Below are 57671 nucleotides of genomic sequence, written 5' to 3' on the forward strand. Positions count from 1 at the left end.
CGGAAAGCCCGCCCACCCCGGCGACACGGGCAGGCTAAACACACCCCAAGCCCAAAAATAGCTACCGCTCAGCACTTTTCGTGGCTCAGCGCCCCCGAACCCCACCGGCGCGAAAAATCGAGGCTAGAACCGCCTCAGTGGAGCGCCGGACTGAGGGCGGATCGTGGCGACATCCCTTCGGCCTGTGGCCGGGGTCAAAGCCACGATCTGCCAGGTGTACTCGGCAGCGCCCGTAGCTGTTGCCGCCCGACGGCCTTCGGGGCCGAACTCGCATCCCGGGGTATAGGACGCGGCGGTGCCGGGCACGAAGAATTCCTCGGCGACCTAGCACACGCTGCCGATGTCGAAGGCGCCCAACAGCAGCGGCTTACCGGGGAGCGGCGAGACGACGGCCATCACAGCGTCATCACAGCGAGGGCGGCAGACCGAACTTCGGGAACAGCGAGCCGTCGAGGAAGGCCACCACATGCGACACCCGGCCGTCGACGACGTCAAGCACATGTAACTGAAACGGCATGTGCAACTGACCCGCACGCATGTACATGGCCGCGGCGGGCTGGCCGTTGGCCACCAACGGGAGCATGCGCATATCACCGGGCGATTCAGCGGGACATTGCTGGTGAATGAGCGTGATGATGTCTTGCGCGCCGCGGTACCAGCCGAGGTAGGGTGGCATCTCCCAGATCGCCTCGGCGGTGAACAGCTCCACCAGCCGGTCGATGTCGTAGGTCTCGAACGCGGCGATGTAGCGGGCCAGCAAGTCCTGGGCCTGCGGCGAATCCGGCGCGCTCAACCGGTCTTCGGCGCTGGGGCGCACGGTCTCCAGTTGAGACCGGGCCCGCTGCAGCAGGCTGTTGACGGCGACGGTGGTGGTGCCGATCGCCTCGGCCACTTCGGCAGATTTCCATTGCAGCACATCGCGCAACAACAACACCGCACGTTGGCGGGGCGACAGATGTTGCAGCGCGGCCACAAAGGCCAAGCGGACCGATTCGCGCGAGCCGACGATGACCGAAGGATCCGCCGGGTCGTCCGTCAGCTCCGGCAGCGGTTCGAGCCAGGGCACCTCACCGCGCTCGGCCAACTGCGCCGTCGGATCGGAACTGGATGTCCCCAGGCCCGTCGGCAACGGCCGGCGTTGCCGGCCGTCCAGGGCGCTCAGACAGGTGTTGGTGGCGATCCGATGCAGCCACGTCCGTAGTGACGACTTGCCCTCGAACCGGTCGTAGGCCTTCCACGCCCGCAGCAACGTCTCCTGCACCAGATCCTCGGCATCGTGCAGCGAACCGGTCATCCGGTAACAGTGCGCCAGCAGTTCGCGCCGATAGGGCTCGGCGCGGGCGGTGAAATCACCACCGAGGTCATTGTCCTGTGCCAGCAGCCCCACCCCGACGAGCCTACGCAGCGCCTCCGACACCCGCCCCGGGAGCCGTCATGCCGCGCATAGGCAATACGTGAACAGGCCGTAAGCTGCCCGTAATGAACGCGACGCGCACTGAACGGAACTTCGCCGGTGTCGGAGGGGTGGACATCGTCTATGACGTCTGGACGCCCGACGCCGAACAAGCCGAAGCCAAAGCCGCGCCCACCGCGGTCGTCGTGCTGGCCCATGGTCTGGGCGAGCATGCCCGCCGTTATGACCATGTGGCGCAACGGTTCGGCGCGGCCGGGCTGGTTACCTATGCGCTGGACCACCGGGGCCACGGCCGCTCGGGCGGCAAACGGGTGCTGGTCCGCGACATCTGCGAATACACCGCCGACTTCGACACCCTGGTCGGCATCGCCACCCGGGAAAACCCCGGCCTCAAGTGCATCGTGCTCGGGCACAGCATGGGCGGCGGGATCGTGTTCGCCTACGGCGTGGAACGTCCGGACAATTACGACCTGATGGTGCTGTCGGCGCCGGCGGTGGCGGCGCAGGATCTGGTGTCGCCGGTGGTGGCGCTGGCCGCCAAGGTTCTCGGCGTCGTGCTGCCGGGTCTGCCGGTCCAGGAGCTCGACTTCACCGCCATATCCCGTGATCCGCAGGTGGTGGCGGACTACCAGAACGATCCGCGGGTGTACCACGGTCGGGTGCCGGCCGGGATCGGCCGGGCGCTGCTGCAGGTCGGCGAGACCATGCCGCGGCGGGCACCGGCGCTGACGGCGCCGCTGCTGGTGGTGCACGGCACCGCTGACCGGCTGATCCCCATCGAGGGCAGCCGGCGCCTGGTCGAATGCGTGGGATCCACCGATGTCGAGTTGAAGGAGTACCCCGGCCTCTACCACGAGGTCTTCAACGAGCCGGAGCGCGAGCAGGTGCTCGACGACGTGGTTGGCTGGATCGCCAACCGCCTCTGAACCGAATTGTCATACCGCTGCAGTAGTTTGGCCGCCATGACCGACGACAAGATGCTGGCCCGCATCGCCGCCCTGCTGCGACAGGCCGAAGGCACCGACAACCCGCATGAAGCCGACGCGTTCCTGTCCGCCGCGCAGCGGCTGGCCACCGCGGCGTCCATCGACCTGGCGGTGGCGCGGTCCCATTCGGCCAACCGTTCGGCCGCGCAATCGCCGACCCAGCGCACCATCACCATCGGGACGGCGGGTGCCCGCGGGCTGCGTACTTACGTGCAACTCTTCGTGCTCATCGCCGCGGCCAACGACGTGCGCTGCGACGTCGCGTCGAATTCGACCTTCCTCTACGCCTACGGGTTCCCCGAGGACATCGACGCGACCCACGCGCTGTACGCCAGCCTGGTGGTCCAGATGGTCCGGGCTTCCGATGCCTACCTGGCCTCCGGTGCCCACCGGCCTACGCCGACCATCACGGCCCGGCTCAACTTCCAGCTCGCGTTCGGGGCCCGAGTTGGCCAGCGGTTGGCCGAGGCCCGCGAACAGGCCACACGCGAAGTCACCGCGGACCGAGGCCGCGCGCCGGGCACCGCTATCGCGTTGCGGGACAAAGATATCGAGTTACGCGACTACTACCGTGGCGCGTCCCGGGCGCGCGGCACCTGGCAGGCCCACCGGGCCACGGCCGGATATTCGTCGGCGGCGCGGCGCGCCGGTGACCGGGCCGGGCGCCAGGCGCGGCTCGGCCAGAGCCCCGAGCTGCCCGGTGCGCGCACCGCCGTGGACCGGTGAACCGGGCGGACTCGTCGGACCGCGACTCCCAACGGGCCAGGGTCTATGCGGCCGAGGAGTTCGTCCGCACCCTGTTCGACCGCGCCGCCGAACACGGATCGCCCAGCGTGGACTTCTTCGGGACACGGCTGACGTTGCCGCCCGAAGGACGCTTCGCCTCGGTGACCTCGGTGCAGCGCTACGTCGACGACGTGCTGGAGCTGCCGGCGGTTCGCGAAAGCTGGCCGGCGGCACCGCCGTTGCGGGTGCGCGCACGCCGCGCCGCCACGGCGGCGCACTACGAAAATCGCGACGGCGCCGGCACCATCGCCGTGCCGGACCGCGACACCGCCGGCTGGGCGATGCGCGAGCTGGTCGTGCTCCATGAAGTCGCCCATCACCTGTGCCGGGTCCCGCCGCCACACGGGCCGCAATTCGTGGCGACGATGTGCACGTTGACCGAACTGGTGATGGGACCCGAACTGGGCTACGTATTTCGGGTGGTCTACGCCAAGGAGGGTGTGCGGTGGACGGACTAGACCCCGACATCCGGGCCCGCCACGTCGAGTCCCAAATGACCGACGACGAACGCTTCGCCCTGCTGGTCGGGGTCATGGGCGCCGGGGACTGGTGGCCGCTGCGCGACGAGCGCATTCCGCCGGAGGTGCCCATGAGTGCTGGGTATGTGCCCGGCATTGCGCGGCTCGGGGTTCCGGCGCTGCGGATGAGCGATGCCGGCCTGGGCGTCACCAATCACGGTTACCGTCGGGGTGATACGGCGACGGCGCTGCCGGCCGGGCTGGCGCTGGCCGCCGGGTTCGATCCGGCGCTGGCCCGGGCCGCCGGCGAGGTGATCGGACGGGAGGCCCGCAACCGCGGGTTCAACGTCCAATTGGCCGGCGCCATCAACCTGGTTCGCGACCCGCGCAACGGCCGCAACTTCGAATACCTTTCCGAGGACCCGCTGTTGAGCGCCACCCTGGCCGCAGAACAGATCATCGGCATCCAGCAGCAGGGTGTCATCTCCACGACCAAGCACTATTCGCTGAACTGCAATGAAACCAACCGGCACTGGCTCGATGCCGTCATCAATCCCGACGCGCACCGCGAATCTGACTTGCTGGCCTTCGAGATCGCGATCGAGCGCGCCCAACCCGGCGCGGTGATGGCGGCATATAACAAGATCAACGGTGACTACGCCGCCGCCAACACTGTCCTGATCAATGACGTGCTAAAGGGTGCCTGGGGATTCCGCGGCTGGGTGATGTCGGATTGGGGCGGCACACCGGGCTGGGAGTGTGCGCTGGCCGGCCTGGACCAGGAGTGCGGCGCGCAGATCGACGCGGTGCTGTGGGGGGCGGAGGCATTCGGCGACCGGCTGCGGGCCGCCTACATCGACGGCCTACTACCCAAGGAGCGGCTGTCGGACATGGTCCGGCGAATCCTGCGTTCGGTGTTCGCTGTCGGAATCGATCGGTGGGAACCCGTGGCTGCACCGGATATGGAGGCGCACAACGCGATTGCCCTGCAGATCGCCCGACACGGCATTGTGCTGCTGCAGAACCGGGGGCTGCTGCCGCTCACGCCGGGGCCAAGTGCGCGCATCGCCGTCATCGGCGGCTGCGCGCAGGTCGGCGTGCCGGCCGGCTACGGCTCCAGTGCCGTTGTGCCGCCGGGCGGTTATGCGAGCGTGATCCCAATCGGCGGGTCCGGACTGCAAGCTGGCTTGCGTAATCTTTACCTGATGCCGTCGAGCCCGCTCGAGGAGCTGACGCGGCAGTTCCCGGACGCGCAGATCGAGTTCGATCCCGGCATCAGCCCGGCAGAGGCGACGGCGGCGGCGCGCCGCGCCGATATCGCGATCGTGTTCGCGATCCGAGCCGAGGGGGAGGGCTTCGACAACGCCGACCTGTCGCTGCCGTGGGGCCAGGACGCGGTGATCACCGCGGTGGCGGCCGCAAACCCGGACACCGTCGTGGTGCTCGAGACCGGCAACCCGGTGGCCATGCCCTGGCGGGACCGCGTCAACGCCATCGTTCAGGCATGGTATCCGGGCCAGGCGGGCGGTCTGGCCATCGCCGAAGTCCTTGCCGGACAGATGAATCCGTCGGGACGGCTGCCGATCACCTTCCCGGCCGATCTTGGTCAAACTCCACGCCCGGAGTTGCCCGCTGAGCCGCCGGGGACACCGACCACCATCGGCTACCACGAAGGCGCCGATGTCGGTTATCGCTGGTTTGCCCGGACCGGGCAGGTCCCAATGTTCGCCTTCGGTCACGGCTTGTCTTACACCAGCTTCGAGTATTGCGACCTGGCGGTGACCGGTGGTGACACCGTGAGCGTGAGCTTCAGCGTTGTCAACACCGGTGACCGCGGCGGGTCGGACGTCCCCCAGCTGTACCTGACCGCCATACCCGGTGCACAACGGTTGCGCCTACTGGGTTTCCAGCGAGTCGAGCTGGAGCCGGGTCAGGCGGTCCGGGTGCGCATTCAAGCGGATCCGCGGCTGCTGGCCGGTTATGACGGCGGTGCCGGCCGGTGGCGCCTCACGCCCGGTCGCTATGCGGTTGCGGTTGGCGCATCGGCGGTGTCGCTGACGTTGACGGCGGAGGTGGAGCTGGCCGGTCGTGCGTTCGGCCGATGAGCACGATGACCCGAACGCACGACCGGCTGTCCGCTTACTGGACCGGGACCAACTCGTCGCCGCAGGTGCAGCGGTAAGGCTCGCCCGCGCCGGAGCAGTGGCAGGGAACCTCGATGCGGACGCGACAGCCACAACCCTCGTGGCCGCAGGTCAACTCTGTTCCAGCCTCATGGGTCGCCATGAAATCACCTTCGTTCAGATCGGGGGACTTCCGTCCCAAGCGGATGACCACAACCACTATATACCCCATACGGGTATCTGGTAAACACCCGAGACGGGCGGGTCGGGAACCTGTACCGCACCGGACTAGCGTTTTCGATATGTCCCAACCGTCCCCGCATGACATCGACAGCTTTCTGGACAGCACACTGATCGGCGACGACCCGGCATTGTCCGCGGCGGTGGCGGCCAGCAACGCCGCCGGCCTGCCACGCATCGCCGTCTCGGCGCAGCAAGGCAAGTTTTTGTGTCTGCTGGCCGGTGCCATGCAGGCGCGCCGCATCCTCGAACTCGGCACGCTGGGGGGATTCAGCACCATCTGGCTGGCCCGCGGCGCGGGCCCGCAGGGGCGGGTGGTGACGCTCGAATACGAACCCAGGCACGCCGCCGTTGCCCGGGCAAACCTGCAGCGCGCGGGTGTGGCCGATCGGGTGGAGGTTGTGGTCGGGGCGGCGCTGGAGACCCTGCCGACGCTGACCGGCGATCCGTTCGATCTGGTGTTCATCGACGCCGACAAACAGAACAACGCAGCCTACCTGGAATGGGCCGTCCGGTTGGCCCGGCCCGGCGCACTGATCATCGTGGACAACGTCATTCGCGACGGGCAGGTGCTGTCGGCGGAATCCGATGACGCCAGGGTGGCAGCGACGCGCGCAACCCTGCAGCTGATGGGACGGCACCCGCACCTGGACACCGCGGCGATCCAGACGGTCGGCGCGAAGGGCTGGGACGGATTCGCCATAGCCGCCGTTCGATAGCGCTATCCGGGCTATCGGGGGCTCAAGCCTTTGACCGCCTGCGCGGCCGAAGTGACCTCGCCGATGCGCAGCGCGGTCTCACCGGCATACAGGGCGGCCCGCTCCACCCACGAATCGGGCATCTCGGCGACCGGAGCCAGCGGAGTGAACAGCGGACGGCCCGGCGACTGCAGTCGCAGCAGGGCGCCGGCGTCGAAGTACCCCAAGGCGGAGAGCGGGCCGCTGATGGTGTTGAAGATCGCCGGCACTGGCTTGGCCATGCCGTCGTCGCGGCACCAGCGCCGGGTGGCGGCGTTGGGCAGTACGCGGTGGCGCAGCGGCCAGCTGAAGCCGAACAAGTTGGTTTCGATTGTCTTGCCGGCGTCGACGATTCGCTGTTGATATGCGCGGTTTGCGTTTGCCTCATGAGTCATCAGGAACCGCGTTCCGGCGACCACCCCGCTGGCGCCGGCCGCCAGGGCCGCGCTGGTGTCGGCGCGGTCCGCGATGCCCCCGGCAACGAACACTGGCCGCGGCCCGGCCGCCGCCAGAGCCTGGGGCAGGAACTTTAGTGTGGGCACGGTCCCGACGAGGTGCCCGCCGGCTTCGCGGCCCTGGGCGATCAGCCCGTCGGCGCCCCCGGTGACCGCACGCCGAGCCTGCTCCTGGGTGCCGACCATCACGAAGACGAGGATGCCCGCGGCGCGCAGGTGGTCGATGAGTCCCCGCTTCTCGCCGAACGCCAGCACGACGACGTCCACCCGCGCCCGAACGCACACCTCGACATGATGGCGGTGCAGGAAGGGCAGCAACAGATTTACGGCCACGGCGCGACCCGGAGCCGCGGCTCGCATCTGATCGATGGCGCTGCGCAACTGGCGGGGGGTGACCAGCCCGAGTGTGCCCAGGCCGCCCGCATTGGCGACCGCGGCCGCCAGCGCAGCGCCGGCGATCCCGCCGCCCATACCCGCCTGGACGACCGGAACGTCGAGCCGCAGCCGGTCGAGGATGTCAGCCATTGGACAATCCAACGCCTCCGTGCCCGATGTGGCTACCCGCAGACCGCGCCGCCGGCGGCGGAGCCGACCAGCTTCACGTATTTGGCCAGGACGCCGGTCCGGTAACGCGGCGGTGGCGGACTGAAATCCGTTTGTCGGGAGGCGAATTCGTCCGGATCGGTGAGCACGTCGAGCGTGCGGGTACAGACGTCGAGCCGGATCCGGTCGCCGTCGCGCAGGAAGGCGATCGGCCCGGCGTCGACGGCTTCGGGGGCGATGTGGCCTACGCACAGGCCGGTGGTGCCGCCGGAGAACCGGCCGTCGGTCAGCAACAGCACGTCCTTGCCCAGTCCCGCACCTTTGATCGCCCCGGTGATGGCGAGCATCTCCCGCATACCGGGCCCGCCCTTGGGTCCCTCGTACCGGATCACCACGGCGTCGCCCTTGGTGATGGTGCCGTTCTCGAGGGCGTCCAATGCGGCCCGCTCGCCGTCGAAAACCCTTGCCACGCCTTCGAATACCTCGGAGTCGAAGCCGGCCGTCTTGACCACCGCACCCTCCGGTGCCAGCGATCCGCGCAGAATGGTGATCCCTCCGGTCGGGTGGATGGGGTTGTCCAGCGCGCGCAGTACTTTGCCGTCCGGGTCCGGCGGGGCAATGGCGGCCAGGTTCTCCGCCACGGTCTTTCCGGTCACCGTCAGGCAATCGCCATGCAGCAGACCGGCATCCAGCAGCGCTTTCATGACCACCGGCACCCCGCCGATGTGGTCGACGTGAGACATCACATGCCGGCCGAACGGCTTGACGTCGGCCAGGTGCGGCACCTTCGACCCGATCCGGTTGAAGTCGTCCAGCGCCAGCTCGACGTCGGCCTCGTGGGCGATGGCCAGCAGGTGCAGCACCGCGTTCGTTGAGCCGCCGAACGCCATCACCACCGCGATCGCGTTCTCGAAGGCCTGTCGGGTCAGGATGTCGCGGGCGGTGATGCCGCGGCGCAGCAGCTCGACGACGGCCTGGCCGCTGCGGCGGGCGAACCCGTCGCGGCGCCGGTCAGTGGCCGGCGGTGCGGCGCTGCCCGGCAACGACATGCCCAGCGCCTCGGCGGCGCTGGCCATGGTGTTGGCGGTGTACATGCCCCCGCATGCGCCCTCGCCCGGACAGATCGCCCGCTCGATGGCGTCGACGTCCTCCCGGCTCATCAGCCCGCGTGCGCACGCCCCGACCGCCTCGAAGGCGTCGATGACGGTGACCTCCCGCTCGCTGCCGTCGGAGAGCTTGGCCAGCCCCGGCAGGATCGAGCCCGCGTAGAGGAAGACCGCCGCCAGGTCCAGGCGCGCGGCGGCCATCAGCATCCCGGGCAGCGACTTGTCGCAGCCGGCCAGCAGCACCGAGCCGTCCAGCCGCTCGGCCTGCATCACGGTCTCCACGCTGTCGGCGATCACCTCACGCGACACCAGCGAGAAGTGCATGCCTTCGTGTCCCATCGAAATGCCGTCGGACACCGAGATCGTGCCGAACTCCAGCGGATAGCCGCCCGCCGCGAACACCCCCTCCTTGACCGCCTTGGCCAACCGGTCCAGTGAAAGGTTGCACGGTGTGATTTCGTTCCATGACGACGCGACGCCGATCTGCGCTTTGGCGAAGTCCTCGTCGCCCATGCCTACCGCGCGCAGCATGCCGCGGGCAGCGGTCTTCTCCAGGCCGTCGGTGACGTCGCGACTACGGGGTTTGATGTCGGCTTCGGGCATCGTCCAAGTATGCTCGTGCCGCCCTACCTCATACCCCGCTAGGGTATAGGGTAGAATAACGGTTTTACGGTAGCCCGATCGGAGATTTCCACAGGATTGGGGCGTTCCGATCGTTGGGAGAATGATGACAACCGACTACGGGTATTCGCAGCAGAAAGACAACTATGCCAAGAGGCTGCGGCGCATCGAGGGCCAGGTGCGCGGTATCGCGCGGATGATCGAAGAGGACAAGTACTGTATCGATATCCTCACCCAGATCAGCGCCATCAACAGTGCCCTGCGATCGGTGGCGCTCAACCTGCTCGACGAGCACCTCAACCATTGCGTCACCCGCGCCGTTGCCGAGGGCGGCACCGAAGCGGACAGCAAGCTGGCCGAAGCTTCGGCGGCCATCGCACGGCTCGTTCGTTCCTGAGCACGTGGTAGTCGTGCGGGCGTGTTGACCCGCAATTGGTGTAAAGGCGCCGCGACGGTGCGTACGGTGAGTGCAGCGTGATCGTCGCGACGCACTACCGCGGTGCGCGGGCGATGCGCGAATGCCCACAGATGTCACCGCCATGACTGCCGAGACCCGAACCGTTGCCCCTGCCGCCGGACCGTGGACGCCGCGGATCGCCGCGCAGCTGGCCGTGCTGGCCGCTGCGGCCTTCATTTATGTGACCGCCGAGATCCTGCCGGTGGGCGCACTGTCGGCGATTGCCCGCAACCTGAACATCAGCATCGTCCTGGTCGGGACCCTGTTGTCCTGGTATGCGCTGGTTGCGGCTCTGACGACGGTTCCTTTGGTGCGCTGGACGGCGCACTGGCCGCGCCGCCGGACCCTGGTGGTTGCCCTGGTCTGTCTGACCGTTTCGCAGCTGATCTCGGCACTGGCGCCCAACTTCGCGGTGTTGGCGGCCGGAAGGGTGCTCTGTGCGGTCACCCACGGCCTGCTGTGGTCGGTGATTGCTCCGATCGCCACCCGACTGGTGCCGGCCAGCCACGCCGGACGCGCTACCACTTCGATCTACATCGGAACGAGCCTGGCGCTGGTGGTGGGCAGTCCGCTGACGGCCGTCCTGAGCCTGATGTGGGGCTGGCGGCTGGCAGCGGTGTGCATGACCGTTGCGGCGGCCACCGTGACCGTGGCGGCCCGGCTGTTGTTGCCCGAGCTCGTGCTCAGCGCGGCCCAGTTACAGCACGTGGGTCCGCGATCGCGCCATCACCGCAATCGGGCGCTGATCATCGTCAGTTTGATCACCATGATTGGCGTCACCGGCCATTTCGTCTCGTACACCTACATCGTGGTGGTCATCCGGCAGGTCGTCGGTGTGCACGGGCCGAGCCAGGCGTGGCTGCTGGCCGCCTACGGGGTCGCCGGAGTGATCTCGGTGGCTCTGGTGGCGCGCCCGCTGGACCGCCGGCCGAAGGGAGCGGTGATTTTCTGTGTCGCCGGCCTGACCGTAGCGTTCGTCGTGCTGACGGGGCTGGCTTTCGGCGGCGACCGCGCGCCGGTGACGACGTTGGTCGTCGGGACCGCGGCGATCGTGCTGTGGGGAGCAGCGGCCACCGCCGTGTCGCCGATGCTGCAATCCGCGGCGATGCGCAGCGGGGCGGACGACCCCGACGGGGCATCCGGGCTGTATGTGACGGCGTTTCAGCTGGGGATCATGGCCGGCTCACTGGCGGGTGGATTGCTGTACGAGCGGAGTGTGGCGTTGATGCTCACCGCATCAGCGATCTTGATGGGTGTCGCGCTGGTGGCGGTATCGGCGGCCCGACGCGTGTTCGAGGCCGCGGATGATGCGGCTTCCAAGACCGGCAGGCCAAGTTCACACCCTAGCTAACGCCGCAGGTCAACGGCGTGAATTGGATGGCTGACGCGGGTTCGGACGGCTTTGGAGCCGGAAAGTAGCCGCTGTGCTATGCCACACTGGGGTCCAGGATGTGACGGGAGGGATGAGATATGTCGCGCTGGACCACAGCCCGTATCAGCGGCAGCAGGGTCAGAAGGGTCAGCCTGTTCGCCGCGGTGAACGTGGCCGGGGCGGTTTCGGTGTTGGTGCTCGGCGCCGGTCCGGCCCTCGCGGACCCGGATCAGGTGCCCGGCGACCCCGGTGTGGTTGCACCTGGCGAACCTGCCGACCCGGCGGCTCCCGCGCCCGATCCCCTGGCACTGCCCCCGGCGGCCGACCCGCTAGCGCCGCCGCCGGACCCGCTGGCGGTACCGGTGGCTGCCGGGCCCGTCGCCGGGCAGGATCCGACACCGTTCGTCGGCGATCCGCCGTTTCGTCCGCCGACGTTCAATCCGGTCAACGGCGCGATGGTCGGGGTGGCCAAGCCGATCATCATCACCTTCCAGGTGCCCATCGCCGACCGTCCGATGGCCGAAAGTGCCATCCACATTTCGTCGATCCCACCGGTGCCCGGCAAGTTCTACTGGATGAGTCCGACCCAAGTGCGATGGCGCCCGCTTCAGTTCTGGCCGGCCAACACGGCGGTCAACATCGATGCGGCCGGCACCAAGTCGAGCTTTCGCACCGGTGACGCGTTGGTGGCCACCGCCGACGACGCCACCCACCAGATGACGATCACCCGCAACGGCGTGGTGCAGCAGACGTTCCCGATGTCGATGGGGATGTCGGCCGGTAACCACCAAACCCCGAACGGCACGTATTACGTGTTGGAGAAGTTCCCGACGGTGGTGATGGACTCCTCGACGTACGGGGTCCCGGTCAACTCCCCCCAGGGCTACAAGGTGACCGTTTCCGATGCCGTCCGCATCGACAACAGCGGCAACTTCGTGCACAGCGCGCCGTGGTCGGTGGGTGATCAGGGCAAGCGCGATGTCAGCCACGGCTGCATCAACCTCAGTCCGGCCAACGCCAAATGGTTCTACGACAACTTCGGCAGCGGGGACCCGGTGGTTGTGAAGAACTCCGTGGGGACCTACAACAAGAACGACGGCGCTCAGGACTGGCAGATCTAACCGTGTGTATTGCGTCCTGAGCGGGCGCGATCATGCCGTGCAGGTGGGCGCCGGTCACGTCGCACCGGATCAGTGGCGCAAGTCCATAGTCACTAACTTGATTATCATCAGTTATGACGATCCTGGCTGATGCTAGTCTTGCCCCATGGCCGGGCCCCCGTCAGGCATTACCGCTCTGGATGAGCGCATCGCATTTCTACTCTCACAGCTGGGGTCATACAGTGACGGGGAATTTCACCGCCGGCTGGCTCCCAGCGGCGTGGAACCCAGGGCCTACGCGGTTCTGATGGCGCTGGCGGCCGACGACGGCCAATCTCAACGGCAGTTGTCGGCGAGGCTGGGCATCCACCGCAACGTCATGGTGACCGTCATCGATGAGCTGGAGCGCAAGCGCCTGGTCAAGCGCCTGCGACACCCTGAGGACCGGCGAGCATTCGCAGTGACCCTGACCGACAAGGCCCGCCGGCTGCTCCCGGCCCTCGATGAATCCGGGCAAGCACTCGACGAGGAGATGTCTGCACCGCTGTCCCTGGCTGAACGCGACACCCTGCGAAAGCTGTTGCGGCGGATGGCTGCCGGAGCTGGACTCATCCCCGGCGTTCATCCTCGAATGTCTGAGCGCGGTTAACCGGCAGGCCGCTCACTTGCGCACCGCCATCCATACTGGCCTGGTCATCGGGTGGGTACCGACCGTCGGTGGTGCGCGCCAGTTGCGGCACAACAGTATTCGTTACAGCGGTCAGGGCCCCGGAACAACGATCGGGACCGTCAGTGCCCGAATGGCCCGCGTGAGCAGGGGTGTGCGGAATGCTGGTTACTCATGCGGCCCTCGCCAGTCAGCACGTCGGGGAATTGCCTTCCGGTGCTGCGCTTCTTGACTTCGCGGTCCTTCGATGTCGTTGCTGCCGGCGGAGGGGCCGTCTGACTACGGCAGGTGCGCGCTGAGTAGCCAGCCGGGAAGCGACTTGCGTCCCTTCGGTTCATCGCGCAGGTCACCGAGCGGCAGCGCGGAGAAGCTGTCCGGCAGATTGCCGTGCAGGCGAGCCGGTTTGATCTCGTCGATTGCCCAGTACCTGCCGACCAGCTCGCGCAGTTCTTCTTCGGTGACGGCGTTGGCCGGGCCGTCGGGCATACCCGCGCGGTCAAACACTAGAACGAAGTACGACGCTGCCGGTGCGGCTGCGCGAACGACCGATTGCAGATAACCCTCGCGCGCCTCGACCGGAAGCGAGTGAAACAGCGTGCTGTCGACAATGGTGCCGAAGCGGCCTTCGGACCCGGGTGGGTAGGCGGTGAAGTCGCTGATGTCGGCGACGGCGAACGTGGCATTGCTCAGCCCGCGTTTGGCGGCCTCGGCTCTGGCCAATTCGATGGCCGTCGGCGACAAGTCGAGCCCGACTGTGGTGTAGCCGAGTTGGGCAAGTTGCAGCGAGATCGCTGCTTCGCCGCAGCCGGCGTCGAGAATCTCGCCGTGGAACTTGCCCTGTTCGATCAGTGCGGCGAGTTCGGGTTGCGTTTCGCCGATGCTCCACGGCGGTTTGGGGCCAGACCCCAGGTTGGGCACCTCACCGCGGTATGCGGATTCGAACGTGAAATCTCCTGGTGTGGTCATGATTATCCTCCTCGCGATGTGGTGAACAGCCCCTGATGGTGGGCGACCCAGGCGACAAATGATTGAGCCGGGCGGCCCAAGATCGTGTGTCGACCTCTCGTGTTGCCGCAGCTGGGCCGGTCCACGGTGGCCCAGACGAGCGAGGTCAGCACCCGCTACGCAGGCCCCAAGGCCCGCGCTGTCGCGGGCGCGGGTCAGCCCTCGCACGGTGACGCCGGCGTCGGCAAGCACGGTGACAAGTGGACGCCCGATATTGCCGGCGGCGCCGGTGACCAGAATCGTTGTCATGATGTCGTCCTGCGCATCGGGAAACGGGGTGCCGTCGTCACCGCGGCCAACAGCAGGAATGCCAGCGCCGCGGTGGTGGTGCGCGCGGCATGGGCGAGCTGCCAGCGGTCGCGCACGCCCGACCAGTCGCTCGGTGGCGCCAGCACCGACCAACCTTGTTGCGCGTTGTTGATCGGGACGCTGATTGCCGCGCTGATCGCAGTCGCCGTCAGTAATAGCAGCAGCGCCACCAGCACCCACCGGCCGCCGCGGCCCCTTCGTCGAATCATGAACAGTGCCAACGTTGTTGCGGCTGCGATTGCCGGCACCAGCAGCACCGCGGCAAGGCCGCCGAGCCGGTCGAGCTCGATCAGCCGGACCTGGGCGTATACCGACGCCCCGGCAGCGCGCATACTGCTCTCCAAAGACAGCCACCGTGACCAGGAAACCGGCGAAAAGTCCGCTGAAGGACACCGCGACACCAGCCGACACTGACTCAAGCAGTCTCAACGATTTTCGATTCGGGGTGCCAACGGGGTCAGTGCCGTTGTGCAAGAAGCGGATATCGGATGATGCCGCCATCGCGTTGCCTCCTTGGTTTCACGCACTTCCGGCGCCGGCCTGACGTGGTGTTACGTCAGCGGAACGAGCCGTATTGCTCGACGAGGCTTCCCGGCGGATCATCTGCCACACCCTCGGAGTGTTCTCGGTGGTCGAGACAATGACGGTTTGGCCCACTGTGGACGAATCAGCGGTCAGCGCCACCAGATAGTCCGCCAGATCGATACGGGCGGTGAACGCGCCGACGGGTTCGATATCGCCGTATAGGTAGTGGGTTGGCGCGGCAAGGTCGAACAGACCCGAGGGGCGGACGATGGTCCAGTCGAGCCGGCTGCCACGCACGAGGGTTTCCATGCGCCGGATGTCGTCGTACACCGTCTTGCCGATCGTCTTGGTGATGATCGGCTCGATCAGCCGAATTGACATGGGTGCCGCCCGGCGCCGGGTGGGGTGCGCCGCGGTCGAGCTGACCACGACCAGGCGTGGCACCCCGGCGCCGCGCATCGCATCCGTGATCGCGCGGGTGCCGACCGAGTACGTGTCAACCGGCTCACGGGTGAACGACACCCCCAGCACCGAGACGACGGCGTCTGCGCCTTGCACAATCAGGCTGACCGCGGCCGCGTCCCGCGCATCGGCGGCGGCCACGGTCAATCCAGGTCCGGCGATTGGAAATTCGCGAGGGCGGCGGGTCACGGCGGTGACGCGGCGACCCGCCGCAAGTGCCAGGGCGGTCACGAGACGACCCGTCTGGCCGTTCGCCCCGAAGATCACCAGGTTCATCAGGCCTCACTTTTAATCATATTTAGTGATCATCATAATATATGATGATCTGGAGCAGTGCCAGTGTGGTTTTTTTTCGACGTGCATCATGGCGGCGACCCAATGGCCGCCCCGATCCCACAAGGTAGCTACCGCTTGGGCCGTGGGCGCCGGCGCTGAGTTACGCAACGGGATTGTCACTGGTCGTGATAATCGTCGCGCAGGAGTTATTGCGTGCGACGTCACACCGGGGGCGCAACACGCCATGGGCGGCTGTCCAGCCAACGGAAGGGATAGTCGATGATCCTGGTCACCGGTGCTACCGGCACCATCGGCGGCCCACTCGTCACGCGGCTGGCCGCCGACAACGTGCCGGCGCGTGCGATCGCCCGTCGGCCCGGTCAGGGTGGGCTGCCTCCCAACGTCGAATTCATAGCGGCTGATCTGTCGCGCCTCGACGCGATAAGGCCGGCACTGCGCGACGTCACCGCATTGTTCATCCATTCCAGAGCGGTCGGGGCCGCCGCGCCGGCGCTGCTACGACTTGCCGCTGCGCACGGAGTTGAACGAGTTGTTGTGCTGTCGGCGATCAACGTGGACGATGACCCGGCGCGCCAGCCAACGCGAGCCAACGGCGACCGCAACAAGGAAGTCGAAGGCGCGTTTGTCAACAGCGGCCTGCCGTGGGTAAGCGTTCGGGCGGGTTCGTTCGCTTTCAATATCAGCACCGTGTGGGCCGCTCAGATCCGCCCGGTGCGACGGTCGTGCGTGGCCTCTATGCCGACTTCGCCGAAGCACTGATTCACGAGCAGGATGTGGCCGCCGTTATCGCCGCGGCGTTGCGCGACGAACAACTGAACGGCCGGCGAATCCTGGTGACCGGCCCGCGGTCGCTCACCCACGGCGAAATGGTCACAGCCATCGGCGGGGTGGTCGGAAAACCGCTTCGCTACCAAGAACTTTCGATGCAGGAGGCGACCGAGCGGATGGTTTCCCAAGGAGTGCCCAGGGCATTTGTGACGGCGCTGATGGCACGCTACTCGCGTGAGGCCGGGCGGCGGGCGCTCGTGACCGGTGGAGGTCGAGCAGATTCTCGGTTGCCCTACGACGACGTACGCCGAATGGGTTCGTGACCACGTGGACCTCTTCAAAAGCTGACGCTGCAGGCAAAAATCCGGGGAAATCTCCGGTTGCCAATCCGGCCGGACCGCGTCTGCTCAAGGGTTCCATCTCGCCCCGATTATGTATATCATCATACATATGACGAGCCCCCGCGAACGGATGGTGGTTTCCGCCGCTCTGCTGATTCGCGAGCGTGGTGCGCATGCCACGGCGATCTCCGACGTGCTGCAGCACAGCGGCGCGCCGCGCGGGTCGGCCTATCACTATTTCCCGGGCGGGCGCACTCAGTTACTGTGCGAGGCCGTCGACTACGCCGGCGAGCACGTCGCGGCCATCATCGCGCAGGCACGCGGCGGCCTCGAACTGCTGGACACGCTGATCGGCAAGTACCGCGAGCAGCTGCTTGTCAGCGACTTCCGCGCGGGATGTCCCATCGCGGCGGTCTCGGTTGAAGCCGGTGAAGGCCCCGACAGCGAGCGGATGGCCCCGGTGATCGAGCATGCGGCGGCGGTGTTCGGCCGCTGGTCAGCACTGATCGCGCAGCGTTTTGTGGGCGACGGCATACCGGCCGGCCGGGCCAACGAGCTAGCGGTGTTTGCCACATCGGCTTTGGAAGGCGCTCTGCTACTGGCCAGGGCGCGAGGTGACATGACGCCGCTGGACGTGGTGCACCGCCAGTTGCACGACCTGTTATCGGCCGAGTTGCCGGAAGGGAGCCCACCATGACCACCACCGATTGGCAGCCCACCGCCTGCATCCTGTGTGAATGCAACTGCGGCATCGTGGTGCAGGTAGCAGACCGCACACTGGCCCGCATCCGTGGCGACAAGGCCCATCCGGCGTCGCGCGGTTACACCTGCAACAAGGCGCTGCAGCTGGACCATTACCAGAACAACAGTGGCCGGCTGACCTCGCCGCTGCGCCGCCGCTCCGATGGCACCTATGAGGCAATCGATTGGGATACCGCCATTGTCGAAATCGCCGACGGGTTCAAGCGCATCCGGGACGTCTACGGCGGCGACAAGATCTTCTATTACGGAGGCGGCGGTCAGGGCAATCATCTCGGCGGTGCATACAGTGGCGCATTCCTGAAGGCGCTGGGGGCGCGCTACCGGTCCAATGCCCTGGCGCAGGAAAAGACCGGAGAAGCATGGATCGATTGGCAGCTGTACGGCGGCCACACGCGCGGCGAATTCGAGCACGCCGAGGTATCGGTGTTCGTCGGTAAGAATCCGTGGATGTCGCAGAGCTTCCCCCGGGCCCGGGTGGTGCTCAACGACATCGCTAAAGACCCGGCCCGATCGATGGTCGTGATCGATCCGGTGGTCACCGACACGGCCAAGATGGCCGACTTTCATCTGCGAGTGCGGCCCGGCGCCGACGCCTGGTGTATGGCTGCGCTGGCGGCCATTCTGGTCCAGGAAAACCTTTACGACGAAGCATTTCTCGCCGAACGCGTAACCGGCGCCGACCCGGTGCTCGCCGTGCTGCGCGACGTTCCCGTCGCCGACTACGCGCAATGCTGCGGCGTGGACGAGGAGTTGCTGCGGGCGGCTGCGCGGCGGCTCGGCACCGCGGACAGCGTCGCGGTGTTCGAGGACCTCGGGGTTCAGCAGGCCCCCAACAGCACCCTGTGCTCCTACTTGAACAAGATGTTGTGGATCCTCACCGGTAACTTTGCGAAAAAGGGCGGACAGCATCTGCATTCGTCATTTGCGCCACTATTTAGCCCGGTCTTCGGCCGCACGCCGGTCACCGGCGCTGCTATTATCGCCGGACTGGTGCCGGGCAATGTCGTGCCCGAAGAGATCCTGACCGACCATCCGGACCGATTCCGTGCCATGATCGTCGAAAGCGCCAATCCTGCTCATTCCCTTGCCGACTCGGCCGCTTGCCGGAAGGCGTTCGCAGCGCTGGAATTATTGGTGGTCGTCGACGTCGCGATGACCGAAACCGCCCGGCTGGCCCACTATGTGCTGCCGGCGGCGTCGCAGTTCGAGAAGGCCGAAGCTACCTTTTTCAACTTTGAGTTCCCGCACAACTCCGTGCATTTGCGTCACCCGTTGCTGGAACCGCTGCCGGGAACGTTGCCCGAACCAGAAATCTGGGCGCGACTGGTCCGCGCGCTGGATATGGTCGCCGAGGCGGATCTGCGGCCGCTGCGTGCGGCGGCGCAGCAAGGTCGTCAGGCCTACACCGAAGCGTTCCTGACTGCGGTGGCGACCAATCCGGTTGTGGCCAAACTACTTCCGTATGTGCTCTACGAAACGCTCGGGCCGACGCTACCGGACGGACTGGCCGGAGCGGCCGCGCTGTGGGGGCTTGCCCAGAAGACGGCAATGGCCTATCCCGACGCCGTGCGGCGCGCCGGGCACGCTGACGGCAACGCGTTGTTCGACGCAATCCTGGCCAGCCGCTCCGGGGTCACCTTCACCGTGCACGACTACCAGGACGACTTCGCGTTGATCAGTCACGCCGATCACAAGATCGCGCTGGAAATCCCCGAAATGCTAGACGAGATCAGGTCGTTGAGAAGCGCCCCGGCGGTTTTGACGACGCCGGAGTTGCCGATCGTGTTGTCGGTGGGCGAGCGCCGCGCCTACACCGCCAACGACATCTTCCGCGACCCGTCCTGGCGTAAACGCGACGCCGACGGGGCGCTTCGAGTCAGCGTCGAAGACGCCCAAGTCCTGGGACTGACCGACGGCGGGCGAGCCCGCGTCACCACCGCGGCCGGCAGCGCGGAAGCGACCGTGGAGATCACCGAGACGATGCTGCCCGGACATGCCGCCCTGCCCAACGGCTTTGGGCTGGACTACACCGACGATGACGGCCGGGTGCACACCCCGGGTGTGGCTCCGAACGCGCTGACCTCGACGCGGTGGCGTGACCCTTATGCCGGAACACCGTGGCACAAGCACGTACCGGCGCGCATCGATCCTTGCCGAGCAGACGCAAAAGCGCCCGCTTAGCGGAGTGTCGGGGGGCTTTCGCGTCTGTTCGCGGGATCTAGTTCCAGATGCGGACGCGGTGCTGCGGTGCCAGGTACAGCGCATCGTGTTCGGTGACGCCGAAGGCATCATAAAAAGCGTCGATGTTGCGCACCACACCGTTGCACCGGAACTCCGGCGGGGAGTGCGGGTCGACCGCCAGCCGCCGAATCACTTCGGCTGCACGCGATTTGGTGCGCCACACCTGAGCCCAGCCGAAGAACACCCGCTGCACGCCGGTGAGGCCGTCGATGACGGGAGCGGGCTTGCCCTGCAGCGACAGCTGGTAGGCCAGTAGCGCGATGGACAGCCCCCCCAGATCGCCGATGTTCTCCCCGACGGTGAACGCGCCGTTCACGTGGTGCCCACCGTCCAGCCCGCGCGGCGCGTAGCGCTCGTATTGTTCGATCAACGTCGTGGTGCGGGTGCCGAATTCGGTGCGGTCGTCGTCGGTCCACCAGTCGACCAGGTTGCCGTCACCGTCGTACTTGGCGCCCTGATCGTCGAAGCCATGGCCGATCTCGTGTCCGATTACGGCGCCGATCCCTCCGTAGTTGGCGGCGTCGTCCGCCTCGGCGTCGAAGAACGGCGGCTGCAAAATCGCTGCCGGAAAGACGATTTCGTTCATTCCCGGGTTGTAGTAGGCGTTGACGGTCTGTGGTGTCATGAACCATTCGTCGCGGTCGACCGGGCCGCCCAGCTTGGCCAGCTCGCGGTCGTGGTTGACCGCATAGCCGCGCCGGAAGTTGCCGTAGAGGTCGTGACGGTCGATCACCAGCGCGGAGTAGTCCTTCCAGGTGGCCGGATAGCCGACCTTGGCGGTGAACTTGCTCAGCTTGGCCAGCGCCCGCTGCCGGGTCTGCGGCGTCATCCAGGCCAACTCGCTGATGCTGACCCGGTAGGCCTCTTGCAGGTTGGCCACCAGCGCGTCGATTCGGGCCTTGGCTCCTGGTGGGAAATGCCTTTGCACATAAAGCTTTCCGACCGCATCGCCCATCAGCGTCTCCACCAGGGCCACGCCCCGCTTCCAGCGGTCGCGGATCCGCTCGGCGCCGGTGAGCCTGCGGCCGTAGAACTCGAAGTCCTGGTCGACCAGATCGCGCGTCAGCCAGGGGGCCCGGGATCGGATCAACCGCCAGCGCGCCCAACACTTCCAGTCGTCGAGATTTTCGCTGTCCCACAGCGCCGCGAACGTGTGCAGGTAATCAGGCTGGCGAACTACCAATTCCGCTACGGCTTGCGGTGTAGTGCCCAGCGCGGTGATCCAGCCCGCCCAGTCGAACCCGGCGCCCTCGACCGCCAGGTCGGCAAAGGTGCGCAGGTTGTAGTTGAGCTCGGCGTCGCGGCGCTTGACGACGTCCCAGTGCGCGGCGGCCAGCTTGCTTTCCAATGCCACGATGCGGGCCGCGATATCGGCGTAGTCGGCCTGGTCTGCACCGTCGTCGCCGAACACCAGGCTGAACATCCGCGCGATGTGGCCGGGGTAGGCGGCCAGCACCTCAGCGTGCTGTTCGTCGCGGTAGTAGGACTCGTCGGGCAGGCCGATGCCGGACTGGGAGAAGTGCACCAGGTAACGGGTCGAGTCTTTGGAATCGGTGTCGACATAGAAGCCGATGCCACCGCCCATGCCGGTGCGTTGCAGCGCGCCGATGACGGCGGCCAGGGCGACCCGATCCGGCGCGCTGTCAATAGCGGTCAGCTCGTCGTGCAGCGGTTGCACGCCGCGGCGTTCCACCGCGTCCTCCTCGAGGAAGCTGGCGTACAGGTCGCCGATGCGCTGTTCGTCGGTTCCGGGCAGGGCGCCGGTCTTGCTGGCTTCGATGATCAGGTCGCGGACCTGCTCTTCGGCCCGGTCGAACAAGTGGCGAAACGCCCCATCGGTCGCCCGGTCGGCGGGTATCTCGTATTCCTTGAGCCAGTGGCCGTTGACGTGGCCGAACAGGTCGTCCTGGGGGCGGGCGGCGGCGTCGACGTGGCTCAGGTCGATTCCCGAGCGAATGGCCTCTACTGTCACCCCGCCATCCTTCCATCTGCTTTCAGGTGCGACCATCTGGCCATGGCAGACGACGACGCCGCGGTCGATTCGGCCGACGACTCCGGGGACGCTACGCCGGAGCCCGACGAGCCGGAGTCGTCGCGCGCCGCCATGTTCTCCAACTACGGCATCGCCTCCACCGTTCTCGGGCTGCTGTCGGTGGCCGCAGTCGTGCTCGGCGCCCTCATCTGGTCATCGCACCGTCAGGAGGTCGCCGAGCGGGTGTACCTGAGTCGGGTCATGCGCGCGGCCGCCGAATGGACCGATGTGCTGATCAACATGAACGCCGGCAACATCGACTCCAGTCTGCAGCGGCTGCACGACGGGACGGTCGGACAGCTCAACACCGATTTCGACGCCGCCGTGCAGCCCTACCGGCAGGTCGTGGAGAAGTTGCAGACGCGCAGCAACGGCCGCATCGAGGCGGTGGCAATCGAAGCGGTGCACCACGACCTGGACACCCAGCCCGGCAGCGCCCGGCCGGTGGTGACCACCAAATTGCCGCCCTTCGCCACCCGCACGGACTCGGTGCTGCTGGTAGCGACGTCGGTCGCCGAGAATGCCGGCGCCAAACCGCAGACAGTGCACTGGAGCCTGCGGATCGAGGTCTCCGAGGTGGACGGAAAACTGATGATCTCCGGCCTGGAATCAATCCGGTGAGACTCCCGACGAGAAACGCGTGGCGGCTGGCCGTATTCGACGTCGCGGCGCCGCTGGTGGCCGCCACGGCACTGCTGGTGATCGGATTCGTGCTCGGCTGGCCGTGGTGGTGGATTTCGGCGTGCTCGGTGTTGGTGCTGCTGATCGCCGAGGGTGTGGCGGTCAATTTCTGGCTGTTTCGCCGTGATGCCGTCACCGTAGGCACCGACGACGACGCGCCGGGGCTGCGCCTGGCCGTGGTGTTGTTGTGCACGGCCGCCCTGGTGGCAGCCGTCGTGACCGGATACACCCACTGGACCACCCCGGACCGTGAGTTCGATCGTGACTCCCGAACGGTGGTCCAGGTTGCTACCGGCATGGCCGAGGCGGTGGCGTCGTTCTCGCCGACGGCCCCGAATGCCTCGGTGGATCGGGCCGCGGCCATGATGGTCCCGGACCGGGCGCAAGCATTCAAGGAGCAGTATTCCAAGTCCAGTGCCGACCTGGCGCAGCGCAAGGTCACCGCGACGGCCACCACGCTGTCGGCGGGGGTGGAGGCGCTCGGGCCCGCGGCGGCCAGCGTGGCGGTGATTCTGCGGGTTACCCAGAACTCGCCCGGTCAGACCACCAGTCAGGCGGCGCCGGCGCTGCGGGTAACGCTGACCAAGCGCGGCAATGACTGGCTGGTGCTCGACGTGACGCCGATCAATTCTCGTTAAGCGTTAGGACACCCGTCAGTCAGTTGCTGTCGGCCGCGCGGGTATTGCGCACCCGGACGAACCGGTCGGACAGCCGTCGCATCCGGATCATCAGCGAGGCGGACGGACTGACACTGCCGTCGAGGTAGGAAGCCAAGTTCTCGACCTCTACACCGATGCGGGACGCGAATTCCTGCCGTCCCAGACCTGAGCGATCCATCAGCAGCTTCACGTGACGGGCCACCTCGGCGCGCTCGTTGGCCTCCAATTGGATACGAGCGCGCTCCAGCACCTCCGACAGCGCCTTGGAAATGCCGTACGGCCGAGTTCCTTCCAGCACTTCTTCCACCTGGCGGGCCGTCCGTCCGTAGGGGTCGCGCTTGAGCGCCGCGGCAATGCGTTTCCAGGTGGCGATGTCGCCGCCCTCAAGAGCCGAGCGGATCGCGGCGGTGGACCAAAACTCCACTGGCTGGTCGTTGCCGGGTTCGCCGGTTTCTCGCCCAGGCCGTCGCGGTGGCGGAGCGGGCATAGGTTTCCGCTGGTCGGCGGCCAACGTCACCTCGCCTCCTCCAACATCGCTACCGCCACTGCCAGGCAGCGCTGCCTGACCTCCTCCCAGTTTGCCTCGGCATCGGGCTCGGGCCAGTCGTCGTCGACATCCGACGGGTGTGGATCAGCAAGCCGGCGAACCAGCTGGGTGGCCATCCATTGCCGCCTCGAATACGAATCCAGTGGCTGACAACAGTAATACCTGTCCATTCCCGCCAGCACGACGGCCGCGGTTTCGGGCTCCATTGCTTCGACCATGTCAGCAAATTCGGCATAATCGCGGCTGCTGTTACGGCTCATGATCAGGTAGCCCTTGAGCCGCAACGTTTCCGCCCCAGTGGGGATCAGCAGCCGGTCGCCGGTGGGCAATTGGACGTTGGTGGTTTCGATCGGGCCGCGCCGCTCCAGCCGGGGCCGGTCCGTTCCGCCCCTGGTGGCCGCGTGCTCGGCGGCATTGGTTTGCAGGGCGTCGAGTGCGACCGAGAGTCGCCCGCGCCAGACGGTAACCGGGTGCACCGGGCGCTCGGCCCACGACATCGCCCTGGCAATGCCGCTGCGGTAGGCCTGGCCGACCTTGCTGGCCGCGGATTGGCCGCTGCCGACGGTCTTCGTGTTGGTCCCCGAGGCAGCACCCGCGGCAGCACCGGAGGCAGCCCCGGAGGCAGCCCCGGAGCTAGCCGGCACGGCGAATTCGGCGATGTTCTTTCCGTCTCTGACCAGTTCTGGAATGTGTTCGGGTCCCTTGCCGCCGCGCCCGCAACCGGTGAAGGCAAGCGGGTCGGCCACACAAATCGCGTCGGGAGCAAGGTGTTTGAACCTGGCCGCGGACTTGAGCAGCATGCGCAGGTCGGCGCTGGGGGCAATCGCGGCGGCGATGTCGTCGGGAATCACCACGACGTCGCCCAAGTCGACCTCGGGGAGCGGGCGGTCGAAGTCCACCGACGGCAGGATGCGGGCCAACCACCGCGGTAGCCACCAGTTCCACTGCGAGAACATCGCCATCAGGGCCGGGACCAGGACCAGCCTGACGATCGTGGCGTCCACGGCGATCGCGACGGCGCAGGCCACGCCGATCTCGGCCACCAGCGGCATGCCGGCGAAAGCGAATCCGCAGAACACCGCGATCATGATCAGCGCGGCGCTGGTGATGGTGCGCGCGCTGGTGCTCACCCCGTAGGCGACCGCGTCGCGGGTCTGGCCGGTGTGCAGGAATCGTTCTCGGATCCGGGTCAGCAGGAAGATTTCGTAGTCCATCGACAACCCGAACGTCATCGCCAGGACCAGCGGGGGAACCGTGCTGTCGATCGAACTCAACTGCGGAAAGCCCAGCTTGTCCGCCCAGCCCCATTGGAAGACCATGACCAGGCTGCCGTAGGCGGCCGCCACCGACAGCAACGTCATCAGCACGCCCTTGAGCGCCAGCAAAACCGAGTGGATGGAGATCAGCAGCATCACGAACGCGATCAGGGCCACAAAGGCCAGCACCAGCGGTTCGGTCGCCGACACCCGGTCGTCGAAGTCCTTGATCAGCGCGGTCGGTCCGCCGACGTCGATGTGTGCCCCACCGGCGGTCTTGGGAAGGTGGGTTCGCATCCAGTCGACGGTGTACCGGGCGCGCATGTCCTCCGGGTCGACCGACAGCACCGCGCTGAGCAGCGCACTGCCGTTATCGACGGCAAACTTCGGCGGCGCCACCGAGGCGACGTCGGGAGCCCGCGTCATCTGCTCACGGATCGCCGCGATGGTTTGGCTGTGTGCCGGCGTGGACGCGCCGCCGTCGGGGAATGTGACGAGCACCTGTGCGGGGCCCAGCGCACCCGGCCCGAGCGCCTGCGCGGCCGCCGACACCCCGGCACGGATCTCATGCGAGGAGTCGAACTGCCGCAGCAGGCTGTTGCCCAGCACCATCTGGGTCGCCGGCGCCGCCATGAGCAGCAGCACCATCGATGCCGACAACGCCGTCATCCAGGGTCGGCGCATCACCCATCCAACCCAGCGGGTCCAGAACCGGGACTGCGTGCTTTCCGGTCGCCGGGACCAGTGCAGCAGCGCCGATCGCTTGGCGGCCGCGCGGGCGAAGGTGGCCAGCAGCGCCGGGGTCAGCGTGGCCGACGTCAGCATCGCGACCGCGACGGCCAGGATCGCCCCGGTGGCCATCGACCGCAGCGCTGGGGTGTTGATCAGGTAGATGCCGGTGAGCGAGGCGATCACGGTCATCCCGGACAGCACCACCGCGAGCCCGGAGGTGGCCATGGCGGCGTCCACCGCCTCCTGCGGCCGGCGCCCGGTACGCAGTTCCTCGCGGAAGCGCATCAGGATGAACAGCGAATAGTCGACCGCGAGCGCGATCCCGAACATCGACACCGTCGACGTCACGAACACCGACATGGTGGTGTGCATCGACAGCAGATAGACCACGCCCATGGTGACGACGACCGTGCAGACGCCCAGCGCCAACGGGATGGCCGCGGCGGCAAGCGAGCCGAACACGGCGAGCAGGACGATCAGGATAATCGGCAGGTTCCAGCGTTCGGCATCGGCGATGTCGCGTTTGGTGTTGGCCGCTGCGGCGGCGCTGAGCGCACCTTGGCCGATCACGTAAAGGCGCACGCGACCGTCGGCGGTTTGTCCGGGCTTGTCACCTTTGATCCCGATTTTTTGGCGCAACTTCTTGGCGACATCGCTGGTCCCGGCATTGCGAGCGTCCAGCCGCAGGGACACCACGTACGGTCGGTCGGGCTGCGGTGGCCGTTGGGTGGGGTTGGGCACCTCCGACACACCCGGAAATTCGCCGGCGATTCGCCGCAGCCGAGCGACCGCGTCGTTGATGTCCTGGAAACTGGCGTCCGGGCGGGGCGTGGCCACCAGCGCCAGCGACGGCGCTTCCTGGTCGGGGTATTGAGCGTCTAGGACATCGTGGACCAGCAACGACTGCGACCCGGCTACCTCGAAGCCGCCGCCGGTGAGATTCCCCGACTGCGTCATGGCCAGATAGATCGCCGGCGCCAATGCGAGGAACCAGCCTGTGAGCACCAACCACCGGAATCTGCGCAGGTTGCGGCTCAGGCGCATCATGAACTGCTGGATGTCGTTCTCCCCGTATGTGTCGCGCGGTGGTGCTCGCGAGCCTACCGCAGAGCACCACCAATCATGTCCGCTTATTGGTTGCTGAGCTGCAACGATGCGGTCTACAGGCCGCCGTGAGCCCGACCTCGGTTGATGTGGGTCGGCGATACCCCGCCAAGGTCGCCGGATGCGCGCAGCCGGGAGAGGCCGGCAACGCTGCGGGCGGCTAGCCACTCTCGATCGCGTCGCGCTGCCGGGCGTCGTGCTCGTCATGCTGGCCGAGACGTTGGCAACCGATGCGATCGATGCCCCCGCGGCTACCGGGAACGCGGCTGGCCGTCACCTCAGCGGCGCTTGTGACGTTAAGTCACCGGATCGCTTTCATGGCCATGATCAGGCGGGAGTAAGGGGCCCTGTAGGGCGGTTTCGGACGGGTCGTCGGCAAAGCGGCGCTGGATCGGGAGCATGCGTCCCAGCTCGGGGTCGGTCGGCGGGTCGTCGGCATCCGTGTCGGCGACCTTCTCGGTGCGGAACATGAAAAAGAACACCACCCAGCCGATAGCGGCGATGAACAGCCAGCTGATCAGCCGGTAAATCAACATCGCCGAGATGGCATTGGGCAGGGCCATGCCGCTGGATACCAGGCCCGGCACCAGCACCGCCTCCACGACCAGCAGGCCGCCCGGCATCAACGGGATGGTGCCGACCGCGCGGGCTGCCGCATAGGCGACCGTCAGCCCCGCGACCGAGGCATGGTCTCCGGCGGCGTAGGCGGCGAAGCCCAGGCAGGCCACGTCGGCGATCCAGTTGAACAGCGACCAGCTGAACGCCACTGCCAGGTCGCGCCGGCTCAGGCTGACCGACTCGAGTTGCGTCAGCGTTTCCCGCCATTTCGCTACGCCGGTGTCGGCCGGCTTACCGCGAAGCGAGTTGACCCACGACAGAACCCGGTTACCGATCCCTTCGATCAGTTCCGGCCGCGACGCCACCGCCTGGGCCAGCAGCAGCAACGCCACGAAACCGCCGAGGGTGAACAGCAGCGAAAAGGGGTTGTTCTTGGCGCCCAGGAAGAACGCGCCGCCCAGCCCGAGCAGGGCCAGCCCGACGGCCTGCAGCACACCCGACATCACCAGCTGCCACGACGCCACCACCGTCGAGGCACCCCAGATGCGTTGCTGGCGCAGCAGGAAGGTGGCCGACAGCACCGGACCGCCCGGCAGCGTGGTACTCAGTGAGTTCGCCGCGTAGAAGGCGGCTTCGGACCGTAATTGCTTGACGTGTACCCCGGCCGATCTCAACAGCGTGCGCTGGATCTGCGCGAAACTGTGCATCGAGGCCGCCGCTGCCCCCATGGCAGCCACCAACCACCACCAGTTGGCCTGATAGATGCTCATCCACGCTTTGGCCAGCTGGTCCCACACCAGCGCGATCTCGACGGCCAACACGATTGCGACGATGCCCAAGACCATCCAGCGCAGCCACCAGTACTTGCCGCGCGGCGCCTCTTCGCGCCGGTCGACGAGCTTGCGGACGGGGGCGTCGTGCGACACCGGATAAGGGTAACCGCGCCGGTGGCACGGCGATCTCCGCACGTCATCGACTGTGTCAGGGTCGTTCCGGGGTCGTGACCGGATCGTGGCGGGCAGCGACTATCACCGTCTCGGCCGCGCCCGGCCAGGCTTTGCGGTAGCCGGGCACCGCGGCCCGGCTAGGCTTGCCGGATGTCGGCAAGTCTCGACGACGCTTCGGTAACTCCACTAGTTCGCAGGACCGCGGCATGGTCTTGGCGCTTGCTGGTCATTTTCGCGGCCGCGCTCGCGGTGATCTGGGTCATCGGCAAGCTCGAGATCATCGTCGTTCCGGTGTTGCTGGCGTTGATCTTGAGCGCGTTGCTGGTGCCCCTGGTGGACTGGCTGGACCTGCGGGGGGTGCCGCGTGGGGCCGCGGTGTCGCTGGTGCTGCTGGGTGGTTTTGCGATCCTTGGCGGCATCCTGGCCTTCGTCATCAGCCAGTTCATCGTGGGTCTGCCCGATCTGGTCAAACAGGTCGAGCGCAGCATCGACTCCAGCCGCAGGTGGCTGATCGAAGGGCCGGCGCACCTGCGCCGCGAGCAGATCGACAATGCGGGTAATGCCGCGATCGAGGCGCTGCGCAACAATCAGGCCAAGTTGACCAGCGGCGCCATCTCCACCGCCGCCACCATCACCGAGTTGCTCACCGCCGCGGTGCTGGTGCTGTTCACGCTGATCTTCTTTCTGTACGGCGGCCGCAACATCTGGCAGTACGTCGCCAAGATCGTGCCGGCCCACGCCCGTGAGCGGGTCCTCGAGGCCGGGCGCGCCGGATACTCATCGCTGATCGGGTATGTACGGGCAACCTTCCTGGTCGCCCTGACCGACGCGATCGGTGTCGGCACCGGGCTGGCCATCATGGGTGTGCCGCTCGCGCTGCCACTGGCCTCCCTGGTGTTCCTCGGCGCTTTCATTCCGTTGCTGGGTGCGTTGATTTCGGGTTTGCTGGCCGTGGTGGTGGCGTTGCTGGCCAAGGGGCTGGTGTACGCGCTGATCACGCTCGGCTTGCTCATCGCCGTCAACCAACTCGAAGCTCATTTGCTGCAGCCGCTTGTGATGGGTCGTGCGGTCTCGATTCACCCGCTGGCGGTGGTGCTGGCCATCTCGACCGGCGGCGTCCTCGCCGGCATCGTGGGAGCCTTGCTGGCCGTCCCGACGGTCGCCTTCCTCAACAACGCGATGCAGGTGCTGCTGGCCAAGGACCCGGCCGCCGCCGCCGAAGAGCCGCCTGAAGAGCCGTCGGCGATCCTGCAGGCCCAACCGGACGACCCCGACGTGACCGACGAAGGCGGGCCGCGCGGAGAAATCTAAAGCCGTCCCTCGCGGCGCAGCAGGTCCTGGGCGGACAGGCCGCCGGCGCCGCGCCGGCGCCGCGTGCTGTCCGCGCCGTTGTCGCCCTGGCCGCCGCGCGCGTTGAGCTGCTCGGTGGCCGCGTCGGAGTCGCTGTCTTCGGGCCGTTGGACCGGCAGCTTGGCCGTGGCATCAGCCGAGTCGGTATCGCCGCAACGGTTCCCGGGAATCGGCATCGCGCGGGTCTGACCCGCGGACGGGGCCGGCGGTGGGGTGGGCGAGGGTTGCCGGGTCTTTGGCTGGGCCGGCGCCGGGCTGCTTGATCCGCGATCCGATGTTCCCGGTTTGCCGGGTGCGGACAGCCGAGTAGTCGGCGGTTCGCTTTGCTGGTTGGCCTTGATCGGCATCTGCTTGGTGCCCGCACTGGAGGGCGCACTGGGAGCGGGCCCGATCTCCGCCCGGGCAGATCCGCGCTGCGACGATTCCGGCGCCGACGGGTGAGTCGGATCGTGCGGGGGGCGTGGGCCGGCAGCAACCAGGCCCGCGGTGACCGGAGGCCGGGCGACCCGGCCGTCGGTGACCGGCCGCTTGCGTTCGTCGGGCAGCTGGATCTCGCCGAGGCCGATGCGGGTCTGCACTCGCCGCATCCAGCGCGGAGCCCACCAGCAGTCGTCGCCGAGCAGCTTCATCACCGAGGGCACCAGGAACATCCGCACCACGGTCGCGTCCAGCAGCAGCGCCGCCATCAGGCCGAAGGCCAGGTATTTCATCATCACCAGGTCGGAGAACACGAACGATCCGGCGACCACCGCAAGGACCAGGGCCGCGGCGGTGATGAGGCGGCCGGTGGTGGCCGTGCCGATCCGGATGGCCTCCTGGGTGGACATGCCGCTTTCGCGGGCCTCCACCATGCGGGAGACCAGGAATACCTCATAGTCGGTGGCCAAGCCATACCCGACGGCGACAACTAGCGCAATGACCGGTGCGGTCAGCGGGGTCGCCGTGAAGTTCAGCAACCCCGAGCCGTGTCCGTCGACGAATATCCACGTCAAGATGCCCATGGTGGAGCCGAGCGTCAGCGCGCTCATCACCGCGGCCTTGATCGGCAGCACCACCGACCCGAAGGCCAAAAACATCAGCAGCGTGGTGGCGGTGAGCAGGATGACGAGCATCGCCGGCATGTTGTCGAACAGGCTGTGAATCGAATCCTGCTCCAGGGCCGGAGTGCCTCCGACATATACCTCAAGCCCCTTCGGTGGGGTGATCGCGCGCAGCTCTTGCAGCTTCTTGGCCGCATCGCCAGGGTTCATCAGCCCGTTCTGCAGGACGCGTACCGACGGATCCTTGGACGCGCCGGGCGCGACGCTGCGTTCCTGCCACATGTTCGCCGGGTCGTTGTCCGGCTCGATGAAGCCGCTGATCGACATCGCCTTGCTGCGGATGTCGGCGACCTGCTGGTCGGTGACCGGCTGGTGGTTGGTCGACTGGATCACCAGGGTCAACGGATTGGTTCGGTAGCCGGGGAAGAGCTGGTCGAAGTGCTCCTGTGACTGGCGCACCGAATTGTTGGGCGGCAGATATTTCTCGCTCATGCCGCCGAGCGACAGGTTGAACAACGGGATGACCAGCAAGATCATGCCGAGGACGATCGGGATGGCGAACACCAGCGGCCGGCGCATCACCCAGTTGACCAGCTTGCCCCAGAAGCCGGCTTCGACCTCCTCGCGGGTCTTGGTCTTCTGCAGCCGGTCGGCGAGCCAGTTCAGGTAGGCCCGCGACACCTTCCAATTGCGCAGGAAGGGCACCCGGAACAGGGTCCGCACACCCAGCGCGTCGACGTGGCGGCCGAGCACGGCCAGGCAGGCCGGCAGCAGGGTGATCGACAGCAGCGCCGCCAGACCGACCGCCGCGATCAGCGCGTAGGTCAGCGACTTCACGAAGCCCTGCGGCAGCATCAACAGGCTGATCCCGGAGGCGATGATCAGCACAGCCGAGAACGCGACCGTTCGGCCGGCTGTCATGACGGTGCGTCGTACCGCCGTCTCGGTGTCGTATCCCTCGGCGATCTCCTCCCGGAACCGGCTCACCACGAAGAGCCCGTAGTCCACCGCGATACCCAGGCCGATCAGCGACACGACCGGCTGGGCAAAGAAGTGCACCGGCCCGAATACCGCGATCAGGCGCAGGATTCCCAACGCCCCCGCGATGCTCAGACCGCCCACCATCACCGGAAGACAGGCCGCGATCACGCCGCCGAATACCAGGAACAGCACCACGGCCACCAGCGGCAGGGCCAGCACTTCCATCCGTCGCTGGTCGGTGGCGATGGTGCCGGTCAGTGCCTCGGCCACCGGCTCGAGGCCGGCCAGCTGAACGGTGCCGCCGTCGAGTTTCTGCAGCGACGGCGCGATGTCCTTGTAGTTGTTCAGGATGGTGTCGTCATCGTCGCCTTTGAGCGGGATGGACACGAAGGTGTACTTCTTATCCTCGGTGGCCATCCCCTTGACGACGGCGCTGGTCGTGTCGGGAGCGCGCAGATAGCCGGCCCAGCCCATCACCTGGTCGGGATGGTCCTGCACGAATCGGTTGAGCTCGTCGGTGATCTTCTTCGACCACGCCGGGTCGTTGACCGTCTTGCCATCCGGGGCTTTGAAGATCGCGACGATGTGACCGGTCCGATCCCGGCCGTAGACCTGGTCGCCCAGTATTGACGCCTTGACCGACTGACTGCCGTCGTCGTAAAAACCGCTCTGCGTGACGTGCTTGCCCAGGCTCAGCCCGAAGATTCCGCCGCCGAGGCATAGCGCTACCGTGACGCCGATTACGATGAACCGGTAGCGGTACACAATTCGACCCCACCAGGCGAACACGTAATCTCCTTACTGGATCGTTAGCGACCCCGCGCATTCTCTTTTCAGTCGTTCGGTTGCTCACATACGCGAGGTCAACAGCGAGGCCAGCGGCCGGAACGGCTGCAGCCAAGCCCCCTGCTCAGGTAGCGAATCGAGGCCGATTCGGGGGAGCGGCTCCCGGAAAACACCGGCAATGTCCTCCAGGTCGACGAACTCCAAGGTATCCGACGCTAGCGCCCAACTGGCGTGTTCACGAAATCCAAGGACCTGAACTGGGATTCCGCCGCGGGCGATCTCCTCCAGCGGCTGCCGGAACGCCTGACCGTCGGCCGAGGCCACCATCAGCGCCGCCAGTCCTTCCCGGTAGCGCTTGTCGATGTGCTCGAGCATGTCGCGGTCGACGTCGCTGTCCTCATCGATCTTCGGTTTGGCGAAGACCGCGAACCCGACGTTGCGCAGCGCGTCCACCCAGGGACGCACCACCTCGGCGCTGCCGGGGGCGATGTTGGTGAAGACGGTGGCCTCCGGTTCGGCGCGCAGGGCCTCACCGCCGGGTGCTCTGGCGGCGATCTCCGCGGTGCGAGCCAGCAGCCAACGGCCCAGCGCGTCGAACCGGGGCCGTTCCAGCGCGGTCGGGCGGCGCCCCAGAATGGAGCCCAATCCCATGTCCAGGTTGGGAGCATCCCACACCAGCAGGACCCGTCCCGGCGTCGGAGCCAGTCCCGTCAGGCCGCCCTTGGACAAGCCACCGGCCAGCACCGACGGTGGCGGTGGCACCGCGGCTGCCGCGACGGTTTCCGACGTTTGCGTGCTCACGTCTTCAGTAAGGCTCATTTAGTCATCTGATTTCGGTTTTCTCCAGACCAGCTCGCTGACCGCGCTGCCGGCGTCTTGGGCTTTGGTTTCGTATTTGGTAGTGGGGCGAACCACCGAGATCGGCAGGGAGTCGGTTCGGGGGTCGGCGCGGATCAGCCGCGGCTCGGCGTCGCCGGCGGCGGCGATGTGCTCGGCGTAGCCGGGATGGTCGGTCGCGGCGTGCAGCACACCTGCGGGGATTAGCCGGTCGGCGATCAGGGCGATCGTGGCGGGCTGCAGCAGCCGGCGCTTATGGTGTCGCACCTTGGGCCAGGGATCGGGGAAGAACACCCGAACCCCGGACAGCGAATTCGAGGTGACCAGGTCTTTCAACACGTCGATCCCGTTGCCGCGGATCAGCCGGATATTGGTCACGTTCGCACTGTCGATCGCGCACAGCAGCTGCGCCAGCCCCCGGCGGTAGATTTCCACCGCGATCACGTCGAGATGGGGCTCGGCGTGTGCCATCGCCAGCGTGGACGTCCCGCTGCCACAGCCGATTTCCAGCACCAGCGGTGCATCACGGCCGAACCACGCCCTGGTGTCCAAGGGCACCCGGTGCGGCGACGCGCCGAGCGCGTCGACGCCCAGCGCCGGCCATCGCCGCTCCCAGGTCTGTTGCTGTGCGCTCGACAGCGCCGCACGTCGTGAGCGAAAGCTGGTGGCGGGCAGATAGCCCCATGCGCTGCCCCGGTCTTGCGCACCGGACCCGGTGCTGGGCGAAGCCGGCGAGTCGGGACGTAACCCAACCTCGGGTTGCGCATGCATTTGTCCATGGTCGCTCATGAAACGCAGGTGTAGCCGCTCCTGGCCCAGATTGATATCCAACAGTTGCCTTTGGCTGGTAGCGGACAGCGCCGCCCGGCAAGCCGCGCACCTGACCCCGCCACCGAGTGCTCATGATTTTGCACCGCCGAGAGGTACGGTGTGAATCTGCCAATGTTCTGATTCGCGCCCAGCGGTGGCGGCAAACCTTTTACTAAGGCTTTCCAATGCCTGTCCGCCCGGCGAGCGTGCGCTGAGGGCCGGGCGGCTGACCTTCGCGAGAGGGATCGAAATGGTGGGCGCTGCAGAAACCGAGCGCGGGCCGGCGCTGCCCGCCGAGGGCGCGATTTTTGGTGCCGACGGCGAGGTGGGCCGCGATCTCGCGCGGGTGGATTGGTCGGCCACGCCGCTCGGGCCGCCCGCCGGGTGGCCCCAGAGCCTGCGGACCGCCGTCAGCATCTTGCTGTCGTCACGCTTTTCCATGTGGATGGCGTGGGGACCGGAGCTGACGTTCTTCTGCAACGCCGCCTACCGTCGCGACACGCTGGGCCAGAAGTATCCCTGGGCGCTGGGCCGGCCCGCCCGCGAGGTGTGGGCCGAGATCTGGGATGACATCGGCCCACGGATCCAGCGGGTGCTGTCCACCGGACAGGCGACCTGGGATGCGGCGCTGCTGTTGTTCCTCGAGCGGTCGGGCTATCGCGAGGAGACATACCACACGTTTTCCTACAGCCCGCTGCGCGATGACGACGGGCACGTCGTCGGCATGTTGTGCGTGGTCAGCGAGGATACCGACCGGGTGATCAATGAGCGCCGGATGGCCACCCTGCGTGATCTCGGATCCGACCCCAGCGTGGTGCGCACCGAGGACGAGATGCTGGCGTTTGCCGTCGCCCAGCTTGATCATGACGCGCGCGACCTGCCGTTCACGCTGACCTATTTGTTCGACGCAGCTGTGTCCGACGAGGGCGTGCTCGACGGCGGCGGAGCCGCGCGGCTGGCCGCGGTGAGCGGGATTCCCGCCGGGCATCCCGCGGTTCCGGCGATGCTGGTCGCCGACGGGTCCGCGGTGTGGCCGGTGGAGCAGGCGGCGCGCGGGCAGTCGGTGCTCGTCGAGCTCGACGGCGGCCCGTTCGAACAGCTGCCGGCGGGGGACTGGCCCGAACCGCCCGTGCAGGCGCTGGTGGTGCCGCTGCTGCAACAAGGCGCTCCGCCCTTCGGATTCCTTGTGGCCGCACTGAACCGCTACCGCCGGTTCGACGCGGCGTACCGCGGGTTTGTCGAGTTGGTCGCCGGCCGCCTCGCGGCCGGAATCGCCAGCGCCCGCAGCTATCGGGCCCAGCAGCAGCGGGCCGAGCAGCTCGCCGAGCTGGACCGGGCCAAGACCACCTTCTTCTCCAACATCAGTCACGAGTTCCGCACTCCACTCACGCTGATCACCGGGCCGGTCGCGGAGCTGCGGCGTCGCGCAGCCGGGCTCGACGAGCAGGCGCGGCAGGAGCTGGAGGTCGTGCACCGCAACGGCTTGCGGCTGGCCAAGCTGGTCAACACCCTCCTGGACTTTTCCCGCATCGAGGCCGGTCGGATGCGGGCGTACTACGAGCCGGTCGACCTCTCCGCCGTCACCGCCGAGCTGGCCAGCGTGTTCCGGTCCGCCGTGGAGCGGGCCGGGCTCGATTTCGTCGTCGCCTGCGTGCCGCTGGACGAACCGGTCTACGTCGACCGCGACATGTGGGAGAAGGTGGTGCTCAATCTGCTGTCCAACGCGTTGAAGTTCACCTTCGAGGGGTCGATCGCCGTGCGCGTCGGCCGCGGTGACGGCGCCGCAGTCGTCACGGTCGGCGACACCGGAGCCGGGGTGCCGGCGGCCGAGATGCCCCGGTTGTTCGAGCGGTTCCACCGCGTCGAAACCGTGCAGGCCCGTTCCAACGAGGGCAGCGGAATCGGCTTGGCCCTGGTCAAGGAGCTGGTCGGTCTGCATGGCGGCAGCATCACCGTCGACAGCAGCCAGGGTGTGGGTACCACCTTCACCATCCGGCTGCCGTACGGGACGGCGCACCTGCCGCCCGGAGCGCTGGCCTCCCGGGAGCCCACGCGGGCAACTTCGGCGGCCGATGCCTACCTGCAGGAAGCACTGCGCTGGCTGCCCGCCGACATCGACGCGATGGCGGACGGCGCGGCGGCAGCACTGGCGACCGAGGACGGTGTGAACACTGCGGATTCGGCGGATCCGGCCAATCGGGCCCGGGTGCTGATCGCCGACGACAACGCCGACATGCGCGAATACCTCACCCGGCTACTGCGCAGTGCAGACTATCGCGTCGATGCCGTTAGCGACGGCCGGCAGGCGCTGAGCGCAATCCGCGCCGAGGTGCCAGACCTGGTGATCAGCGACGTGATGATGCCCCGGCTGGACGGTCTTGCGCTGGTCGCACAGCTGCGCGCGGATCCCCGCACCGCCGCGGTCCCGGTGCTGCTGCTGTCCGCGCGCGCCGGGCAAGAGGCTTCCGTGGAAGGGCTCGACGCCGGCGCCGACGATTACCTGGTCAAGCCGTTCGCCGCCGCTGAACTGCTGGCCCGGGTGCGCGCCAACGTCGACATGACGCGACTGCGCAATCACCATGCTCGGTGGCGCACCGCCCTGGTGGACTCGCTGCAAGAAGCCTTCTTCGTGTGCGACGAGCACGGCACCGTCATCGAGATCAACAGCGCGTTCACCGACATCCTCGGCTACGGTCCCGAGGGTCTTCCCTATGTGCAGACCCACCCGTGGTGGCCCGACCCCGGCACCGACCCCGAGGCCTACCGGCAGTTCGCGGACGCGTTCGCCCACTTTCTTACTCACACCCACGGCACCTACACCGTTCCCGCGCGCCACAAGGACGGACACCGGATCTGGATCAACGCGAACTTCAATCAGGTCGACGACCCCGATACCGGCCGGCGCGTCATGGTCGGCACCTTCCGTGACGTCACCGCCGAGCACTACACCGTGCAAAGCCAGACCGCGTTGGCGGCACTCAATCAGCAACTGGTCCAGGCCGACAGCCTCGACGCGGCAATGCGCGCCGCGGTCGGGGTGCTGCGTGAGCTGTGGCGGGCACGGCGGGCGCTGGCCGTCACGCTGCCCGGCCGCCTTGTTGACCCCCAAGCCCCGGCGGTCGGCGAACCGGAGGTGGTGTCGGCGGGTGATCCCGTAGGGTGGGCCGAGCTGCCGGCTGGTACTCGGTCGGCGATCAGCGCGCTGAGCAACGCCGACCTGCTCACCACCCAGGCAACGGCCCCGGGGACGGCGGGCATCGTGCTGCAACACCCGCGAGGGGTGCTGGTGATCTGGATCGAGCTGGCCGAAAACCGGCCGTTCACCTCCGAAGACCAAACTCTGCTGACGGCGCTCGCCGGTCGCCTGGGGCAGGGCCTGCAACGCGTCTACCAGCTCGACCAGCAACGCGAAACGGCCCTGGCGCTTCAGCACGCGATCCTGGGTCCCGCGCGTCTGCCCGGCGGATTCGCGGTCCGCTACCAGCCGGCCACCCGGCCGCTGCAAGTCGGCGGCGACTGGTACGACGTGGTCGACCTTGACGACGGGCGCCTCGCACTGGTGGTCGGGGACTGCGTCGGCCACGGGTTGGCCGCGGCGACCGTGATGGGACAGTTGCGCAGTGCTTGCCGCGCGTTGCTGCTCGAGCACCTCAGCCCGGGCGTCGCACTGACTGGTCTGGACCGGTTCGCCGCGCGCCTCCCCGGAGCTCAGTGCACTACCGCGTTCTGCGCGGTGCTCAGCCCCGACACCGGTGAGCTGGTGTATTCCAGCGCCGGCCACCCGCCGCCCATCATGGTTCATGCCGACGGCACCGCCCGGATTCTCGACGCGGCCGGCACCATCGCACTCGGGGTGCGCACCGAGTGGGCCCGCCCCGAGGCGCGGCTGACCATCCCGGCCCGCGCGACGTTGCTGCTCTACACCGACGGGCTGGTGGAGCGTCGCCGCCGTCCGCTGGACCAGGGCATTGCCGAGGCCATCGAGCTGGTACGGGACGGCGGCGCCGCCGCGCTGGAAGACTTGGCCACCCGCATCATGTCCGGGCTCAACCCTGGCGGCGGCTACCCGGACGACGTGGCCCTGCTGCTTTATCGCCAGCCCGGCCCGCTGGAGATCGACCTTCCTGCCCGGGCCGGCCAGCTGGCCGCCACCCGCAGCGCGCTACGGGGTTGGCTGGCGCGCGCCATGATCCGCCCCGGACAGGCACAGGACGTGCTGATCGCCGTCGGTGAAGCCCTCGCCAACGCCATCGAGCACGGGCACCGCCGCAACCCCGAAGGCACCATCGGCCTGCGCGCCATCGCCCTGGCGGACCGACTGCAGCTGACCATCACCGACACCGGCTCGTGGAGACCTCCGCGGCCGGTGCCCGACTCGCACCGCGGCCGCGGCATCGCCCTGATGCGCACTCTGATGGACGATGTCACCATCCAGGCGGGCACGTTCGGCACCACCGTTCACCTTTACGCGAGGATCTCCCGATGACCACACCGCTGACCCTGTCAACCGAGCGCCGCAACGACGGCAGGCCGGTGCTGATAGCGGTCGGAGAAATCGACATGAGCAACGTCGACGCGTTTGCGAAGGCACTGCGCGAGGCCCTGGGCAGCGCTGACAGGCTCACCGTCGACCTCAGCGCGGTGGAGTACCTAGACAGCAAAGCCATCAACGCCCTCTACGTGCACGCCGATCACCTGCACTTGGTCGCGACCCCGAGAATGATGCCCGTTCTCGAGATCAGCGGTCTGACCGAACTGGTCAGCGTCGAGCCGGCAGAGCCGCCGTCGGCGATAACCTGACGTCTGGGGGCTCGCCGCTATCGACAGCTGATGGTCTTTGGTAACCGACTAGATGCGTTCCCGCGTTCACGTGTGGCTGGCGGGGCGGGGTTCGCAGCTGCCACCATTCGGTGTCGGTGTGATGTGACCGAGCAGGGGAATATGACGGGGCAGGGGTATCAGCTTTTCGTCGACGAACTGACGCGCCTCGCTGGCCGCACCGGTGACCAGCGGGTTCAGCCGATCGCCGCGCGCGTCGCGAAACCGCTTCGGGTGGCGGTCGGCGGGCGCCCAGGGGCGGGTTGCCGGACGGTGGCGCACGCGCTGGCCGGCGCGGGGTTGTCGGTGGCCCGCTCCGCGTTGGCTGCGGGAGCCGACGTGCAGGTGTACGTCCTGGCCGAGGCGCCCAAACCCGAGGACCGCGAGGCTGTCGCCGCCGTCCATGACGCGCGGCAGCCGCTGGTGGTGGTGCTGAACAAGGCGGATCTGAGTGGCTTCCACGGCGCCGGACCGATGGCCGCGGCCCAGGCCCGTTGCGCGCGTCTTTCCGCGGTGCTCGGTCTTCCCGTCGTCCCGATGATCGGATTGCTTGCTGCCGCGGCACTGCACGGTCTCGACGAGGCGTACTGGCCGGCGCTGCGGGCGCTGGCTGCTAACGATGGCGGTTTGGCCTGCCTCGACGGATCCTTCGACGGCTTCCTGTCCGCCGAGCTCGCCGTGCCGGCCCCGATGCGGATGCGACTGCTGGAGGCCCTCGACCTGTTCGGCATCGCGGTTGCCGTCGCGGCGGTGCGGCGGGGCGCGCCGCCGGCGCGGGTGCGGGACCTGCTACGCCGGGCTAGCGGTGTCGACGCCGTCGCCGATCGGGTGGTGGCCGCCGGGGGCCGCACGCGCTATCGGCGCATCTTGGAGGCCGTCACGACACTCGAGGCGATGGCCGTGACCGACCCGCGAATAGCGCGGTGTTTGTCGGGCGACGACATGGTGCTGGCCCGGATGAGCGCCGCCCTGGATGCGGTGTCCGGGCCGCATGTCCAGCCTGCGGACCCGCAGGACCAGGTGTCCGCGCAGCTACGACGGGCGGTGCGATGGCAGCGTCACCGCCGTTCCCGCGGTGGTCGGGCCGGCGGCGTGGACGCCGCGTGCGCTGCCGACATCATCAGAGGATCGCTTCGGCTCTGGTCGCGGGCGGGCGGGGTCGCCGAGTCGGGGGAGCACCGATGATCGGCGCGGCCCGCGACGACCCGGCGGCCCGGGTTGACGCGCTGGTGGCGGCGATCGGTCCCAAGGCGGATCCGCCGGTGATCCATCGCCGCGACGTGGTCCTGGTGACCGGCCCCTGGCTGGCCGGTGTCAGCAGTGTGGTGGCCGCGTTGCGGCAACGGGTGCCGCAACAGGAGTTCGTCGAGTCGCCGCAGCTGGCCCCCGGCGACGCGCCGACTGCGGTGGTATTCGCGGTCTCCGCCGCCGCCCCGTTGACCGCATCCGACTGCCTGCTACTGGATGCCGCGGCCGAGCACACCGACGTGGTGCTCGCGGTGGCGTCCAAGATCGATGTCCACCGCAGCTGGCGTGAAGTGCTGGCCGCGAACCGGGCGAGGCTGGCGGCACATGCGGCGCGCTACGCCGCGGTGCCCTGGGTGGGCGCGACCGCCGCTCCGGAGCTGGGGCCACCGCATACGGACGACTTGGTCACCACGCTGCACAGCCAGCTCGCTGATCCCGACATCTCCCGGCGCAACAGGTTGCGGGCATGGGAATCGCGGCTGCAGACGATCGCGCAGCGGTTGAGCCGTGACGCCGAGGGCGCTGGCCGGCGGGCGCGGGTGGACGCCCTGCGTGCAGAACGCAGCGCGGTGCTGCGGCAGCGGCGTCAGTCGAGAACTGAGCACGCCATTGCGCTGCGCGGTCAGATCCAGCAGGCCCGGGTCCAGTTGTCCTACCTGGCCCGCAACCGTTGTTCGGCGCTGCGCGGGGAGCTGCAGGAGGATGTCGCGGCGCTGCCGCGGCGCAAGATCGCCGAGTTTGAAATGGACACCCGCAGCCGGGTCGCCGGGGCGTTCGCCGAGGTGAGTGAGGCGGTTCAGCGCAGACTCGCCGACGTGGCGCACGCGCTGGACGTGCCCGTCGAGCGTGCACCCGTCGAGACGCCGCCCACGGTCGCCGGGCCGGCGCCACCGTTGAAGTCCCGGCGGCTGGAGACCCGGCTCATGGTGGTGCTGGGCGCCGGTTTCGGATTGGGCGCGGCACTGACGCTGAGCCGGTTGCTGGTCGGCTTGGCGCCCCGGCTCAACCCCGGGCTGAACCCCTGGCTCACCGGCGCTGGGATCGTCGCATGTGTGGTGCTCGGTTTGGCGTTGACGTGGTGGGTGGTCAACACTCGCGGCTTGCTGAGCGACCGCGCCGTGCTGGATCGCTGGACGGGTGATGTCGCATCGGAGCTGCGGTCCGCGCTGGATCAACTGGTCGCAGGTCAGGTCCTGGCCGCCGAGTCGCTGCTGAGCTCCGCGCTGAGCGCCCGCGACGAGGCCGTGAACGCGCGGGTGAGCCATCAGGTCAGCGTCATCGACAGGGAACTGCGTGAACATGCCGTCGCCGCGGCGCGAGCCGCCGCCCTGCGGGACCGGCAGATGCCCGCCATCCAGGCCGCGCTCGACGCGGTGCGTAGCGAACTGGGTGAACCGGGTATACCCACGGTTGGCGCCCGATCCGGCGGTATCGCCGAGCCGGCTACCAGCGGTCCGCGGTCGGCTGCCAACGGCAGCAACAGCAGCAAATGTGAAGGTTTTTGATCCTTCTGAATCGGTCTTGTGAGGAGGCTTATACCCGCCCTGGCCTTCCGCGACAAGTGATGCGCGATAACCTGTATTAATACGCACACCGGGTCAACCATCGCGCTAGCGAACGCATAAACCGACCCCAGATAGATCTTGAAGCCGATATACGCCGACAACTAGCCGCAGATACGCAGCAGAATCTCAGGAGAGTTCGATGACCTCAGCGACCATTCCCGGTTTGGACACCGCGCCGACTAATCATCAGGGCCTGCTGTCTTGGGTAGAGGAGGTCGCCGAGCTCACGCAGCCTGACCGGGTCGTGTTCACCGACGGCTCGGCCGAAGAGTTCCAGCGGCTCGCCGATCAGCTGGTCGAGGCGGGCACGTTCACCCGGCTCAACCCGGAGAAGCACCCGAACTCCTTCCTGGCGCTGTCCGACCCGTCGGATGTGGCGCGGGTGGAGTCGCGCACCTTCATCTGCTCCGAACGCGAGGCCGACGCCGGCCCCACCAACAACTGGATGGACCCCGACGAAATGCGGTCCCTCATGAAAGACCTCTACCGCGGCTGCATGCGCGGGCGCACCATGTACGTGGTCCCGTTCTGCATGGGTCCGCTCGGGGCCGATGACCCCAAGCTCGGCGTGGAGATCACCGACTCCGAGTACGTCGTCGTCTCGATGCGGACCATGACGCGCATGGGCAAGGCCGCCCTGGACAAGCTCGGCGACGATGGGTTCTTCGTCAAGGCGCTGCATTCCGTCGGCGCCCCGCTAGATGAGGGCCAAAAGGACGTGCCGTGGCCCTGCAATGACACCAAGTACATCACCCACTTCCCCGAAACCCGGGAGATCTGGAGCTACGGTTCGGGCTACGGCGGCAACGCGCTGCTCGGCAAGAAGTGCTACTCATTGCGCATCGCCTCGGCCATGGCCCGCGATGAGGGCTGGCTGGCCGAGCACATGCTGATCCTCAAGCTGATCTCACCGGAGAATAAGGCGTACTACTTCGCGGCGGCCTTCCCGTCGGCGTGCGGCAAGACCAACCTGGCGATGCTGCAGCCGACCATCCCCGGCTGGCGCGCCGAGACGCTCGGCGACGACATCGCCTGGATGCGGTTCGGCAAGGACGGGCGGCTGTACGCGGTCAACCCGGAATTCGGCTTCTTCGGGGTGGCGCCCGGCACCAACTGGAAGTCCAACCCCAACGCCATGCGCACCATCGCCGCCGGCAACACGGTGTTCACCAACGTGGCACTGACCGATGACGCCGAGGTCTGGTGGGAAGGCCTGGAGGGCGAGCCCGACCACCTGATCGACTGGAAGGGCAACGACTGGTACATCCGCGAAACGGAAACCAAAGCAGCACATCCGAACTCCCGATACTGCACGCCGATGTCGCAGTGCCCCATCCTGGCGCCCGAGTGGGACGACCCGCAGGGCGTACCGATTTCGGGAATCCTGTTCGGCGGTCGCCGCAAGACCACCGTTCCGCTGGTCACCGAGGCGCGCGACTGGCAGCATGGGGTGTTCATCGGTGCCACCCTGGGTAGCGAGCAGACCGCCGCGGCCGAGGGCAAGGTCGGCAACGTGCGTCGGGACCCGATGGCCATGCTGCCGTTCCTCGGTTACAACGTGGGGGACTACTTCCAGCACTGGATCAACCTGGGCAAGAACGCCGACGAGTCCAAGTTGCCGAAGGTGTTCTTCGTCAACTGGTTCCGCCGCGGCCACGACGGGCACTTCCTGTGGCCCGGCTTCGGTGAGAACAGTCGCGTGCTGAAGTGGATCGTCGACCGCATTGAGCACAAGGCCGGTGGCCGGAGCACACCGATCGGCACCGTGCCGGCCGTCGAGGACCTGGACCTGGACGGGTTGGACGTTGATCCGGCCGATGTGGCCGAGGCGCTCAAGGTCGACGACGAGGAGTGGCGCGCGGAACTGCCGCTCATCGAGGAGTGGCTGGCGTTCGTCGGTGACAAACTGCCGACCGGCGTCAAAGACGAGTTCGACGCGCTCAAGGAGCGGCTGGCCCAGTAGCGCGAGCAGCCGCAAAAGCCCCCGCACGCTCGGCGTGTCGGGGGCTTTTGCGGCTGCTGGGCAAACGAGCTATCGGAGCTGGAAGTACCGGTAGAGGGTCACCGGTGGGCAGTGCGGAGCCTAGATGCCGCCCGCGCATGCGGCCATCTGCTATTGGCGCAAGGACTTGCGTGGATCGGCATTCGGCGGCACCGCGCGTGCCCAGGAATTGGCGCCACGATGTGGCGGAGGGGCGACGCCGGCTTTGCCTGCGTACCGGCAAAGACAGCCGTGAGGGCCGGGCTCAAACGTTGATCGGCTGATGTGGCCTGATATGCCCGGGGCGGGGAACCGCCGCTCGCCGAGGAGCGGCTGGCGCAGTAGCGCCGGCCAACCCTTGTGCCCCGGTCAGCGCGCCGTGTCGCTGGTGGTCGCTTGGTGTTCCCGGCGACCCATTGATCGCAACTTCATGCCGATCCGGCCGCGGTAGTACGACCAGGGCTGACGGTGTTCGGGCTGGGTGCCCACCATTTGGTCGAGCAGATCGGTGGTATGCAGGGCCAGCAAGACGTGACGTTGGACACAGCCCAAGTCGCTGTATGCCCGGAACACGTCGTCGCGTCCGGGCCGGGGGACCGTCGCGACGGACAGTAATTCAAGCGCCTGCAGTAGTGCAGTGCGGACGTCCCCGCAGGCCCGGTGGATTTGACGCTCGGCATTAGGCGTGGTTCCCCGATGTGCCCGCGCGCTGCGGGTGCATTCTGCAGCCCCCGTTGCGCGGCCGGTGGACGCTGGCATCGACGCTCCTTGTAGCAGTTAAGGTTAGGCTATCATAAATAGACACGGCATCGTATCGTACAAGCCAGCTCATGGATTTCCCTGCACCGGGGCTTACTGCAGTTGCCCGCGTGTGGCGGTGTCCACGTCCGTGGGGTATCACCAACGCGATGCCATTTTCTTGGAGGAACGAAGTGCCAGATACGACGCCGCATCCGCATCCTTTGCCAGGTTCTGCGATCGTGCTCACCGATCTGGGGCCGGGTGAGCGGGCGACCATTGTGGGCACCGCGGCGCGGGCACCTTCGGCGTTAGCGCGCCGGCTGCGACAGTTGGGATTTCGATCGGCGTCCGTGGTCGAAGTGATCCGCCGGGCGCCGCTGGGTGACCCGACTGTCTACCGAGTTCAGGACACCGAACTCTGCCTGCGCAGGCGTGACGCGCAGCTGATCGAAGTCGACCCGGGAAAACGCGCATGACGACCTGTCACGAGGAAAGCGGTGCCACGGTGGCGGTTTCCAGTGTGGCGCGCGTGGCTTTGGTCGGCAGTCCCAACGCGGGCAAGACAACCGTGTTCAACCAGCTGACCGGGCTTCACGCCAAGACCGGGAACTATCCGGGTGTCACGGTCGGGCGCAGGATCGGCATCGCCAAGTCGGGCGACGTCGAGATCATGGTCGAGGATCTGCCCGGCACTTACAGTCTCGACCCGATCAGCCCCGACGAGCAGGTGGTGGCTGATGTGCTGGCCGGCGAGCCGGACGTTGCGGGCCGCCCCGATGCGATCGTCATGGTGGCCGATGCCACCACGCTGAAGCGCTCCATCGTCCTGGTGGCCCAGGTGCTGCGGCTTGACCTGCCGTGTCTGCTGGCGTTGACGATGACCGACGAACTGACCGCCCGCGGTGGCGGCATCGCCGTCGACGCCTTGTCGACGGCGCTGGGCATCCCGGTCGTCGCGCTCATTGCGAACCGCGGCGCGGGTGTCGGCACGGTACGCGATGAGCTGGCATCCTTCGAAGGGTGGCAGCGTCCCCCGCTGCTGCCCCCGGTCGAGGATGACGCCGTCGACGCATGGGGTACCTCGGTGCTCAACGCGGCCGGTTATGTTGCTCCGCAACCTGATCGGCGCACGCGGGGGATCGACGCGGTGGTGCTTCACCCGCTGTGGGGCACCGCGGTCTTCTTTGCGGTCATGTTCTGTTTCTTCCAAATCGTTTTCACTGTCGCCGCGCCCGTGCAGGAACGGGTGGGCCGAGTGCTCGGCTGGCTCGGCGGGCTGGTCAGCGACCACATCGGCAACTATGTGGTGCGCGGTCTGCTCGGCCAGGGGCTCATCGGCGGGGTCGGAACGGTGCTGCAGTTCATCCCGCAGATCGTCTTGCTGTTCCTGTTGATTGCGCTGCTGGAAAACGTCGGCTATATGGCGCGGGCCGCGTTCTTGATGGACCGGGTGATGGCCGCGACGGGATTGGAAGGTCGCGCGTTCGTTGCGATGCTGTCGTCCTTCGCCTGCGCAATCCCGGGGATCATGGCCACGCGCACGCTGCCGTCATCTCGTGACCGGATCGCCACCATCATTACGGCCCCGCTGATGACGTGCTCGGCCCGGCTTCCGGTGTTCACCTTGCTGGTAGGAATGCTCGTTTCGCCGCAGGCACACTGGTGGGGCCTGAGCGCTCAGGGTGTCGTGATGTTTCTGCTGTATCTGTGCGGCGGTACCTCGGCGCTCATCGCCGCCTCGGTGTTCAAGTCGACGATCCTGCGCAGCGATACTCTGCCGTTCACGATGGAGTTTCCCCCGTACCGCTTTCCGTCGCCCAGCAACCTGCTCAACGCGATGTGGGATTCGGCGAAGATGTTCTTGCGCAAGGCGGGAACCATCATCCTGGGCACGTCGGTGGTGCTGTGGGTGCTGCTCAACCTGCCGGCGCCTGCTACGGCGACCGCCCACATGTCGCCGACGCAGGCCAGCGCGTATGTGATGGACCATAGTTACGCCGCCGACGTCGGGAAGGCGATGGGGCCGGTGTTCAAACCACTCGGTTTCGACTGGCACATCAATGTGGCACTGTTGGGTTCCTTTTCGGCGCGCGAAATGTTCGTGTCAGCCATCGGTCAGGTGGCGGCGGCGACCGACCCCGACAATCCGCATGCAGCACTGGCCGCTCTCCCGGATGACGACGGCCATCAGTTGTTCAGCGCGCCGACCGTTATCGCGCTGCTGGCGTATTTCATCTTCGCGTTGCAATGCATGTCGACCGTCGCGGTGATGCGCCGCGAAACCAACTCCTGGCGGTGGCCTGCGGTGGCGTTCACCTACATGTTCGGTCTGGCCTGGCTAGCGGCATTTGCAGCCAGATCGATCGCGATTGGGCTGGGCGCATGATCCCCCTGCACGCCACCGCCACCGGCAATCCGAAACAACTCCGATGGGTGGTCGCACCGGACCAGCTGCCATCCCTCGGCATGGTCCGGCGCGCACCGGGCAGGCTGGGCGCACTACTGGATAGTGGACTGATCGCCGAGATCGTCGTGTGCGCCACCGATATCGCGATTACCGTCGGCGCATCCCGTACCTGGCGCGAGCTGGGAGACGATATTCGCGCGGCGCTCACCGAGGCGCTGGCGGACCCGGCCGGTTGGCGGGTCGGCCAGTCAATGACCTCCGCGGCACGGGTGACGACGATCACCGAGGAACTGCTCGCCGGCCCGATCGGGGCACTTGCCAGTTCGCACGGCGGGTCGATCGAACTGGTTTCCGTTGTCGGTCTCCACGTGACTGTGCGGATGTCAGGTGCCTGCCGCGGATGCCTCGCCGCGAGTTCCACCCTTCGCGACAAGCTGCAACGCGAACTGCGGGAACGAGCGGGTATGGAGATCACCGTGAGCAGTGAAAACCCTTCAGCTGCGACAGTACTGAGCAAGAAGGTGCGCTGGCTAGTAGCCGGTTGAGCGCTGGCGCACCCGGCCGCGACGGCGGTCGCATGTCGGTTTCGGCAGTTCGCGAGGTCACTGCGGGCGTTCAGCATGCCGTCCAGATCGCGGCCTGTTGGCCGCCGAGAACGTCGGCCTGCTGCGACATCACCCAGCGGCGGCGTGCTCACGTTGTATTCCGGTGACGCTGTAATAGCCTGCGTGGCAACACCATTCGGCTGACACGCGGCTGCGGACGGACTAGCGGAGCCGGTCGGTCGATGTTAGCGATCCCGGGCTTGCCGTGCTTGGGCGGCTGGCACCGGCGACCGCGCCCCATTGCTCGAGCTACCGGTCTTGGACGTACAGTCGGCTCATGCAGATCCGCCAGCACCTGCGCGATGCGAAGGGCGCGAGCAAACCGGCTGTCATCCTGCACCCGTCCGGAACGGTCGTCACCTTCGCAGAGCTGGAAGCCCGGGCCAACAGGCTGGCACACCGGTTCCGTCAGGCGGGGCTGCGGGAAGGCGACGTCGTCGCCATCTTGATGGAGAACAACGAGCACATCCACGCGATCATGTGGGCGGCACGCCGCAGCGGCCTGTACTACGTGCCGATCAACACCCACCTGACCCCGGTCGAGGCGGCCTACGTCGTCGAGAACAGCGGTGCCGGCGCGATCGTCGGCTCCGCGGCGCTTCGCGACACCTGCGCCGGTCTGGCTGAATATCTTCCCGCCGGGCTCCCGAATCTGCTGATGATCGCCGACGGCGACCTGACGGGCTGGCAGCGCTACCCGGAATGCGTTGCGGACCAATCTGATACACCGATCGACGACGAACTCGAAGGCGACCTGCTGCAGTATTCGTCGGGAACCACCGGGCGGCCCAAGGGAATCAAACGCGAATTGCCGCATGTGCCACCGGATCAGGCGCCCGGGATGATGTCGGCGCTGATCGAGTATTGGATGACCCCCGATTCGGTGTACCTGAGCCCGGCGCCGCTGTACCACACCGCCCCGTCGGTGTGGTCGATGAGTGCGCAGGCCGGCGGCATCACCACCGTTGTGATAGAGAAGTTCGATCCGGAGTCTGCGCTCGACGCCATCCAGCGCTACCGGGTGACACACGGCCAGTTCGTCCCGGCGATGTTCACCAGGATGCTGAAACTTCCTGATTCGGTGCGCAACTCGTACGACGTGTCCAGTCTGAAACGGGTGATGCACGCCGCGGCGCCGTGTCCGGTCGAGATCAAGAAGCAGATGATGCACTGGTGGGGGCCGATAGTCGACGAGTACTATGCGTCCTCCGAAGCCATCGGGTCCACGCTGATCACCGCCGAGGACTGGCTGGAACACCCGGGGTCCGTCGGCAAGCCCATGCAGGGCGCGGTTCATATCCTGGACCCCGACGGCGCGGAACTGCCGCCGGGCCGGCCGGGCGAGATCTATTTCGAAGGCGGCTACTCCTTCGAATACCTCAACGACCCCTCGAAAACCGCTGCCTCGCGCGACAAACACGGTTGGGTGACGGTGGGCGACATTGGTTATCTCGACGACGAGGGCTACCTGTACCTGACCGACCGCCGCCACCACATGATCATCTCCGGCGGAGTCAACATCTACCCGCAGGAAACCGAAAACGTCTTGGTGACCCACCCGCGGGTGCTCGACGCCGCGGTGTTCGGTGTTCCCGACGACGAGATGGGACAGCGGGTGATGGCGGTGGTGCAGCCCGTCGAGCCGGCCGACGCTACCGACCAATTCGCGGCAGAACTACTGATGTGGCTGCGAGATCGCCTGTCGCACTTCAAATGCCCGAAAGCCATTGTCTTCGAAGCGCAGCTGCCGTGCACCGACACGGGCAAGCTCTATAAGGACGGGCTGATCAAGAAGTATTCGGCCTGACCGATGTTGCGGGTGGTCGACCTTTCCCAGGCCTCGGATGCGCCGGATGTCGCTTCGCCGCCGGGGGTGATTGTCGCGCACGGTTCGCTGACCAACGAATTCTGGTTGAACGCGGCAACTTTCACGCTAACCGACAAGCCATATAGCGACCGCCGAGTGATCACCGTGCACTCGGTGCCCGAGGTGCTGGCCGAGGTAACGCAGCGTTGCCAACGCTGGCCTCAGGCCAGCGCCATGTGCGACGACGTGCTGCGCGTCGTCGATCCCGCCGGTGCGACGCTGGCCGGCGTGGTCACCGAATCACTGGCCTATTCGACCCTGCAAGCCGGGCCGGAGTTCGCGCGCTGGCTTGAAAACCGCGGTCCGGGCGTCGTTCCCGGCACGACGGATGCGGTGCTGGTGCAACGAGACCAGGACATCCTGCGTATCCGGTTCAACCGCCCCCACCGGCACAATGCGTTTACCACCGACGTGCGCTCCGCGCTACTGGAGGCGCTCATCGTCGCGCAACTGGACCCGTCGGTCCGTGGAATCGTGTTGAGCGGCAACGGTCCATCGTTTTGCAGCGGGGGAGACCTTGCCGAGTTCGGCACCTTTGCCGATCCGGTCAGCGCGCATTTCGCCCGCACCCGACACAGTCCGGCGCTGGTGCTCGACGAACTCGCCGCCAGCCTGGGCGGGGCTTGCCGCGCCGAGGTCCACGGGCAGGTCCTGGGCAGCGGGTTGGAGATGGCCGCGTTCTGCGGACGGGTAGTGGCGCATCCGGAATCGGTCTTCGGGTTGCCGGAGCTGAGCCTCGGGCTGATCCCCGGCGCCGGCGGCACCGTCAGCATCACCCGGCGGATCGGACGCTGGCGCACCGCGTATCTGATTCTTTCCGGTCGAACCATCGACGCCGAGACCGCGCTGGCCTGGGGACTGGTGGACGCCATGTCAACGGCCGGCGGTTAGCTAGTCACGATCCACGGCGTGGCAACTGCGACCGCCGCATGTCACCGCGGTCTGCGGCTGCGTGCTCCGTGCGCAACCAATCTGGTTGCGCACCTTTGTTGGCCGCTACAGGCGCATCCAGACGTACTGGCCCGCAACGCTATACCGAGGTGTCAGTAACCGGAATATGTGGTGATGGTGGACGGGGTGTTGTGATCGACCGACACGGCCAGCGCAATCAGGAGCACATAAATCACCCCGACGATCACGGCGATCACCGCACCGACGATGGCACTGATTATCGCCCACTTCTTGGCGTTGGCGGAGGCCGCCTGCGCCTCGGCATAGCGCCCTTGCGCCCACAGCCCGGAGACCTTGGTGGAGTACACGATCGACACGATCCCGAACGGCAGGCAGCACAACACCGTGGCCAGAATCGCCCAGACGAGGTAGTTGTCCGGCTCTTGTGCGTAGCCGGGTTGCGGAGCGGGCCAACCCGGCTGTTGGCCCTGCCAACCCGGTTGCGGCTGCTGGCCCTGCCATTCTGGGGAACCTCCGTACGGCCCCGGCGGATAACTCATGGCTGCCCTCCTCTGGTGCCGACCCTTGGGTTCCCTGGGCGAAGTCAGGCAAATATACAGCACAAACGGCCGGGAAACCGGCTAGATGCCACCTCGGGCGACCAACTGTGCGGCGATCACGTTGCGCTGGATCTCGTTGGTGCCTTCGCCGACGATCATCAGGGGCGCATCGCGGAAATAGCGTTCGACGTCGTATTCGGTTGAGTAGCCGTAGCCGCCGTGGATCCGCACGGCATTCAAGGCGATTTCCATGGCCACCTCGGAGGCGAACAGCTTGGCCATTCCGGCCTCCATGTCGCAGCGCCGCCCGCTGTCGTAGCACTGGGCGGCGTAGCGGGTGAGTTGGCGGGCGGCGGTGAGTTTGGTTGCCATATCGGCCAGATAGTTGCCCACGGCCTCATGCTTCCAAATCGGCTGACCGAAGCTCTCCCGCTGCTGAGCGTAGGCGAGCGCGTCTTCCAGTGCCGCGGTCGCCACCCCCAGGGCACGGGCCGCCACTTGGATCCGGCCGGTTTCCAGACCCTTCATCATCTGCGAAAACCCTTCCCCCATGCGGTTTCCCAGGACCGTCGACGACGGCGCTCGGTAGTCGTCGAAGGACAGCTCGCAGGACTCGACTCCCTTGTAGCCCAGCTTGGGCAGGTCCCGCGACACCGTCAGGCCCGGTCCGGGTTCGACCAGCACGATCGAGATTCCCTTATGGCGCGGTTGGGCTTTGGGATCGGTCTTGCACAGCAACGCAATGAGCCCGGAGTGGCGCGCGTTGGTGATCCATGTCTTGGCGCCGTTGATCCGTAATTCGCCGGGTCCGGACACCAGCGCGGTGGTCGAGATGTTCTGCAGGTCCGAGCCGCCGCCCGGCTCGGTCAGCGCCATGGTGGCCCGCAGTTCGCCGGTGGCCATCGGCGCCAGATACCTCCGCTTCTGATCGTCGGTGCCGAACAGCGTCAGCAGCTTGGCTACCACCGTATGCCCGCCCATCGCCCCGGCCAGGCTCATCCACCCCCGCGCCAGCTCCTGGGTGACCCGCACATAGCAGGGCATCGACACCGGCGACCCGCCATACTCCTCGGGCACGGCCAACCCGAAGATGCCGATCCGCTTCATCTGCTCGATCCACGCCTCGGGGTAGGTGTTGGCGTGCTCCACCTCGCGGACCGCCGGTTTCACGTCGCGATCGACGAAGGCCCGTACCGTGGCGACCAACAAAGCTTCTTCGTCGTTCAGTTCGTCGTTCAGTTCGTCGTTCACACCTGTCATATTGACCCCCGCTTCGACGGCCTGCCAGCATGTGCCCTTGTGCATACCGGATACGCGGCCATCCGCGAAGGCGGACCCTACTTCGACGACCTTTCGGTAGGTCAGGTATTCGACTGGGCGCCGGCGATGACGCTGTCGTCGGGACTGGCCGCGGCCCATCAGGCGATTGTGGGTGACCGGCTGCGGCTGGCCCTGGATACGGACCTGTGCGCGGCGGTGACCGGCGCCCCCGGCGCCCTGGCGCATCCGGGCCTGGTCTGCAACGTGGCAATCGGGCAGTCGACGCTGGTGACGCAGCGGGTCAAGGCCAATCTGTTCTACCGGGGGCTGACGTTTCACCGATTCCCGGTTATCGGCGACACCATCCGCACCCGCACCGAAGTGGTGAGGTTGCGGGCCAACGCGGCCAAACCGGGCCGCGCCCCGACGGGACTGGCGGCGCTGCGGATGACGACAGTCGACCAGGCCGATCGGCTGGTGCTCGACTTCTACCGCTGCGCCATGCTGCCCGCCGGCCCGGCTTGGCAGGCCGATCGACCCGAGGCCCCCGGCGCTGACTTGTCCACCGTGGGCGCCAACGTGACGGGACCGGCCGTCGACCCCACCGCCGGCTGGGACGCCGCGGCCTTCCGGGAACGGGTGCCCGGCCCCCACTTCGACGCCGGTATTGCGGGTTCGGTGCTGCATAGCACCGCAGACCTGGTCAGCAGCGCCCCGGAGCTGGCCCGTCTTACCCTGAATATCGCTGCGACACATCATGATTCGCGGGTCAGCGGGAAGCGGCTGGTGTACGGCGGACACACCATCGGCCTGGCCTTGGCGCAGGCCAGCCGCCTGATGCCCAACCTGGTGACGGTGCTGGGCTGGCAACACTGCGACCACACCGGCCCGGTGCGTGAGGGCGACACGCTCTACAGCGAGCTACACGTCGAGTCGGCCCGGCCCGTCGGGAACGGCGGGGTGCTGGGGCTGCGGTCGCTGGTCTACGCCGTCAGCGACGAAGCCGAGCCGGACCGGCAGGTGCTGGACTGGCGGTTCACCGCGCTGCAGTTCTGAGCCGCCGCGCGACCATTACGCTCGGCTGCGTGAGCCGCACCCTGGTCAACTGGGGCAGTAGCGGGCTGGCCTACCTGACCGGTCAGCCCGGCGGGCCACCCGACTTCTCCCGCGCCAACGTGCTGAGCCGCGTCGAGGCGATCACCGCCCATGCGGCCACACTGCTGACCGGGCGAGCGGGGATGCTGGGACTGAACCGCCGGGGCCGGACATCTGCCGGGGGCGCCTCGCGGTTGCTCGCGGCAACCGACGGCTGGGTCGCGATCACCCTGTCGCGTCCCGACGACGTCGCCGCCCTTCCCGCGCTGCTGCAGGTCGATGAGCTGCCCGAAGACCCCTGGCCCACCCTGCAACGGTGGGCCGCGACGTCGCATCGGTCCACGATCATCGAGCGGACCCAGCTCCTCGACATCCCCGCCGCGGCGCTGGGCGAGGCCGCGGCCACACCGCCGCGGATTCGTCGCGCCGGGCCGCGCGGAGCGGTGCGCGGACCGGCCGGCCTGCTCGTCGCCGACCTGTCCTCGATGTGGGCCGGTCCGCTCTGCGGACAGCTGCTGGCCCGGTCCGGCGCGACCGTCGTGAAAATCGAAAGCCCGCGCCGTCCCGACGGCACCCGGGCCGGCAACCGCGCCTTCTTCGACTGGATCAACGGTGAAAAACTTTCGTACTGCCTCGATTTCGACGAACAGGTCGACGAGCTGCGGCGGCTGCTGACCGTGGCCGACGTGGTGATCGAGGGGTCGCGGCCGGCTGCCCTGGCGCGACGCCGGCTCGGGCCGGACCACCTCGCACCGCGGGCCGGACGAGTCTGGTTGCGCATCAACGGTTATGACGGGCATTCCGGACGCCCGGCGTTCGGCGACGACGCGGCGGTGGCCGGCGGGCTGGTCGGATCTGCCGCGGACGGACCGGTGTTCTGCGGCGACGCCATCGCCGACCCGCTGTCCGGGATCGAAGCGAACCTGGCCGTCACCGAATCGCTGGGCCGCGGCGGCGGCGAACTCATCGACGTATCCCTGGCGGCTGTCGCCGCCGGCTACGCAGCACAGCCGCTGACGGCATCGGCATCGACATACCCGGCGCCGCCGCCGTCGCCGCCGCCGCCGTGCGGGCCTGCCGCCGACCTGGGCGCCGACAATGCGACGGTGCGCCGTCTCGTCGTCCAAAGACTCGCGCTGCCATGCTGATTCGGCGGGCCACCTTGCTGGACGGGACCACAGCCGACATCCGCGTGGGCGTCCTGATCGACGAGGTCGGCGACGGCCTGGCCGCGGCGCCGGGCGAGCGGGTGCTCGACGCAGCCGGCGGGACGGTGCTGCCCGGACTGCACGATCACCATGTGCATCTGCGCTCAGCGGCCGCGGCTCTGGATTCGCTGCTGGTCGGACCACCCGGCGTCGGCACCAAAGAACAATTGGCCCAAGCTCTTTGTCAGGCCGGGCCAAGCTCCGACGGGTGGATCCGGGCGATCGGCTATCACGAGTCCGTCGCCGGCCGGTTGGACCGGGACCTGCTCGATGCGATGGTGCCGGTTATTCCGCTGCGCATCCAGCATCGCAGCGGTGCCCTGTGGATCCTCAACTCCGCGGCACTGGGCCGGATCGGCCTGGCCGGCCACCCCGATGGCCGGCTGCACAGTGCCGACCCGAGCTGGTCAGCTGGGTTGCCACGCCGCGAAACCAACCTCGCGCGGCTGAGCGGCCGGCTCACCTCGATGGGGGTCACCGGGGTCACCGACGCCACCCCGGATCTCAGCGCCGCCGACATGGAGTCGCTGCAGGAGGCGCACCGGCGCGGCGAATTCCGGCCGCGGATACGATTCTTGGCGCCAGGCAAGAAGATCCTGCATGACGACCGGCTGGACTTGGACGCGTTGACGGTCTGGATCTCCGACTGTCACCGCGCCGGCCGTCCGGTCGCCGTGCACTGCGTGACCGCCGCTCAGCTGGTGGTGACCATCGCGGCGTTGCGCGCCGCCGGCAGCCATCCGCTCGATCGGATCGAGCACGCCGCGGTGGTGCCCGACGACACCCTGACCGACCTCTGCGATCTCGGGGCGACCGTGGTGAGCCAGCCGAATTTTGTTGCCGAGCGCGGTGATCAGTACTTCGCCGAGATCCCCGCCGCCGAGCACCATCAGCTGTGGCGAATCGCGTCGCTGCTCAACGCGACAGTGCCGATGGCACTTTCGACTGACATGCCGTTCGGTCGTGACGACCCGTGGGCGGCTATGCGTGCCGCGGTGCGGCGCATCACTGCCAGCGGCGCCGTGCTCAACAGCACTGAATGCATCTCGGCGCGAACGGCTTTGGCGATGTTTCTGGGCCGCCCCGATCGGCCGGGGCGGGGCCGAACCATCACACCCGGACAGCCGGGTGACCTGTGTGTGCTTTCGCAACCGCCCGCGGCGGCGTTGGCCCAGCTGGATTCCGCTCTGGTGGCCGCAACCATCATCGGCGGCGAGATTGTCTATGCCAGCCGGGAGTGCCCGCGGGCGTAGCGCCACGGCGAGAGATCGCGGCGGATATTCGCCGTGGCGTCAGGCTCGGTGCCGATCAGCCCGCCGGCGCCAGCGCCGCCCGCAGAACCTCGCATTGCCTGGCGAAAAACTGCTGTGACACAAGGGCGTTCGGTGCCACCAGGTCGAAGCCGTGGAACGCGCCCGGCACCACGTCGACCTGGCAGGGCACCCCGGCAGCGGCTAGCCGCCGGGCATAGTCGAGATCCTCATCGTGAAACAGGTCATGGGTACCTACACCGATCCAGGCCGGCGCAAGGCCGCTCAGGTCCTCCCGTCTGCTCGGTACGGCCAGCGCGGGGTCCGCATTCCCGAGATAGGCCGCCCAGCCGAACCGGTTAGCGCGGGCATCCCACAACCGGTAGCGCGGGTGGGTGCGGGTGGTGGAACTACGGTCATCGAGCATCGGGTAGGTCAGCAGCTGAAGTGCCGGCGCGATTTCCGCGCGGTCGCGCGCCAGCAGTGCCAGCGCCGCCGCCAGACCGCCGCCAGCGCTGGCGCCGCCGATCGCGATCCGATCCCGGTCTACCCAGGGCAGCTCGGCCAGCCAGCGCAACGCCGAGTAGCAATCCTCCAGCGGCGCGGGATAGGGGTGTTCGGGTGCCAGCCGGTATTCCACCGAGGCGACCGTGATGCCCAGGGTTCGGCCGAACTGGCGGCACAGCCGGTCATCCTGCGCAGCCTTGCCCAGCACATACCCGCCGCCGTGAATCCACAGCAGTGCCGGTGTCTGCTCTCGAACGCCGACGCCCCGGTAGAGCCGTACGCCGGCGCCCGGTCCCAGCGCGATCACCTCGACATCGCCGGGCACGGCGCGACCGGTCAGACCGATCAGTGCCCGCATGATCGGCAATGTCCGCGGGCCCACCAGCCGTCGCGGCGCCAAGTGGGCGGTTCGGCGCAGATCCGGATGGACGTCGTCGTTGTCCGGCACCCGCCCAGTATGCCCGGGCGCCCGGCCCGACATGGCCGCGCAAGTTTGGTATCGGCGACGCTTTGCTGACCGTTCGGCCGCGGACGCGGGGCGCTGTTGGCAGTCTGCTGGTGTAGTCGACGGAGGAACCGGGTACCGATGCAGGTGCTGGCGCATGCGGTTGCCGCCGGCGCGTGATCCGGTCGTTGGGGCTCGGCCCGGGTGGGCCCGATGCGAGGGGCGTGACATGCTGGGGCAGCTGTACGATCTGGCGCTCGGTGGCGAACCATGCTGGATCCGTCACGACGACGGTGAACTGCGGCTGCTGCCGACACACCGGTGGTTGGCCGGCCATTCCGCCGACCCGGCGCCCTCCTGTCACGGGCCTGGTGATGAGTCCTGTGACGAGGCGTTCGATGAGGCGTTCGATGAGGCGGTCGCCCAGCTGTGCAGCGGGCCCACCATCGAGCTGGGTTGCGGGCCCGCACGCCTGGTGGCCAGGCTGGTGCAACGCGGCATACCCGCACTGGGCATCGACCGATCCGTTGCCGCGATCCGGCTGGCCGGTCAGGGCGGTGCTCCGGCCATCTTGGGCGACGTCTTCGAGCCGTTGCCCGGTATGGGATGTTGGCAGACGGTTCTGTTGGTCGACGGGAACGTCGGCCTCGGCGGGGATCCGCTGCGGATCCTGGCCCGTGCCGCCGAGCTGTTGCGCCGAGGCGGGCGTTGCGTGGCCGAGTTCGATGCCCAGGCTATCGGTATCCGTTCCCGCTGGGTTCGCCTAGAGTCAGCGCGGGAGGTCGGACCGTGGTTTCGATGGGCATCGGTTGGCGTAGACAGCGCCGCCACGCTGGCCGCGCGGGTGGGTCTCACCCTGACCAGCGTGCGGCTGATCGGCGGGCGGGTCATCGCCAGCCTGACGGCGTACTAGGACATCCGGAGCGACGACAAGACTCCGCGCACGGCTTTCCCGCCGGACTGTGGCGCACCCTGGAACACCATCCACCGCCCGGCGTCCGGCGGTTGAGCCACTTCCGTAGCCCGCTGCGCGGTCCCTGGCTGACCTCGGTGTTCGGGCTGGTGCTGTTGGTGACGTTGCCGATCGTGGTGATCACCGGACTGCTGTCCTATATCGCCTATGCGCCG

At 67.4% G+C, this 57671-nt stretch carries 48 protein-coding genes and 1 pseudogene (1 of these 49 running past the window's edge); 31 read left to right on the forward strand and 18 right to left on the reverse strand.

Annotated elements, in window-relative coordinates; genetic code table 11:
• Nucleotides 1–406 precede the first annotated feature (406 nt).
• Nucleotides 407–1532: pseudogene (locus EET13_RS01595) on the reverse strand (sigma-70 family RNA polymerase sigma factor).
• On the opposite strand from EET13_RS01595, the gene EET13_RS01600 reads away from it, so the two are divergent.
• The 4 genes from EET13_RS01600 to EET13_RS01615 are packed head-to-tail and all read left to right on the forward strand — an operon-like array spanning nt 1480 to nt 5749.
• Nucleotides 1480–2340, forward strand: coding sequence for an alpha/beta hydrolase (locus EET13_RS01600; protein ID WP_122440649.1), 861 nt, complete (start codon nt 1480–1482; stop codon nt 2338–2340). The pseudogene EET13_RS01595 and the gene EET13_RS01600 sit on opposite strands and share 53 nt — an antisense overlap.
• Before the next feature lie 36 nt (nt 2341–2376).
• Entirely contained in the window at nt 2377–3126 is a 750-nt protein-coding gene (locus EET13_RS01605; protein WP_122440650.1) for a DUF2786 domain-containing protein, read from the forward strand.
• On the forward strand, nt 3123–3644 hold the full coding sequence (locus EET13_RS01610) for a TIGR04338 family metallohydrolase (RefSeq protein ID WP_122440651.1): 522 nt from the start codon (nt 3123–3125) through the stop codon (nt 3642–3644). Before EET13_RS01605 ends, EET13_RS01610 begins: the two co-directional genes overlap by 4 nt.
• Before the next feature lie 35 nt (nt 3645–3679).
• Nucleotides 3680–5749 carry a beta-glucosidase gene (locus EET13_RS01615; RefSeq protein WP_122440702.1) on the forward strand — a complete coding sequence of 690 codons (2070 nt, stop codon included), beginning with the start codon at nt 3680–3682 and terminating at the stop codon, nt 5747–5749.
• Between the two features lie 34 nt (nt 5750–5783).
• Here the strand turns inward: EET13_RS01615 and mymT are convergent, their stop codons facing one another.
• The gene (mymT, locus tag EET13_RS01620; RefSeq protein WP_041803348.1) at nt 5784–5930 is read right to left on the reverse strand and encodes a copper-binding metallothionein MymT; all 147 of its coding nucleotides are present in this window, start codon (nt 5928–5930) and stop codon (nt 5784–5786) included.
• A gap of 139 nt (nt 5931–6069) precedes the next feature.
• Here mymT and EET13_RS01625 point away from each other — a divergent pair, with 139 nt between their 5' ends.
• Nucleotides 6070–6726, forward strand: a complete 657-nt coding sequence (locus tag EET13_RS01625; RefSeq protein ID WP_122440652.1) for an O-methyltransferase — start codon at nt 6070–6072, stop codon at nt 6724–6726.
• An 11-nt stretch (nt 6727–6737) separates the two neighbouring features.
• On the opposite strand, the gene EET13_RS01630 is transcribed toward EET13_RS01625, so the two are convergent.
• Together EET13_RS01630 and ilvD are read right to left on the reverse strand one after the other, a co-directional pair.
• Nucleotides 6738–7724 carry an NAD(P)H-dependent flavin oxidoreductase gene (locus EET13_RS01630; protein ID WP_122440653.1) on the reverse strand — a complete coding sequence of 329 codons (987 nt, stop codon included), beginning with the start codon at nt 7722–7724 and terminating at the stop codon, nt 6738–6740.
• 32 nt (nt 7725–7756) lie between these two features.
• The gene (gene ilvD, locus EET13_RS01635) at nt 7757–9451 is read right to left on the reverse strand and encodes a dihydroxy-acid dehydratase (RefSeq protein WP_122440654.1); all 1695 of its coding nucleotides are present in this window, start codon (nt 9449–9451) and stop codon (nt 7757–7759) included.
• 124 nt (nt 9452–9575) lie between these two features.
• On the opposite strand from ilvD, the gene ricR reads away from it, so the two are divergent.
• The 4 genes from ricR to EET13_RS01655 all read left to right on the forward strand — a co-directional run bounded on the left by ricR (nt 9576) and on the right by EET13_RS01655 (nt 13047).
• A complete protein-coding gene (gene ricR / locus EET13_RS01640; RefSeq protein ID WP_036395929.1) occupies nt 9576–9866 on the forward strand; it encodes a copper-sensing transcriptional repressor RicR in 291 nt (96 codons plus the stop codon).
• Between the two features lie 142 nt (nt 9867–10008).
• Nucleotides 10009–11277, forward strand: a complete 1269-nt coding sequence (locus EET13_RS01645) for an MFS transporter (RefSeq protein ID WP_122440703.1) — start codon at nt 10009–10011, stop codon at nt 11275–11277.
• 119 nt (nt 11278–11396) lie between these two features.
• A complete protein-coding gene (locus tag EET13_RS01650; protein WP_122440655.1) occupies nt 11397–12419 on the forward strand; it encodes a L,D-transpeptidase in 1023 nt (340 codons plus the stop codon).
• Between the two features lie 145 nt (nt 12420–12564).
• On the forward strand, nt 12565–13047 hold the full coding sequence (locus EET13_RS01655) for a MarR family winged helix-turn-helix transcriptional regulator (protein ID WP_122440656.1): 483 nt from the start codon (nt 12565–12567) through the stop codon (nt 13045–13047).
• Between the two features lie 297 nt (nt 13048–13344).
• Here EET13_RS01655 and EET13_RS01660 read toward each other — a convergent pair whose 3' ends face one another.
• From EET13_RS01660 to EET13_RS01670, 3 genes are all read right to left on the reverse strand, one after another.
• Nucleotides 13345–14031 carry a class I SAM-dependent methyltransferase gene (locus EET13_RS01660; RefSeq protein WP_122440657.1) on the reverse strand — a complete coding sequence of 229 codons (687 nt, stop codon included), beginning with the start codon at nt 14029–14031 and terminating at the stop codon, nt 13345–13347.
• Nucleotides 14032–14315: 284 nt separating this feature from the next.
• Nucleotides 14316–14711, reverse strand: a complete 396-nt coding sequence (locus EET13_RS01665; protein WP_211189007.1) for an anthrone oxygenase family protein — start codon at nt 14709–14711, stop codon at nt 14316–14318.
• Between the two features lie 187 nt (nt 14712–14898).
• The gene (locus tag EET13_RS01670; RefSeq protein ID WP_122440658.1) at nt 14899–15642 is read right to left on the reverse strand and encodes an NAD(P)-dependent oxidoreductase; all 744 of its coding nucleotides are present in this window, start codon (nt 15640–15642) and stop codon (nt 14899–14901) included.
• A gap of 279 nt (nt 15643–15921) precedes the next feature.
• Here EET13_RS01670 and EET13_RS32525 point away from each other — a divergent pair, with 279 nt between their 5' ends.
• The 4 genes from EET13_RS32525 to EET13_RS01690 all read left to right on the forward strand — a co-directional run bounded on the left by EET13_RS32525 (nt 15922) and on the right by EET13_RS01690 (nt 19715).
• On the forward strand, nt 15922–16422 hold the full coding sequence (locus EET13_RS32525; protein ID WP_122440659.1) for an SDR family oxidoreductase: 501 nt from the start codon (nt 15922–15924) through the stop codon (nt 16420–16422).
• Nucleotides 16386–16754 carry a Rossmann-fold NAD(P)-binding domain-containing protein gene (locus EET13_RS32530; protein ID WP_342212270.1) on the forward strand — a complete coding sequence of 123 codons (369 nt, stop codon included), beginning with the start codon at nt 16386–16388 and terminating at the stop codon, nt 16752–16754. The genes EET13_RS32525 and EET13_RS32530 overlap by 37 nt, the downstream gene beginning before the upstream one ends.
• Nucleotides 16755–16881: 127 nt before the next feature.
• Complete coding sequence (locus EET13_RS01685; protein WP_122440705.1) at nt 16882–17469, forward strand: TetR/AcrR family transcriptional regulator; 588 nt, start codon at nt 16882–16884, stop codon at nt 17467–17469.
• Nucleotides 17466–19715, forward strand: coding sequence for a molybdopterin-dependent oxidoreductase (locus tag EET13_RS01690; protein ID WP_122440660.1), 2250 nt, complete (start codon nt 17466–17468; stop codon nt 19713–19715). The genes EET13_RS01685 and EET13_RS01690 overlap by 4 nt, the downstream gene beginning before the upstream one ends.
• A gap of 37 nt (nt 19716–19752) precedes the next feature.
• Here EET13_RS01690 and EET13_RS01695 read toward each other — a convergent pair whose 3' ends face one another.
• Nucleotides 19753–21747, reverse strand: a complete 1995-nt coding sequence (locus EET13_RS01695; RefSeq protein WP_244603719.1) for a M13 family metallopeptidase — start codon at nt 21745–21747, stop codon at nt 19753–19755.
• 42 nt (nt 21748–21789) lie between these two features.
• Here EET13_RS01695 and EET13_RS01700 point away from each other — a divergent pair, with 42 nt between their 5' ends.
• The gene (locus tag EET13_RS01700; RefSeq protein ID WP_122440662.1) at nt 21790–22428 is read left to right on the forward strand and encodes a hypothetical protein; all 639 of its coding nucleotides are present in this window, start codon (nt 21790–21792) and stop codon (nt 22426–22428) included.
• Nucleotides 22425–23126 carry a hypothetical protein gene (locus EET13_RS01705; protein ID WP_122440663.1) on the forward strand — a complete coding sequence of 234 codons (702 nt, stop codon included), beginning with the start codon at nt 22425–22427 and terminating at the stop codon, nt 23124–23126. The genes EET13_RS01700 and EET13_RS01705 overlap by 4 nt, the downstream gene beginning before the upstream one ends.
• A gap of 19 nt (nt 23127–23145) precedes the next feature.
• On the opposite strand, the gene EET13_RS01710 is transcribed toward EET13_RS01705, so the two are convergent.
• The 3 genes from EET13_RS01710 to EET13_RS01725 form a co-directional block, all read right to left on the reverse strand.
• Nucleotides 23146–23664 carry an XRE family transcriptional regulator gene (locus tag EET13_RS01710; protein ID WP_122440664.1) on the reverse strand — a complete coding sequence of 173 codons (519 nt, stop codon included), beginning with the start codon at nt 23662–23664 and terminating at the stop codon, nt 23146–23148.
• Nucleotides 23661–26729, reverse strand: coding sequence for an MMPL family transporter (locus EET13_RS01715; RefSeq protein ID WP_122440665.1), 3069 nt, complete (start codon nt 26727–26729; stop codon nt 23661–23663). Before EET13_RS01715 ends, EET13_RS01710 begins: the two co-directional genes overlap by 4 nt.
• 353 nt (nt 26730–27082) lie before the next feature.
• Nucleotides 27083–28270, reverse strand: coding sequence for a lysylphosphatidylglycerol synthase transmembrane domain-containing protein (locus tag EET13_RS01725; RefSeq protein ID WP_244603720.1), 1188 nt, complete (start codon nt 28268–28270; stop codon nt 27083–27085).
• A 171-nt stretch (nt 28271–28441) separates the two neighbouring features.
• On the opposite strand from EET13_RS01725, the gene EET13_RS01730 reads away from it, so the two are divergent.
• Nucleotides 28442–29602 (forward strand): AI-2E family transporter, encoded by a 1161-nt coding sequence (locus EET13_RS01730; RefSeq protein ID WP_122440667.1) that lies wholly within the window; start codon nt 28442–28444, stop codon nt 29600–29602.
• Here EET13_RS01730 and mmpL3 read toward each other — a convergent pair.
• From mmpL3 to trmB, 3 genes are read right to left on the reverse strand one after another with little or no spacing between them, the layout of a single operon-like run.
• A complete protein-coding gene (gene mmpL3 / locus EET13_RS01735; protein WP_122440668.1) occupies nt 29599–32451 on the reverse strand; it encodes a trehalose monomycolate exporter MmpL3 in 2853 nt (950 codons plus the stop codon). The two genes, EET13_RS01730 and mmpL3, sit on opposite strands and share 4 nt — an antisense overlap.
• A 60-nt stretch (nt 32452–32511) precedes the next feature.
• Nucleotides 32512–33267, reverse strand: coding sequence for an NYN domain-containing protein (locus tag EET13_RS01740; protein ID WP_122440669.1), 756 nt, complete (start codon nt 33265–33267; stop codon nt 32512–32514).
• Entirely contained in the window at nt 33268–34074 is an 807-nt protein-coding gene (gene trmB / locus EET13_RS01745; RefSeq protein ID WP_122440670.1) for a tRNA (guanosine(46)-N7)-methyltransferase TrmB, read from the reverse strand.
• Nucleotides 34075–34345: 271 nt separating this feature from the next.
• On the opposite strand from trmB, the gene EET13_RS01750 reads away from it, so the two are divergent.
• The 5 genes from EET13_RS01750 to EET13_RS01770 all read left to right on the forward strand — a co-directional run bounded on the left by EET13_RS01750 (nt 34346) and on the right by EET13_RS01770 (nt 43689).
• Nucleotides 34346–38581 (forward strand): SpoIIE family protein phosphatase, encoded by a 4236-nt coding sequence (locus EET13_RS01750; RefSeq protein WP_122440671.1) that lies wholly within the window; start codon nt 34346–34348, stop codon nt 38579–38581.
• Entirely contained in the window at nt 38578–38895 is a 318-nt protein-coding gene (locus EET13_RS01755; RefSeq protein WP_122440672.1) for an STAS domain-containing protein, read from the forward strand. Before EET13_RS01750 ends, EET13_RS01755 begins: the two co-directional genes overlap by 4 nt.
• Nucleotides 38896–39036: 141 nt before the next feature.
• A complete protein-coding gene (locus tag EET13_RS01760) occupies nt 39037–40098 on the forward strand; it encodes a hypothetical protein (RefSeq protein WP_122440673.1) in 1062 nt (353 codons plus the stop codon).
• Nucleotides 40095–41666 carry a hypothetical protein gene (locus EET13_RS01765; protein ID WP_244603721.1) on the forward strand — a complete coding sequence of 524 codons (1572 nt, stop codon included), beginning with the start codon at nt 40095–40097 and terminating at the stop codon, nt 41664–41666. Before EET13_RS01760 ends, EET13_RS01765 begins: the two co-directional genes overlap by 4 nt.
• Nucleotides 41667–41865: 199 nt before the next feature.
• On the forward strand, nt 41866–43689 hold the full coding sequence (locus EET13_RS01770; protein ID WP_122440674.1) for a phosphoenolpyruvate carboxykinase (GTP): 1824 nt from the start codon (nt 41866–41868) through the stop codon (nt 43687–43689).
• A 387-nt stretch (nt 43690–44076) separates the two neighbouring features.
• On the opposite strand, the gene EET13_RS29810 is transcribed toward EET13_RS01770, so the two are convergent.
• Nucleotides 44077–44466: a hypothetical protein gene (locus EET13_RS29810; RefSeq protein WP_136623077.1), complete on the reverse strand. Its 390-nt coding sequence runs from the start codon at nt 44464–44466 to the stop codon at nt 44077–44079.
• Between the two features lie 221 nt (nt 44467–44687).
• Between EET13_RS29810 and EET13_RS01780 the strand changes: the two genes are divergently transcribed.
• The 5 genes from EET13_RS01780 (at nt 44688) to EET13_RS01800 (ending at nt 50218) form a co-directional block, all read left to right on the forward strand.
• On the forward strand, nt 44688–44924 hold the full coding sequence (locus tag EET13_RS01780; RefSeq protein WP_244603722.1) for a FeoA family protein: 237 nt from the start codon (nt 44688–44690) through the stop codon (nt 44922–44924).
• Nucleotides 44921–46834: a ferrous iron transporter B gene (gene feoB, locus EET13_RS01785; protein ID WP_122440677.1), complete on the forward strand. Its 1914-nt coding sequence runs from the start codon at nt 44921–44923 to the stop codon at nt 46832–46834. Before EET13_RS01780 ends, feoB begins: the two co-directional genes overlap by 4 nt.
• Nucleotides 46831–47400 (forward strand): NifU family protein, encoded by a 570-nt coding sequence (locus tag EET13_RS01790; protein ID WP_122440678.1) that lies wholly within the window; start codon nt 46831–46833, stop codon nt 47398–47400. The genes feoB and EET13_RS01790 overlap by 4 nt, the downstream gene beginning before the upstream one ends.
• A 337-nt stretch (nt 47401–47737) precedes the next feature.
• Nucleotides 47738–49267 carry a fatty-acid--CoA ligase FadD4 gene (fadD4, locus tag EET13_RS01795; protein WP_122440679.1) on the forward strand — a complete coding sequence of 510 codons (1530 nt, stop codon included), beginning with the start codon at nt 47738–47740 and terminating at the stop codon, nt 49265–49267.
• 3 nt (nt 49268–49270) lie between these two features.
• Complete coding sequence (locus EET13_RS01800) at nt 49271–50218, forward strand: enoyl-CoA hydratase/isomerase family protein (protein ID WP_122440680.1); 948 nt, start codon at nt 49271–49273, stop codon at nt 50216–50218.
• Nucleotides 50219–50370: 152 nt separating this feature from the next.
• Here EET13_RS01800 and EET13_RS01805 read toward each other — a convergent pair whose 3' ends face one another.
• Together EET13_RS01805 and EET13_RS01810 are read right to left on the reverse strand one after the other, a co-directional pair.
• The gene (locus EET13_RS01805) at nt 50371–50778 is read right to left on the reverse strand and encodes a CD225/dispanin family protein (protein ID WP_122440681.1); all 408 of its coding nucleotides are present in this window, start codon (nt 50776–50778) and stop codon (nt 50371–50373) included.
• A gap of 81 nt (nt 50779–50859) precedes the next feature.
• Entirely contained in the window at nt 50860–52005 is a 1146-nt protein-coding gene (locus EET13_RS01810; protein ID WP_244603725.1) for an acyl-CoA dehydrogenase family protein, read from the reverse strand.
• 72 nt (nt 52006–52077) lie between these two features.
• On the opposite strand from EET13_RS01810, the gene EET13_RS01815 reads away from it, so the two are divergent.
• From EET13_RS01815 to EET13_RS01825, 3 genes are read left to right on the forward strand one after another with little or no spacing between them, the layout of a single operon-like run.
• Nucleotides 52078–53094 (forward strand): MaoC family dehydratase, encoded by a 1017-nt coding sequence (locus EET13_RS01815; RefSeq protein ID WP_122440682.1) that lies wholly within the window; start codon nt 52078–52080, stop codon nt 53092–53094.
• A 29-nt stretch (nt 53095–53123) separates the two neighbouring features.
• Nucleotides 53124–54281, forward strand: a complete 1158-nt coding sequence (locus EET13_RS01820; protein WP_122440683.1) for a CoA transferase — start codon at nt 53124–53126, stop codon at nt 54279–54281.
• The gene (locus EET13_RS01825; protein ID WP_122440684.1) at nt 54275–55594 is read left to right on the forward strand and encodes an amidohydrolase family protein; all 1320 of its coding nucleotides are present in this window, start codon (nt 54275–54277) and stop codon (nt 55592–55594) included. The genes EET13_RS01820 and EET13_RS01825 overlap by 7 nt, the downstream gene beginning before the upstream one ends.
• 55 nt (nt 55595–55649) lie before the next feature.
• Here the strand turns inward: EET13_RS01825 and EET13_RS01830 are convergent, their stop codons facing one another.
• A complete protein-coding gene (locus EET13_RS01830; RefSeq protein WP_244603723.1) occupies nt 55650–56546 on the reverse strand; it encodes an alpha/beta hydrolase in 897 nt (298 codons plus the stop codon).
• Nucleotides 56547–56772: 226 nt separating this feature from the next.
• Here EET13_RS01830 and EET13_RS01835 point away from each other — a divergent pair, with 226 nt between their 5' ends.
• Both EET13_RS01835 and EET13_RS01840 read left to right on the forward strand, forming a co-directional pair.
• Nucleotides 56773–57456, forward strand: a complete 684-nt coding sequence (locus tag EET13_RS01835) for a class I SAM-dependent methyltransferase (RefSeq protein ID WP_122440708.1) — start codon at nt 56773–56775, stop codon at nt 57454–57456.
• Between the two features lie 47 nt (nt 57457–57503).
• Nucleotides 57504–57671 carry the 5' end (the start) of a molybdopterin-dependent oxidoreductase gene (locus EET13_RS01840; RefSeq protein ID WP_244603726.1) on the forward strand. It continues 1095 nt past the right edge of the window, so only the first 168 of its 1263 coding nucleotides appear in the window; it begins with the start codon at nt 57504–57506; the stop codon falls past the right edge of the window.

The sequence above is a fragment of the Mycobacterium attenuatum genome (assembly GCF_900566085.1).
In the GTDB taxonomy this organism is placed as follows: domain Bacteria; phylum Actinomycetota; class Actinomycetes; order Mycobacteriales; family Mycobacteriaceae; genus Mycobacterium; species Mycobacterium attenuatum.

Excerpts from the sequence above, each read along its gene's own strand:
- EET13_RS01690 (WP_122440660.1), top strand. The coding sequence starts at position 17,466 with ATGACCACCACCGATTGGCAGCCCACCGCCTGCATCCTGTGTGAATGC.
- EET13_RS01660 (WP_122440657.1), bottom strand. The coding sequence starts at position 14,031 with ATGACCACACCAGGAGATTTCACGTTCGAATCCGCATACCGCGGTGAG.
- EET13_RS01650 (WP_122440655.1), top strand. The coding sequence starts at position 11,397 with ATGTCGCGCTGGACCACAGCCCGTATCAGCGGCAGCAGGGTCAGAAGG.
- EET13_RS01730 (WP_122440667.1), top strand. The coding sequence starts at position 28,442 with ATGTCGGCAAGTCTCGACGACGCTTCGGTAACTCCACTAGTTCGCAGG.
- EET13_RS01755 (WP_122440672.1), top strand. The coding sequence starts at position 38,578 with ATGACCACACCGCTGACCCTGTCAACCGAGCGCCGCAACGACGGCAGG.
- feoB (WP_122440677.1), top strand. The coding sequence starts at position 44,921 with ATGACGACCTGTCACGAGGAAAGCGGTGCCACGGTGGCGGTTTCCAGT.
- EET13_RS32525 (WP_122440659.1), top strand. The coding sequence starts at position 15,922 with ATGATCCTGGTCACCGGTGCTACCGGCACCATCGGCGGCCCACTCGTC.
- EET13_RS01655 (WP_122440656.1), top strand. The coding sequence starts at position 12,565 with ATGGCCGGGCCCCCGTCAGGCATTACCGCTCTGGATGAGCGCATCGCA.
- EET13_RS01600 (WP_122440649.1), top strand. The coding sequence starts at position 1,480 with ATGAACGCGACGCGCACTGAACGGAACTTCGCCGGTGTCGGAGGGGTG.
- EET13_RS01630 (WP_122440653.1), bottom strand. The coding sequence starts at position 7,724 with ATGGCTGACATCCTCGACCGGCTGCGGCTCGACGTTCCGGTCGTCCAG.
- EET13_RS01665 (WP_211189007.1), bottom strand. The coding sequence starts at position 14,711 with ATGCGCGCTGCCGGGGCGTCGGTATACGCCCAGGTCCGGCTGATCGAG.
- EET13_RS01615 (WP_122440702.1), top strand. The coding sequence starts at position 3,680 with ATGACCGACGACGAACGCTTCGCCCTGCTGGTCGGGGTCATGGGCGCC.
- EET13_RS29810 (WP_136623077.1), bottom strand. The coding sequence starts at position 44,466 with ATGCCAGCGTCCACCGGCCGCGCAACGGGGGCTGCAGAATGCACCCGC.
- EET13_RS01770 (WP_122440674.1), top strand. The coding sequence starts at position 41,866 with ATGACCTCAGCGACCATTCCCGGTTTGGACACCGCGCCGACTAATCAT.
- EET13_RS01625 (WP_122440652.1), top strand. The coding sequence starts at position 6,070 with ATGTCCCAACCGTCCCCGCATGACATCGACAGCTTTCTGGACAGCACA.
- ilvD (WP_122440654.1), bottom strand. The coding sequence starts at position 9,451 with ATGCCCGAAGCCGACATCAAACCCCGTAGTCGCGACGTCACCGACGGC.
- EET13_RS01760 (WP_122440673.1), top strand. The coding sequence starts at position 39,037 with ATGACGGGGCAGGGGTATCAGCTTTTCGTCGACGAACTGACGCGCCTC.
- EET13_RS01790 (WP_122440678.1), top strand. The coding sequence starts at position 46,831 with ATGATCCCCCTGCACGCCACCGCCACCGGCAATCCGAAACAACTCCGA.
- ricR (WP_036395929.1), top strand. The coding sequence starts at position 9,576 with ATGACAACCGACTACGGGTATTCGCAGCAGAAAGACAACTATGCCAAG.
- mymT (WP_041803348.1), bottom strand. The coding sequence starts at position 5,930 with ATGGCGACCCATGAGGCTGGAACAGAGTTGACCTGCGGCCACGAGGGT.
- EET13_RS01765 (WP_244603721.1), top strand. The coding sequence starts at position 40,095 with ATGATCGGCGCGGCCCGCGACGACCCGGCGGCCCGGGTTGACGCGCTG.
- EET13_RS01685 (WP_122440705.1), top strand. The coding sequence starts at position 16,882 with ATGACGAGCCCCCGCGAACGGATGGTGGTTTCCGCCGCTCTGCTGATT.
- fadD4 (WP_122440679.1), top strand. The coding sequence starts at position 47,738 with ATGCAGATCCGCCAGCACCTGCGCGATGCGAAGGGCGCGAGCAAACCG.
- EET13_RS01645 (WP_122440703.1), top strand. The coding sequence starts at position 10,009 with ATGACTGCCGAGACCCGAACCGTTGCCCCTGCCGCCGGACCGTGGACG.
- EET13_RS01835 (WP_122440708.1), top strand. The coding sequence starts at position 56,773 with ATGCTGGGGCAGCTGTACGATCTGGCGCTCGGTGGCGAACCATGCTGG.
- EET13_RS01715 (WP_122440665.1), bottom strand. The coding sequence starts at position 26,729 with ATGATGCGCCTGAGCCGCAACCTGCGCAGATTCCGGTGGTTGGTGCTC.
- EET13_RS01605 (WP_122440650.1), top strand. The coding sequence starts at position 2,377 with ATGACCGACGACAAGATGCTGGCCCGCATCGCCGCCCTGCTGCGACAG.
- EET13_RS01740 (WP_122440669.1), bottom strand. The coding sequence starts at position 33,267 with ATGAGCCTTACTGAAGACGTGAGCACGCAAACGTCGGAAACCGTCGCG.
- EET13_RS01805 (WP_122440681.1), bottom strand. The coding sequence starts at position 50,778 with ATGAGTTATCCGCCGGGGCCGTACGGAGGTTCCCCAGAATGGCAGGGC.
- EET13_RS01800 (WP_122440680.1), top strand. The coding sequence starts at position 49,271 with ATGTTGCGGGTGGTCGACCTTTCCCAGGCCTCGGATGCGCCGGATGTC.
- EET13_RS01825 (WP_122440684.1), top strand. The coding sequence starts at position 54,275 with ATGCTGATTCGGCGGGCCACCTTGCTGGACGGGACCACAGCCGACATC.
- trmB (WP_122440670.1), bottom strand. The coding sequence starts at position 34,074 with ATGAGCGACCATGGACAAATGCATGCGCAACCCGAGGTTGGGTTACGT.
- EET13_RS01670 (WP_122440658.1), bottom strand. The coding sequence starts at position 15,642 with ATGAACCTGGTGATCTTCGGGGCGAACGGCCAGACGGGTCGTCTCGTG.
- EET13_RS01750 (WP_122440671.1), top strand. The coding sequence starts at position 34,346 with ATGGTGGGCGCTGCAGAAACCGAGCGCGGGCCGGCGCTGCCCGCCGAG.
- EET13_RS01700 (WP_122440662.1), top strand. The coding sequence starts at position 21,790 with ATGGCAGACGACGACGCCGCGGTCGATTCGGCCGACGACTCCGGGGAC.